General features: G+C 34.1%; 57 protein-coding genes (1 of these 57 running past the window's edge). 29 read left to right on the top strand and 28 right to left on the bottom strand.

Annotation, left to right across the window (positions count from 1 at the left end; genetic code table 11):
* Positions 1 to 691, bottom strand: the 5' portion of a protein-coding gene (locus IV513_RS00890) for a hypothetical protein (RefSeq protein WP_209388632.1). It extends 452 nt beyond the left edge of the window; the window shows 691 of its 1,143 coding nt (coding positions 1–691); its start codon is at positions 689 to 691; the stop codon falls past the left edge of the window.
* Positions 692 to 927: 236 nt separating this feature from the next.
* Between IV513_RS00890 and IV513_RS00885 the strand changes: the two genes are divergently transcribed.
* The 8 genes from IV513_RS00885 to IV513_RS00850 all read left to right on the top strand — a co-directional run bounded on the left by IV513_RS00885 (position 928) and on the right by IV513_RS00850 (position 7,374).
* Entirely contained in the window at positions 928 to 1,605 is a 678-nt protein-coding gene (locus IV513_RS00885; RefSeq protein WP_209388631.1) for an NUDIX domain-containing protein, read from the top strand.
* 209 nt (positions 1,606 to 1,814) lie between these two features.
* Positions 1,815 to 2,786, top strand: coding sequence for an SPFH domain-containing protein (locus IV513_RS00880; protein WP_245168821.1), 972 nt, complete (start codon positions 1,815 to 1,817; stop codon positions 2,784 to 2,786).
* A 38-nt stretch (positions 2,787 to 2,824) separates the two neighbouring features.
* On the top strand, positions 2,825 to 3,733 hold the full coding sequence (locus IV513_RS00875; RefSeq protein ID WP_209388629.1) for an NAD(+)/NADH kinase: 909 nt from the start codon (positions 2,825 to 2,827) through the stop codon (positions 3,731 to 3,733).
* Between the two features lie 11 nt (positions 3,734 to 3,744).
* Positions 3,745 to 4,431 (top strand): NAD-dependent deacylase, encoded by a 687-nt coding sequence (locus tag IV513_RS00870; protein ID WP_209388628.1) that lies wholly within the window; start codon positions 3,745 to 3,747, stop codon positions 4,429 to 4,431.
* 146 nt (positions 4,432 to 4,577) lie between these two features.
* Entirely contained in the window at positions 4,578 to 5,498 is a 921-nt protein-coding gene (locus IV513_RS00865) for a YafY family protein (protein ID WP_209388627.1), read from the top strand.
* 50 nt (positions 5,499 to 5,548) lie between these two features.
* Positions 5,549 to 6,175 carry an energy transducer TonB gene (locus IV513_RS00860; protein WP_245168820.1) on the top strand — a complete coding sequence of 209 codons (627 nt, stop codon included), beginning with the start codon at positions 5,549 to 5,551 and terminating at the stop codon, positions 6,173 to 6,175.
* 156 nt (positions 6,176 to 6,331) lie between these two features.
* Positions 6,332 to 6,883, top strand: a complete 552-nt coding sequence (locus IV513_RS00855; RefSeq protein WP_209388626.1) for a hypothetical protein — start codon at positions 6,332 to 6,334, stop codon at positions 6,881 to 6,883.
* A 59-nt stretch (positions 6,884 to 6,942) separates the two neighbouring features.
* The gene (locus IV513_RS00850) at positions 6,943 to 7,374 is read left to right on the top strand and encodes a nucleoside deaminase (protein WP_209388625.1); all 432 of its coding nucleotides are present in this window, start codon (positions 6,943 to 6,945) and stop codon (positions 7,372 to 7,374) included.
* A 28-nt stretch (positions 7,375 to 7,402) separates the two neighbouring features.
* Here IV513_RS00850 and IV513_RS00845 read toward each other — a convergent pair whose 3' ends face one another.
* The 6 genes from IV513_RS00845 to IV513_RS00820 all read right to left on the bottom strand — a co-directional run bounded on the left by IV513_RS00845 (position 7,403) and on the right by IV513_RS00820 (position 15,890).
* The gene (locus IV513_RS00845) at positions 7,403 to 8,554 is read right to left on the bottom strand and encodes a hypothetical protein (protein ID WP_209388624.1); all 1,152 of its coding nucleotides are present in this window, start codon (positions 8,552 to 8,554) and stop codon (positions 7,403 to 7,405) included.
* 71 nt (positions 8,555 to 8,625) lie between these two features.
* Complete coding sequence (locus IV513_RS00840) at positions 8,626 to 9,384, bottom strand: type III pantothenate kinase (protein ID WP_209388623.1); 759 nt, start codon at positions 9,382 to 9,384, stop codon at positions 8,626 to 8,628.
* A 184-nt stretch (positions 9,385 to 9,568) separates the two neighbouring features.
* Positions 9,569 to 10,654: a peptide chain release factor 1 gene (gene prfA / locus IV513_RS00835; RefSeq protein ID WP_209388622.1), complete on the bottom strand. Its 1,086-nt coding sequence runs from the start codon at positions 10,652 to 10,654 to the stop codon at positions 9,569 to 9,571.
* Positions 10,655 to 10,759: 105 nt separating this feature from the next.
* Positions 10,760 to 13,597 (bottom strand): alpha-amylase family glycosyl hydrolase, encoded by a 2,838-nt coding sequence (locus IV513_RS00830; protein ID WP_209388621.1) that lies wholly within the window; start codon positions 13,595 to 13,597, stop codon positions 10,760 to 10,762.
* A gap of 303 nt (positions 13,598 to 13,900) precedes the next feature.
* Positions 13,901 to 14,185, bottom strand: coding sequence for a hypothetical protein (locus tag IV513_RS00825; protein WP_209388620.1), 285 nt, complete (start codon positions 14,183 to 14,185; stop codon positions 13,901 to 13,903).
* Positions 14,186 to 14,282: 97 nt separating this feature from the next.
* Positions 14,283 to 15,890, bottom strand: coding sequence for a fumarate hydratase (locus IV513_RS00820; protein WP_209388619.1), 1,608 nt, complete (start codon positions 15,888 to 15,890; stop codon positions 14,283 to 14,285).
* 137 nt (positions 15,891 to 16,027) lie between these two features.
* Here IV513_RS00820 and fumC point away from each other — a divergent pair, with 137 nt between their 5' ends.
* Entirely contained in the window at positions 16,028 to 17,422 is a 1,395-nt protein-coding gene (fumC, locus tag IV513_RS00815; RefSeq protein WP_209388618.1) for a class II fumarate hydratase, read from the top strand.
* A gap of 146 nt (positions 17,423 to 17,568) precedes the next feature.
* On the opposite strand, the gene IV513_RS00810 is transcribed toward fumC, so the two are convergent.
* The 13 genes from IV513_RS00810 to IV513_RS00750 form a co-directional block, all read right to left on the bottom strand.
* Complete coding sequence (locus IV513_RS00810; protein WP_209388617.1) at positions 17,569 to 18,606, bottom strand: outer membrane beta-barrel protein; 1,038 nt, start codon at positions 18,604 to 18,606, stop codon at positions 17,569 to 17,571.
* Positions 18,607 to 18,638: 32 nt separating this feature from the next.
* Entirely contained in the window at positions 18,639 to 19,244 is a 606-nt protein-coding gene (locus IV513_RS00805; protein ID WP_209388616.1) for a hypothetical protein, read from the bottom strand.
* On the bottom strand, positions 19,231 to 19,791 hold the full coding sequence (locus IV513_RS00800) for an RNA polymerase sigma factor (RefSeq protein WP_209388615.1): 561 nt from the start codon (positions 19,789 to 19,791) through the stop codon (positions 19,231 to 19,233). Before IV513_RS00800 ends, IV513_RS00805 begins: the two co-directional genes overlap by 14 nt.
* 274 nt (positions 19,792 to 20,065) lie before the next feature.
* Entirely contained in the window at positions 20,066 to 20,473 is a 408-nt protein-coding gene (locus tag IV513_RS00795; RefSeq protein ID WP_209388614.1) for a hypothetical protein, read from the bottom strand.
* Positions 20,474 to 20,498: 25 nt separating this feature from the next.
* Positions 20,499 to 20,825 carry a hypothetical protein gene (locus tag IV513_RS00790; protein ID WP_209388613.1) on the bottom strand — a complete coding sequence of 109 codons (327 nt, stop codon included), beginning with the start codon at positions 20,823 to 20,825 and terminating at the stop codon, positions 20,499 to 20,501.
* A gap of 129 nt (positions 20,826 to 20,954) precedes the next feature.
* On the bottom strand, positions 20,955 to 21,944 hold the full coding sequence (locus IV513_RS00785) for an endonuclease/exonuclease/phosphatase family protein (RefSeq protein WP_209388612.1): 990 nt from the start codon (positions 21,942 to 21,944) through the stop codon (positions 20,955 to 20,957).
* 6 nt (positions 21,945 to 21,950) lie between these two features.
* Entirely contained in the window at positions 21,951 to 22,721 is a 771-nt protein-coding gene (locus tag IV513_RS00780) for a rhomboid family intramembrane serine protease (RefSeq protein ID WP_209388611.1), read from the bottom strand.
* A 5-nt stretch (positions 22,722 to 22,726) separates the two neighbouring features.
* The gene (mutL, locus tag IV513_RS00775; protein ID WP_209388610.1) at positions 22,727 to 24,505 is read right to left on the bottom strand and encodes a DNA mismatch repair endonuclease MutL; all 1,779 of its coding nucleotides are present in this window, start codon (positions 24,503 to 24,505) and stop codon (positions 22,727 to 22,729) included.
* A 183-nt stretch (positions 24,506 to 24,688) separates the two neighbouring features.
* On the bottom strand, positions 24,689 to 25,543 hold the full coding sequence (locus tag IV513_RS00770; protein ID WP_209388609.1) for a YoaK family protein: 855 nt from the start codon (positions 25,541 to 25,543) through the stop codon (positions 24,689 to 24,691).
* A 30-nt stretch (positions 25,544 to 25,573) separates the two neighbouring features.
* Positions 25,574 to 26,071, bottom strand: a complete 498-nt coding sequence (locus IV513_RS00765) for a hypothetical protein (RefSeq protein WP_209388608.1) — start codon at positions 26,069 to 26,071, stop codon at positions 25,574 to 25,576.
* Positions 26,072 to 26,259: 188 nt separating this feature from the next.
* Positions 26,260 to 27,669 (bottom strand): HAMP domain-containing sensor histidine kinase, encoded by a 1,410-nt coding sequence (locus IV513_RS00760; protein ID WP_209388607.1) that lies wholly within the window; start codon positions 27,667 to 27,669, stop codon positions 26,260 to 26,262.
* A 3-nt stretch (positions 27,670 to 27,672) separates the two neighbouring features.
* Entirely contained in the window at positions 27,673 to 28,377 is a 705-nt protein-coding gene (locus tag IV513_RS00755; protein WP_209388606.1) for a response regulator transcription factor, read from the bottom strand.
* Between the two features lie 150 nt (positions 28,378 to 28,527).
* A complete protein-coding gene (locus IV513_RS00750; protein ID WP_209388605.1) occupies positions 28,528 to 29,358 on the bottom strand; it encodes a GLPGLI family protein in 831 nt (276 codons plus the stop codon).
* Between the two features lie 172 nt (positions 29,359 to 29,530).
* Between IV513_RS00750 and IV513_RS00745 the strand changes: the two genes are divergently transcribed.
* The 5 genes from IV513_RS00745 to sufD all read left to right on the top strand — a co-directional run bounded on the left by IV513_RS00745 (position 29,531) and on the right by sufD (position 34,580).
* A complete protein-coding gene (locus IV513_RS00745; RefSeq protein WP_209388604.1) occupies positions 29,531 to 29,860 on the top strand; it encodes an iron-sulfur cluster assembly accessory protein in 330 nt (109 codons plus the stop codon).
* 71 nt (positions 29,861 to 29,931) lie between these two features.
* Positions 29,932 to 31,380 carry a Fe-S cluster assembly protein SufB gene (gene sufB / locus IV513_RS00740; RefSeq protein WP_209388603.1) on the top strand — a complete coding sequence of 483 codons (1,449 nt, stop codon included), beginning with the start codon at positions 29,932 to 29,934 and terminating at the stop codon, positions 31,378 to 31,380.
* A gap of 98 nt (positions 31,381 to 31,478) precedes the next feature.
* A complete protein-coding gene (locus IV513_RS00735) occupies positions 31,479 to 31,883 on the top strand; it encodes a GxxExxY protein (protein WP_209388602.1) in 405 nt (134 codons plus the stop codon).
* Between the two features lie 149 nt (positions 31,884 to 32,032).
* Positions 32,033 to 32,779, top strand: coding sequence for a Fe-S cluster assembly ATPase SufC (sufC, locus tag IV513_RS00730; RefSeq protein ID WP_209388601.1), 747 nt, complete (start codon positions 32,033 to 32,035; stop codon positions 32,777 to 32,779).
* Between the two features lie 493 nt (positions 32,780 to 33,272).
* A complete protein-coding gene (gene sufD / locus IV513_RS00725; RefSeq protein WP_209388672.1) occupies positions 33,273 to 34,580 on the top strand; it encodes a Fe-S cluster assembly protein SufD in 1,308 nt (435 codons plus the stop codon).
* Between the two features lie 60 nt (positions 34,581 to 34,640).
* Here sufD and IV513_RS00720 read toward each other — a convergent pair whose 3' ends face one another.
* Positions 34,641 to 35,573 (bottom strand): DUF3078 domain-containing protein, encoded by a 933-nt coding sequence (locus tag IV513_RS00720; RefSeq protein ID WP_209388600.1) that lies wholly within the window; start codon positions 35,571 to 35,573, stop codon positions 34,641 to 34,643.
* Positions 35,574 to 35,737: 164 nt separating this feature from the next.
* On the opposite strand from IV513_RS00720, the gene IV513_RS00715 reads away from it, so the two are divergent.
* The 3 genes from IV513_RS00715 (at position 35,738) to gdhA (ending at position 39,190) form a co-directional block, all read left to right on the top strand.
* A complete protein-coding gene (locus tag IV513_RS00715) occupies positions 35,738 to 36,505 on the top strand; it encodes a rhomboid family intramembrane serine protease (RefSeq protein WP_209388599.1) in 768 nt (255 codons plus the stop codon).
* 28 nt (positions 36,506 to 36,533) lie between these two features.
* The gene (dprA, locus tag IV513_RS00710; RefSeq protein WP_209388598.1) at positions 36,534 to 37,640 is read left to right on the top strand and encodes a DNA-processing protein DprA; all 1,107 of its coding nucleotides are present in this window, start codon (positions 36,534 to 36,536) and stop codon (positions 37,638 to 37,640) included.
* Positions 37,641 to 37,831: 191 nt separating this feature from the next.
* Positions 37,832 to 39,190, top strand: coding sequence for an NADP-specific glutamate dehydrogenase (gene gdhA / locus IV513_RS00705; protein WP_209388597.1), 1,359 nt, complete (start codon positions 37,832 to 37,834; stop codon positions 39,188 to 39,190).
* A 140-nt stretch (positions 39,191 to 39,330) separates the two neighbouring features.
* Here gdhA and IV513_RS00700 read toward each other — a convergent pair whose 3' ends face one another.
* The 3 genes from IV513_RS00700 to IV513_RS00690 are packed head-to-tail and all read right to left on the bottom strand — an operon-like array spanning position 39,331 to position 40,738.
* Positions 39,331 to 39,657, bottom strand: coding sequence for an SUF system Fe-S cluster assembly protein (locus IV513_RS00700; protein ID WP_209388596.1), 327 nt, complete (start codon positions 39,655 to 39,657; stop codon positions 39,331 to 39,333).
* A gap of 8 nt (positions 39,658 to 39,665) precedes the next feature.
* The gene (locus IV513_RS00695; RefSeq protein WP_209388595.1) at positions 39,666 to 40,367 is read right to left on the bottom strand and encodes a 3'-5' exonuclease; all 702 of its coding nucleotides are present in this window, start codon (positions 40,365 to 40,367) and stop codon (positions 39,666 to 39,668) included.
* Positions 40,368 to 40,390: 23 nt separating this feature from the next.
* Positions 40,391 to 40,738, bottom strand: coding sequence for a tRNA-binding protein (locus IV513_RS00690; protein WP_209388594.1), 348 nt, complete (start codon positions 40,736 to 40,738; stop codon positions 40,391 to 40,393).
* Positions 40,739 to 40,856: 118 nt separating this feature from the next.
* Here IV513_RS00690 and IV513_RS00685 point away from each other — a divergent pair, with 118 nt between their 5' ends.
* Positions 40,857 to 42,392 carry a YifB family Mg chelatase-like AAA ATPase gene (locus IV513_RS00685; RefSeq protein ID WP_209388593.1) on the top strand — a complete coding sequence of 512 codons (1,536 nt, stop codon included), beginning with the start codon at positions 40,857 to 40,859 and terminating at the stop codon, positions 42,390 to 42,392.
* 17 nt (positions 42,393 to 42,409) lie between these two features.
* Here IV513_RS00685 and IV513_RS00680 read toward each other — a convergent pair whose 3' ends face one another.
* The 3 genes from IV513_RS00680 to IV513_RS00670 form a co-directional block, all read right to left on the bottom strand.
* Positions 42,410 to 42,988, bottom strand: coding sequence for a hypothetical protein (locus IV513_RS00680; protein WP_209388592.1), 579 nt, complete (start codon positions 42,986 to 42,988; stop codon positions 42,410 to 42,412).
* A gap of 101 nt (positions 42,989 to 43,089) precedes the next feature.
* The gene (locus IV513_RS00675; protein WP_209388591.1) at positions 43,090 to 44,019 is read right to left on the bottom strand and encodes a hypothetical protein; all 930 of its coding nucleotides are present in this window, start codon (positions 44,017 to 44,019) and stop codon (positions 43,090 to 43,092) included.
* Positions 44,020 to 44,175: 156 nt separating this feature from the next.
* Positions 44,176 to 46,374 (bottom strand): S46 family peptidase, encoded by a 2,199-nt coding sequence (locus IV513_RS00670; protein ID WP_209388590.1) that lies wholly within the window; start codon positions 46,372 to 46,374, stop codon positions 44,176 to 44,178.
* Positions 46,375 to 46,563: 189 nt separating this feature from the next.
* Between IV513_RS00670 and IV513_RS00665 the strand changes: the two genes are divergently transcribed.
* From IV513_RS00665 to IV513_RS00620, 10 genes are all read left to right on the top strand, one after another.
* On the top strand, positions 46,564 to 46,896 hold the full coding sequence (locus IV513_RS00665) for an META domain-containing protein (RefSeq protein WP_209388589.1): 333 nt from the start codon (positions 46,564 to 46,566) through the stop codon (positions 46,894 to 46,896).
* Positions 46,897 to 47,085: 189 nt separating this feature from the next.
* Positions 47,086 to 48,315 (top strand): GTPase HflX, encoded by a 1,230-nt coding sequence (hflX, locus tag IV513_RS00660; RefSeq protein ID WP_209388588.1) that lies wholly within the window; start codon positions 47,086 to 47,088, stop codon positions 48,313 to 48,315.
* The gene (locus IV513_RS00655) at positions 48,315 to 48,941 is read left to right on the top strand and encodes a DUF4919 domain-containing protein (protein WP_209388587.1); all 627 of its coding nucleotides are present in this window, start codon (positions 48,315 to 48,317) and stop codon (positions 48,939 to 48,941) included. The genes hflX and IV513_RS00655 overlap by 1 nt, the downstream gene beginning before the upstream one ends.
* Positions 48,942 to 48,975: 34 nt before the next feature.
* Positions 48,976 to 50,253 carry a sodium:proton antiporter gene (locus IV513_RS00650; RefSeq protein WP_209388586.1) on the top strand — a complete coding sequence of 426 codons (1,278 nt, stop codon included), beginning with the start codon at positions 48,976 to 48,978 and terminating at the stop codon, positions 50,251 to 50,253.
* A gap of 30 nt (positions 50,254 to 50,283) precedes the next feature.
* Positions 50,284 to 50,997: a DNA alkylation repair protein gene (locus IV513_RS00645; RefSeq protein ID WP_209388585.1), complete on the top strand. Its 714-nt coding sequence runs from the start codon at positions 50,284 to 50,286 to the stop codon at positions 50,995 to 50,997.
* Positions 50,998 to 51,060: 63 nt separating this feature from the next.
* The gene (locus IV513_RS00640) at positions 51,061 to 51,729 is read left to right on the top strand and encodes a hypothetical protein (protein WP_209388584.1); all 669 of its coding nucleotides are present in this window, start codon (positions 51,061 to 51,063) and stop codon (positions 51,727 to 51,729) included.
* An 11-nt stretch (positions 51,730 to 51,740) separates the two neighbouring features.
* Complete coding sequence (locus tag IV513_RS00635; protein WP_209388583.1) at positions 51,741 to 53,786, top strand: hypothetical protein; 2,046 nt, start codon at positions 51,741 to 51,743, stop codon at positions 53,784 to 53,786.
* Entirely contained in the window at positions 53,787 to 55,013 is a 1,227-nt protein-coding gene (locus IV513_RS00630; RefSeq protein ID WP_209388582.1) for a hypothetical protein, read from the top strand.
* Positions 55,014 to 55,020: 7 nt separating this feature from the next.
* Complete coding sequence (locus tag IV513_RS00625) at positions 55,021 to 55,359, top strand: DUF6122 family protein (protein WP_209388581.1); 339 nt, start codon at positions 55,021 to 55,023, stop codon at positions 55,357 to 55,359.
* Positions 55,360 to 55,425: 66 nt separating this feature from the next.
* Positions 55,426 to 56,496, top strand: coding sequence for a calcium:proton antiporter (locus IV513_RS00620; protein WP_209388580.1), 1,071 nt, complete (start codon positions 55,426 to 55,428; stop codon positions 56,494 to 56,496).
* Between the two features lie 21 nt (positions 56,497 to 56,517).
* Here IV513_RS00620 and IV513_RS00615 read toward each other — a convergent pair whose 3' ends face one another.
* The gene (locus IV513_RS00615) at positions 56,518 to 56,898 is read right to left on the bottom strand and encodes a group III truncated hemoglobin (protein WP_209388579.1); all 381 of its coding nucleotides are present in this window, start codon (positions 56,896 to 56,898) and stop codon (positions 56,518 to 56,520) included.
* 130 nt (positions 56,899 to 57,028) lie between these two features.
* Here IV513_RS00615 and IV513_RS00610 point away from each other — a divergent pair, with 130 nt between their 5' ends.
* Positions 57,029 to 57,517, top strand: a complete 489-nt coding sequence (locus IV513_RS00610; protein WP_209388578.1) for a YkgJ family cysteine cluster protein — start codon at positions 57,029 to 57,031, stop codon at positions 57,515 to 57,517.
* The last annotated feature ends 154 nt before the right edge of the window (positions 57,518 to 57,671 follow it).

Below are 57,671 nucleotides of genomic sequence, written 5' to 3'. Positions count from 1 at the left end.
TTTCATTGAAAGCGTTCCATGATCCTGCTATTTGGTTTTGTCCAATTAATGCATCGAAAATCGCCATAGTAATATTGCTTGCCTCTTTGGTAAAGTACGCTTTTGAAGCTTCCTGTGCTTCGGATAACGTAGGGAAATCTGTTTCCTTTAGTTTGCGCATTTCGTCTTTGGCATAGACTTTATCTGAAAAGTTTAGATTTTCATATTTTATATTTAAGGTATCTTCTTTTACCAATTCTCCGCTAAACGAATCCTTAAAAGTTATATGAAGAGGAACTTCTAAAAACACAGAAATACGGTATTTATTTTCCCATGCAGTGCCAGATTTATACATTTTAGAGTCAGCTATTAAATCACCTATTTTTATAGTCGCATCCAGAACACCACTTCCGGATTTTGTAGTTTTTTCTAAATTTCCAATTCTGAGGTAGCTCTCCTTAGAGTCGTTTCTTATTTTCGTGAAATTATTTTCGTTGATACTCGTTTCTGATATGGGTTTTCCATCAGATTTTACGATCATTTTAGTATTAGAAATATCAATTTGCGTTTTATACTCTAAAAATTTATACGAAAAAGCATATTCCGGATATTTTATAAAGTAACTACTAGCAGATTCTGAATAAGTTTTGACTTTTTGCGCAAATGCACCAATAGCAAAAGTCACTAATAATAGAGTGAGTCTTTTTTTCATTTCATGTGTTTTTTCAAAAGTAAAAAAAATATAAAAATGGCACAATAGGTTTATGATAATTTACTGAATTTTTCCTTTAATGCACAGGCAACCAAACTAATTCTGCTAAATCTATTAGGCTGAAAAATTAATTATCTCCATTCATTTTAAAATATAACACAAAGAATTTTCTGTGGATTTTTTTGTTTCGATAACTGAAAAGTATATTTTTGTGTATTCATCACACAAACTAAATTATGCAGAATATCAAAGTGGCTGTAGATGCCGTTATTTTTGGCTATTTCGATAAGAAAGACCTCCAGATTCTTTTGATAAAAAGAAAGATAGAGCCTTTTAAAGGTGATTGGGCACTTCCCGGTGGATTGGTTTTGGATGATGAAAATCTTGATGATGCGGTAAAGCGTGAGCTTCACGAAGAAGCGGGCATAAAACCTGATTTTTTAGAACAACTCTACACCTTTGGCAATGTTGGTCGGGATCCGAGAAATCGCGTCGTTTCTATTGCTTATTTAGGTTTGGTAAATCCTTCTTATCACGAACTTTTTGCAGATTCTGATGCAGATGATGCACAGTGGTTCGGTATTAACCAGCTTCCGAAAGTGGCTTTTGACCATCAAATAATTATTGAAACAGCACTCAAGAGGCTTCGCACAAAAATCCAATATCAGCCAATTGGTTTTAACCTTCTTAATGAAGAATTTGCCTTTTCTGATCTTGAAAATCTGTATAAAACCATTATTGGAAAAGAAATTGACCGCAGAAATTTCAGAAAGAAAATAATGAGTTATGGACTTCTGAATGACACTAATATTCTTAAAAAAGAAGGTACGGGAAGACCTGGAAAATTGTTTACTTTCAATCAGCAGAAATATAAGGAACTGGAAGAACAAGGTTTCTATTTTGAGATCAAATAAATTTTATTTTACTGAAAATCAGATTTTTAAATTAATTAGCGTAAAAATAACGCAAATAAATTCGGAGAAAAAGGTTTTAATTATTTAAATTTGTGTGAAATTAACGCAATAAGAAAATTATTTCATTTTTGATTAGCGTAAATATGACACAAATATTAACTTAAAATTGTAAAGCTATGTTCGGTTTCAGACACATTAAATTCGATTCAATGACTTACGTTCTTCATTTTAAAAATGGAAATATCGTAAAAGAAGGGAGAGGTTTATCATTCTTTTATTTTGCTCCCAATTCGTCCATCGTTGCGATTCCGATGGGAAGTAATGATCTGCCTTTTATCTTTAATGAAAACACACACGATTATCAGACAGTGAAAATTCAGGGGCAAATCAGTTATAAGATTACAGATCCGAAAGCACTTTCAAATACCTTAGATTTCACCGTAAACGAGACTGGAGTTTATAAGAAAAATGATATCGAAAAGCTGAATCAGAGAATCATCAATCTTGCTCAGACTGCAACTTCGTCTTTTATTCATCAATTAAGTTTAAAAGATGCCATTCGTTCTGCAAAACAGATTGAAGGTAATATTCTGGAAGGATTGATGAATTCTGAAGCCATAAAAACAATGGGAATTGAAATTCTTGGAGCTAATATTCTCGCTGTTCAAACTACCCCGGAAATGGCTAGAGCTTTGGAAACCGAAACCAGAGAAAAACTACAGCAACAAGCAGATGAAGCAATTTATGAGAGAAGAAATTTTGCTGTGGAACAGGAAAGAAAAATTAAAGAATCTGAACTGAATACGGAAATTGCAGTAGAAGAGAAGCAAAAACAGATTGAGGAAAAAAGAATGGAAACCGAAGTTCAGCAGGAAGAAAATAACAGAATTCTGAGAGAGATGAAAATTGCTGCGGATATTTCTGTCGAAAATCAAAGAAAACAGCTTATTGAACAAAAAACGGAAAATGACAGAAAAGAAGCTGAAACACAAGGCTATATTCTGGAAACTTCTTTAAAACCTTACAAAGAAATCGACTGGAAAGTTTTGAGTGCTTTAAGCGGAAATCAGGATGCGAAAAATAATATTGCTTTGGCTTTCAGAGAATTGGCAGAAAATGCCGGCAAAATCGGAACTTTAAATATCAGTCCTGATTTATTAGACACTGTTTTGAAAAAGTAAAAGAGTAGGTCAAAAATTTTATCTCACAAATCAAAAAAATGAAAAGGGAATACGCCATAATTATCAAAAATAAAACAAGACTCGAGTCTTTAATTGAACGGTTCAACACCAAAGCTCAGGCAAAATTTTATATCGAAAGTTCGGGTGGAAATTTTCAGGAATATGTGGATGAACACGAAAAATTTTATCAGTCATTTCTGGAAGTTCAGACAAAGCTTTCAAAAGTAATTAAAAATAAAGTGATTGAAAGAGAATTTGTTCCGTCTTATATTTTCTCTGAAAATAATTTAATTGTAGTGGTAGGACAAGATGGGTTGGTTGCCAATGTAGCAAAATATTCTAAAAACATTCCGATTGTGGCAATTAATCCTGATGAAGAAAGATACGACGGTGTTTTGCTTCCTTTCACGGTAAAAAACTTTCTGAATGGAGTAAATGCTGTGTTAAACGAAAAATTTAGTTCAAAGAAGATGAGGTTTGCAGAAGCGGTTCTTAATGACGGACAAAAACTATTGTCAGTAAATGATTTGTTCATCGGGATTTCTTCACATTCATCAGCAAGATATAAGATAATGCTGAACGGAAAAGAAGAAACCCATTCTTCCAGCGGGATTATTGTTTCTACAAAAACAGGAAGTACAGGTTGGCTGAGTTCAATTTTCAATATGGCTTTCGGAATTTTAGGCGAAACAAAATTGCAATACCCCAAACTGAAAGAGGACGATTTGTATTTTGCTGTGAGAGAACCTTTCAAAAGCATCAGAACACAAACCGACATTTGTGGCGGAAAGTTGAAAAAAGGAAACAAATTAGTGATAGAATCACTAATGCCAAATAATGGTTTTATCTTTAGTGATGGAATTGAGCAGGATTTTCTACAGTTCAACAGTGGTGCAATGGCAGAAATAAAGCTGTCTGATGAAGAAGCGGTTTTGGTAACAAATTAATTTTTGAAAAAATGAAAAAACTAACCATATTAACTGGCGCAGGAATTAGTGCCGAAAGCGGAATAAAAACTTTCAGAGACGGAGATGGTCTTTGGGAAAATCATAATATAACAGATGTTGCAAGTCCGGAAGGATGGCAAAAAGATAAGTCTTTAGTTTTAGAATTTTATAATCAGAGACGTCGTCAGCTTCATGAAGTGGAACCAAATGAAGCTCATCTTCTATTGGCAGAACTGGAAAAATATTTTGATGTACAAATTATTACTCAGAATATTGATGATCTGCATGAGAGAGCAGATTCAACAAATATTTTGCATCTTCATGGGGAATTATTCAAATCTTGTTCCTGCGAGAATAAAAATCTCATTTACGAACAAAAATCTGATATCAACTTAGGAGAAAATGCAGAAGATGGGGCACAACTGAGACCATTCATCGTTTGGTTCGGAGAAGATGTGCCGTTAATGAGAGAAGCAACTATTATGGCACAAGAAGCAGATATTTTTTTGGTTATAGGAACTTCTCTGCAAGTGTATCCTGCAGCAGGATTGCTTCATGACATCAAAGATGATTGCCTTTTAATCGTCGTTAATCCCAACGAAACTGGTTTCGGATATGGGCAAAGAGCAGTCGTGATAAAAGAAACAGCAACCCAAGGAATGAAACTGCTCTTTAAAGAACTGTTAAGTCTTGCTTAAACCTATAACATCAGGAAAATTTAAATGATTTTAAGCAGCAAAAACTAGAACCCTTACCGGATTTTTGATATTAAAAAATTGAAAAAGAATAATACGACATATTTTGTCGCTTTTAGAATTTATCTTTGTTGAAGAAACTTTTTGTAATGAAGAAAGATTTTTACCTCACAAGATATGCACTCATCATTAAAAAGCTTGAAGCTACACCATCTACTTATTCGCAGATAGAGGAATATTTGCTTAATTCTTTTGAGTTTCAGGATGCGGGTATAAAAAGTTATTCGATGCGGACTCTTCAGAGAGATATTCGGGAAATATCAGATCTTTTCAGTCTTTCCATTCATAATAAAAAGAGAAGAGATAACAGATATTATATAGAAAGTCGTCCTATAATGGAAGTGGATGGGTACAACCAAAAGCTATTAGAGTCTTTCCAGATAAGCAATGCACTGAATGTACATCCCGATTTTGCCGATTTTATCTTTTTTGAAAGCAGAAAAGCTACGGGAATAGAGAATTTTTATGATCTATTTTTTGCTATCCGAAATAAAAGAATTCTTCTTTTCGAGCATTACAATTTTAAAAATAAAAAAATGACTTCAAGAAAAGTTCATCCTTTGGCACTTAAAGAATCTAAAGACCGGTGGTATCTCATCGCTGTAGATACCAAAGATCAGCTTTTGAAATCGTTTGGGTTAGACAGGATTAATTATCTTACGGTAGGTTCTCAGAATTTCAGAGAAAAGTATGAATACAATTTAAGAGACCATTTCAAGAATGCTTTTGGAGTGATGAACCTTGTAGAACAAAATCCTCAGAAAATTGTTTTGCAATGCAGCAGACATCAGGGAGAATACATTAGAAGTTTTCCTTTGCATCAATCCCAAAAAGAGATTAAGGAAACTCAGGAACATATTTATTTTGAATTTTTTCTTCACCCAACATACGATTTTATGCAGGAAATTTTATCTTACGGTAAAGAAGCAAAAGTATTGGAGCCTGAAACTTTAATAGAGCAAATAAAAAATAATTTATCCGAATCTTTGAAAGCTTATACAGACCAATAGTTACAGCAAAATTCTTTTTGAGTATATTTACCCTTACAAAGATATTTTTTTTGAAAAAAATTGTTTTATTTCTCCTGTTTCTCTCGTCATTCTGCTTTTCTCAACAAAATGAAGAATTCAGAATGATTAAAAATTACTATAATCAGCATCGCCGAATGCTCAGTAACGAATTTCGTAAAAAGTTCGACAAAGAATCCGCTTCTGTCTCTAAACAAGCCGTAAAGAATGACTTTAGGTTTTTTATGAAAAAGATGGACAGTATAGAGAATGTAGCTCTTGTAGGAGCACTTCTGAAAGTAAAAAATTTGGAAGATCTCAAAAAAATTAATGATTATCCTCAAAATTCTGTAAAACAAAGCAACGAAATAACTACCGTAATTGTAGAAAAAACAGCAGATTATCCGGGAGGTATTAATTCTTTAAGAAAAGAAGTAGTAGATTTATTTTACAGTGATGGTGTTTATTCCGAAAGTACGACACTTAAAACGGTTGTTGCTTTTGTGGTAGAAAAGGACGGAAAAGTTAGTGATGTAAAAGCCGAAGGAGAAAATTTTACATTCAACAGGCAGGCAGAAATTGCACTTTATTCTTTATCGGGAACATTTATTCCTGGTCAAATTAATGGCGTTCCTGTAAGATCCAGATTCAGGTTTCCTTTGTCTATTAATTTTGAATAATTTTTCATTATGTAGTGTTTTATTTTTTATATTTGACCCGAATTTCTAAGATGAGATTCATCAATAATATATTGGAATTCAATAAGATTTAAATTGTATTTTTTTGAAAATCTCATTTAAAACTTAAAAACAAATAAAAACTATAATTATTTATATATGAAAAAAATCCTTTTAGGATTATTCCTTACCGCCGGATTATGCTCTGCGCAAACAAAAGACATTAGCGAAAACCAAAGAAAGAACGACATCGTTGCAGATCCTGTTTTGCTTGTAGCAATTCCTTTGGCAAATGTTTCCTACGAAAGACTGATTTCGGAGAATAAAGGGATCGGGGTAAACGCAATGGTACATCTTGATAGAAAAGAGGACAGATTTACTCAGTTTTCTGCATATTACAGAATATATTTTGGTAAAAAATATGCTTCAGGTTTTTTTCTTGAAGGTTTTATTCCTGTAACTACAAATTCTTACGATGATTATCATTACCAATATGATAATATTACAGGGTTTTACACTTCGACTCATGTTACCAAAAATAATCTTACTACAGTAGGCGTTGGTTTTGGAGTAGGAGGAAAGTGGGTTTTAAGAAATAATCTGGTAATTGAAGCCAGTGGAGGAATTGCAAGGAGATTTGGAGACCGCAGCAATTATCATTTTGAAGAAGTTACCGGAAAAATAATGGGCGGAGTAGGTTACCGTTTTTAATTTTTGCTATTACTGAAATAATAATGAAAAGCTTAGTTTTGTACTAAGCTTTATTTTTTATGTTTACCGACGAATATTTTATGAAAATGGCTTTGCAGGAGGCAGAAACTGCCCTTGAGAAAGATGAGGTTCCTGTGGGCTGTATAGTGGTTTCTAACAACCGTGTCATTGCACGATCTCATAATCTTACAGAAACTCTTACCGATGTTACAGCTCATGCAGAAATGCAGGCGATAACTTCTGCTGCCAACTTTTTAGGCGGAAAATATCTTGTAAACTGTACTTTATACGTTACTTTAGAACCTTGTGTAATGTGTTCTGGGGCGTTATCTTGGTCCCAAATTTCAAAAGTTGTGATTGGTGCGAGAGATGAAAAACGAGGATTTATGAATAAAAATCTTCAGCTTCACCCGAAAACAGAAATCGTTACCGGTATTTTAGAAAATGAATGCTCGGCAATTGTAAAAGAGTTTTTCAAAGGAAAAAGATGAATTTTCAGCGTTTTGAAATTCAACAAAGTTATTTCAGCCAATAATTTATCTGCAAATTTATTTTATGAATGATAGAATCTGGCAGTTTAGATTCCTTTTTTGAATTTATTTCTTTTAGCAGTTCTTTATTTTGTTGTAGGCTTTCGCTGTAAGAAATTCCGTCTGTTATTGCTTTTCTTTCATAAAACTGTTTTTCTAATGTTGTGGGATAAACATTAGGAATACCAAGTACAAATTTCATTTCAGATACTGGCTTATAGAAAACCATACCATCGAAAATATAATCAAATTTTACTTTTTCATAATCGCCACCGAAATTATAGAGATCAAAAGGAGCGTTTCCGAAAGGAGAATTTTTTAGGTCAAAACCTACATTATCTTTTCCTACAGATTGAAATGCGGCATCAAAAATCCCATTATTGCTAAGTGCGTTATGAAAGTCTTGAGTGAAATAATTGATGTAAATATTGGTTGTTATTTGGGGATAAGTTTTATAAATATATTCTGCTGTACTGTAGATATCCGGTTGATTGGGCAAGGGAAGAAATTTTGGGATTCGGATGTACCCGTGATAAGTATTCTCGATAACCAAATCTTTTTTCCTTTCAGGGTTTCTTGTTTTGGCATATTCAAAAAAACGGATAAAATTTTTTCCCATGATGATATTGCGGTCTATGGTAGAATTTTCAGCATAATCATCAAACATTTTGTATTGAGAATTACATTCTATATTTTTCCAATCGAATTCTAAATCTAACGGAAATAAAAGAATTTTGTTTTTGTCTTCTCTGGTTTTATTTGCCAGAAAAATAGTATTCAGAAGGAAATAATAATTGTATTTTTCCCAAAGTACAGTATAATCTAAATCCCTGAAAATAGATAAAAGTTCTTGCTCTCTTTCTTTATCCGAAAGTTTAGCGTTTAATAAAAAACTGTTGATTTTCTTATAATTGTTCCAGCTTCCAACCTCTGTGTAAACATTTCCTGTAAATTTAGGATCTCTAATTACCTCTGTGTACAATTCGTATTGTGTAATATCTCTGTGATCCCGTTCTGAAATAATTACAATATCTTTAGTTTTATATTGGTCTAAAATATATTCTTTAGCAGTCGGAAGATTTTTATTTTTCAGAAATTCGGTAAATGGTTTTAATTCCTTTTTCTGTGAAAAAGCAATCATGCTAAACAGAAAAATGGCAATACTTACTATTTTGAATTTTATAAAACCAAGAAATATATAAAGTGAAAAAATTACAAATCTTTACCTAAGAAATAAAGCCCTTTCAACGTATGAAGGCGGGCCGCAATATGAATTTTATCTGTAAGCGGTTTATAAACGTGAGAAACGCCTCCCGTTGCGATTACAAAGCAATCATCATTCACCTCGTCATTAATGCGGTCTATAAAGCCTTCAACCATACCTAAAAATCCGTATACCATTCCGCTCTGCATACAGGTTACGGTATCTAAACCTAATACAGATTTTGGTTTTACTAATTCAATTTCAGGAAGTTGTGCGGTTTGGCTGATGAGAGAATTAAGAGAAGTAATAATTCCCGGAGCAATAATTACTCCCAAAGTTTCACCATTTTCTGCAACACAGCTTGCGGTAAGTGCAGTACCAAAATCTAAGACAATTTTTTTTCTGTTGGGATAAAGGTTGTGAGCTGCAACGAGATTGGCATAAATATCGGTTCCCATCTGTTTAGATTTTGCTTGAACTCCAGAAAATGTGGTGCGGTCTACAATAACAGGATCTTTACCGTGGATTTTTCTTATCGCAGAACTCATTATTTTTGTTAACTGAGGAACCACGGAACCCATAATTACTTTTTCAATCTTTTCGGGATCTACTTTGTAAGTTTGGTAGAGCATTAAAATCTGAACATACAGTTCGTCTGCAGTACGATACGGTTTTGTATTAATTACCCAGGAAATATCGCAATTATCATTATCAAAAAGACCAAATCTGATATTGCTGTTACCAACGTTGATTACAATTGAATTCATTAAAGGATTTTTCGGCAGTAAATTTAATAATTTTAGAAAAAACACTTTTCTTTATTGTTAAATGATTTAAAAACATCAAAATATTAAAAAAAGAAAGTGAAATTTGCTTCCTGTAAAAATTACTGTTGATTATTTAAAAAGAATAAAGCTCCTGATTTTCAAGAGCTTTAATATATATAGAAATTTAATAATTATCTTCTTCGCCTTTCATTTTTTCGGCATTTTCTGCCATGATTACGGCATCTATCATTTCTGCGATATCACCATTCATGTAAGCATCGAGATTGTACATAGACTTGTTGATTCTGTGATCGGTAACTCTTCCCTGAGGATAATTGTACGTTTTAATTTTGGCAGAACGGTCTCCCGTAGAAACCATCGTTTTTCTCTGTGCCGCAATATCACCCTGAACTTCCTGTAGTTTGATGTCGTATAACTTAGCTCGTAGCATTTCCATTGCCAACTCACGGTTAGCCAACTGAGAACGGGCTTGCTGACAAACAACTACTAATCCTGAAGGTTTATGGGTAAGCTGAACTTTGGTTTCTACCTTGTTCACGTTTTGTCCTCCTGCACCTCCCGAACGTGAGGTCTGCATTTCTATATCTGCAGGGTTAATTTCTACATCCACTTCTTCAGCTTCCGGAAGTACGGCAATCGTAATTGCCGAAGTGTGTACTCTTCCCTGAGATTCTGTTTCAGGAACACGCTGCACACGGTGAACTCCAGATTCGAATTTCATGATTCCGTATACGCCTTCGCCTTCAACTTTCATAATGAGTTCTTTATAGCCTTTTGCCGCTTCATTGGAATCTGTTACTTCATGTCTCCATCCTTTGGCTTTAAAGTACATAGAGTACATTCTGTAGATATCTTCAACAAATATTGCTGCTTCGTCTCCGCCGGTTCCTGCACGCAGTTCTACAATAACATTTTTGTCATCAGTAGGATCTTTAGGAATCAAAAGAACTTTCAATTCTTCTTCTAAACCCGGAAGTTTTGCCTGAGCTTCTACTTTTTCTTCTTTAGCCATATCGACCAAGTCTCTATCTGAACCATCTGCAATGATTTCCTCAGATTCTGCGATATTATCTAAAGCACCTTTATATTGATTGTAAACGTGTACAATTTTTCCTAAATCGCTGTATTCTTTATTGAGTGAAGAATATTTTTTCTGATCCGAAATTACGTCTGGCTGTATAATAAGGTCTGCAACCTCATTATATCTTTGTTTAATCGCTTCTAATTTTGGAATTAATGACTTAGACATATTAAAAATTTAGTATGCAAAGATACGGATTTGATGATTAATAAAAAAAGCTCATTTTCATGAGCTTTTGTAAAATATTGATATGATTTTAAAATAATTTAAACCTTACTGAACAATCATTTTCTGAATGGCAACTCCGTTATCTGTTTTCAGATGAACAAGATAAGTTCCTGCAGGATAATTTGTTCTTAATTCGTAAGTTCCGTCTTCATTTTTTAGTTTAAATGAATCCATTTTCTTTCCGCTCATGTCGTAGATAGCGATTTCCCCATTTTTAGCTTTATAATAAATCAATTTAGCCAAACCATTTTTCACAGGATTATCTGCAATCTGAAGTGATAATCTTTTATCTAAATTTTCTTCAGCAGTAGACAAAGTAGTAAACGGATTTCCGTAGATTCTGAATTCTCCGGGTTGAAGCGTGATCGGAGTTGTAGTTGATGTCACATTAAACGCAGTATTATCCATTAAATTTTGCCATTGACCAGCAAAAGGGAAATATGGAACCACGTTTTTAGCCGAAGTATCATAATTTGCCAAAACAACTACATTTTTCACTCCTGTTGTCAGTAAAGGATCATTAATATAAATTCTTGTGATCAAACCATTCGGATCGTTCGTTAAGTTATTAGACTCTACGGTATATGTTTTTGATTTGAAAACAGGATGTGCATTTCTGATGTTAATAATCTGTGCCCAAGTGTTGTAAACTGCTTTTCTGTTGGTATTGGTATCATAACCTAGAGTGAACGCAACCGGCTTTTCGTCTGTACGGCAATTGTTATTAATGGTTCCGTCCGGACATCTGTTGATACTGAATTCATATCCTAATTCACCAAACTGCCAAATCATTTTCGGACCAGGAATTGTAAAGAATGTTGCTCCGAAAGTTTTCATCCTTTCTAATGACGTATTCAGATTGGTAACGTTGTAAGTTCCGTTTACAGCACCATAAGCAAGATTTTTAAACATCAATCTTTCTTCATCATGACTTTCACCATAACCAACTCCGTGCATATTGGTAAAGCCGTGAAGTTCATGATCCATTCTGTCAAAATTACTGTTTTGACTATAACCCATCGTATTTTGGTTGTAAGCACCGGTCTGATTATTCCAAAGCATTACACCTTTTCCTTCTGCAACTCTGTAGTTTGCCCATTGCTGCTCTTCTGCATCGGTTCCCAAATGTTCGAAAATCATGTATGAAGTAGGATCAAGAGTCCATTGTTTGTCTGCATAACCTTTCAGAATATCTACTCTGTCTTGTTGATAAGCATTGGTACAAGTTTCATCGGTCGCAGTACAGTTTTGAGTAAATCCTTTTGTTAAATCCCAACGGAAACCGTCAATTTTATATTCGGTTAACCATTGTTGTAAAGTTCTTTCAACATAATATTTTGTAGCTGAACTTGTGTGGTTAAAGTCATTAAAAACATTATAAGAGTGCTTTGGAACAGTATTAAAATACGGATTATTTGCAGCAACATCGCCATAACCGTCACCATCCGGATCAACATTCCAAAGTCTTACCAAAGGAGATCTTCCTGTCGCATGATTGAATGCAACATCCAAAATTACAGCAATTCCGTTTTGATGACACAGGTCAACAAATTCTTTGAATTTCTGTGGTGTTCCATAAGCTTTATCTAAAGCATAATGGAATGACGTATTATAACCCCAAGAATTATTTCCTTCAAATTCCATGATCGGCATCAATTCAATGGCATTGATTTTTAAATCTTTAAGATAATTGATTTTATTAATTAAAGACTGCCAGTTTTTTTCCTGCGTGAAATCTCTTAACAATAATTCATAGACAATTAAATTGTCTTTACTTGGTCTTGCGAAGTTGGTAACCTGCCAATTGTAAGGAGTTTCTCCAGTTTTAAACATGGAAACTTCAAAGCCTTGTCCTGCGGGAAAAGCGGGTAATCCCGGATAAGTAGTTGCAGAAATCGTGGGATCATCATAAGATGATAAAATCTGCGGTGAATACGGGTCTGCAACTTTTCTCAGATCATTGGTTCTGTACTGGAAAGTATATAATTGCTGAGGGGTCAATCCACTGAGTTCAATCCAATATAAATCCGGATTTGTGGTGTCTCTTTTCATTAAATAAGTATCATTCACCGTCCAGCTATTGAAACTTCCGATCACATGAACGAAACTTTTGAAAGGTGCATATAAAGCCAGACCAACTTTTGTATTGTCTGTAGGATTATAATTGATTCCCTGTCTGATCCAGCTTGGAATCGCTTGTGAAACCACATTTCTCGGAACTTGCAAAATGAAAGTCGAGCTTTTCACCGTAGAATTGGCAGTTGCAATCAACTCCATATTTGCGTCTGCTACAACCGTATAACTATAGCTGTAAGAACTTGATGGGGTTGAAGTTGAATTGATAACAGCTCCGTTCGCTTTTAACTGAAAAGTTGCATTAATATTGGTTGTAGCGGTGATATTAATAGCATTTCCCGTTGGAACTGATGTCAAACTATTCGCAGCAGGATTGGTTAAATTTAAATTTAATGTTCCTACATTCACAAAAATATCTGGCGAAGTTTGGTGATTTCCTGTTTTCGTTTTTAGTAAAAAACCGAATCTTCCAATTCCTGTACGTCCGTAAAAGGTTGTTGGAGTAAAAGTCAAAGAATAAGTATCGGTTCCTGCATTGTAAACCAGTTTATTTAATTCATTGGAATTTGTCCAGCTTCCGTTTGTAGGACAGTCCTGACTGTTTGCATAATTTTGATCTAATGACCACGACCAAATGTAAATGGCATTATTGGCAACTCCCCAACCAGTTTCGTCAATCTGATTTCCCGGAACTGATAAGGTAATCTGATCGGTTTCATTAAAGGGATTTGGCGAAATTGTATAGCTTATTTGCCCAAAAAAGAACGCAGTAATAAACATCAAAAACAATGAATATAGTTTTTTCATATTAATATTTTTCTTTAAAAATAAAACAAATAATGTAGTTCTGTTAGTTTTTTTTTGATATTGTTATTCAGTAAATAGTATTTTGAAAATAGTGCATGTAAAAACTCCCATGCATAATAAAATTTCCTTATAATTAAACGTCTAATTGTAAATAAGGTTTGATTTAATATAATGGAACCTCTCGAAATGCGAAAAAAAATTCTTAAAAAAAGAAAAACCACCGATAAATCAGTGGTTTAATATATGTTGTTTTGCTTTGATATCACTTTCTCGGAATTCATGTGAGAAAGCAATGACAATCAATTAATGATGTCCGTGACTGTGATCATCGTGTAAGAAAGGACCATGACCTTTCGGAGCACTGTAAAGTACTTCTACACCTTCCTGCTCAGTAAGAAGCTTGCTTCTAATTTGCTCAGGATCAAAAGGTTTTACTTTTCCAAAATACTCTTTTAAACCTTCTGTTAACCACATTGGGATGACCAATCCGAAAAACATAAAGATACACCAGAAACCTACTAGGAACATGATTATAAAATATACGGTCCAAAGGAACTGATAAAACGGCCAAAATGCTGATAAAATCATTTTATTTTCTTAAAGATTAGGGCAAAAATATAACATTTTTCTTTTTCAAACAAAAGATAAAAGCTGATTTTTACTATTTATTTTAAATTTAAACTAATTAATGAGCTAAATCTGCAAAAAAATCGTTGCCTTTATCATCGGTAATAATAAATGCAGGGAAATCTTTGACCTCAATTTTTCTCACTGCTTCCATTCCTAATTCCGGGAAATCTACAACCTCAACAGACAGAATGTTGTCTTTAGCTAAAATCGCAGCAGGACCACCAATTGAACCAAGGTAGAACCCTCCGTATTTTGCACAGGCATTGGTAACATCGGCTGTTCGGTTTCCTTTCGCCAACATCACCATACTTCCGCCATTTTTTTGAAATTCATCAACATAGACATCCATTCTTCCTGCGGTTGTGGGACCAAAGCTTCCAGAAGCCATTCCTTCGGGAGTTTTTGCAGGTCCTGCGTAATAAATTGGATGATTTTTGAAATATTCAGGCATCGGTTTTCCGCTGTCTAAGAGTTCTTTAATCTTTGCATGGGCAATATCTCTTGCTACAATTAAAGTTCCGTTTAATTTAAGCCTTGTTTTAATAGGATATTTTGAAAGTTCAGCTAAAATCTTCGGCATTGGTTTATTCAGATCAATTTCTACAGCTTCTTCCAAATGTGGTGGTGTTGCAGGTAAAAATCTTTTCGGATCTTGTTCCAGTTGCTCTAAGAAAATACCGTCTTTGGTAATTTTTCCTTTAATATTTCTGTCGGCTGAACAGGAAACACCCATCCCAACCGGACAAGAAGCTGCGTGACGAGGAAGCCTGATTACTCTCACATCGTGCGTAAGGTATTTTCCGCCAAACTGAGCTCCGATCTCACTTTCCTGGCAAATTTTCTGAACTTTTGCTTCCCATTCCAAATCTCTGAATGCCTGTCCGGCTTCATTGCCTTCTGTTGGAAGATTGTCGTAATATTTCGCCGATGCTTTTTTTACTGCCGCCAAATTAGCTTCTGCCGAAGTTCCGCCAATTACCAAAGCCAAGTGATATGGCGGACAAGCCGCTGTTCCCAAATCTGAAATTCTTTCTTTTACAAAAGCTTCCAAAGATTTTTCGTTCAGTAAAGATTTTGTTTTTTGATAAAGAAAAGTTTTATTGGCAGAACCGCCACCTTTCGTCAAGAATAAAAATTCATAATAATCTCCTTTTTTAGCATAAATATCAATCTGAGCAGGAAGATTAGAACCAGAATTTTTTTCATCAAACATCGTTAAAGGGACTACCTGAGAATATCTTAAATTTCTTTTTTGATAAGTATTGTAAATTCCTTTGCTCAGATATTCGCCATCATCAACCCCTGTGTAAACATTTTCGCCTTTTTTTCCCATTACAATTGCCGTTCCGGTATCTTGGCAAGAAGGTAAAGCTCCTTCTACGGCAACTGCAGCATTTTGCAGTAAATTATACGCCACAAATCTATCATTATCAGTCGCTTCCGGATCATCAATGATTCTTCTTAAGCTTTCTAAGTGCGAGGAACGAAGCATAAAAGAAACATCTGCCATGGCTTCTTCTGCCAAAAGCTCAAGACCTTTCGGGTCTATGGTTAAAATTTCTCTTTCTCCTAATTTTTCAACTTTTACGTAATCTGAAGTTAGTTTTTTGTAAACCGTATCATCTTTAAGAATCGGATACGGATCCTGATATTTAAATTCCATTTTTAGATTTTAATAAGATTGTAAATTTACTCAGACCCGCAAAAATATTATTCAAATCTGACGATAATCATCTTATTTACTTGTTATTTGTAATGAATTTAAATAACTTTATGTCAATAATTCTTAAAAATAATAAAATGAATTACAGAATAGAAAAAGACACCATGGGCGAAGTAAAAGTGCCTGCCGATAAATTTTGGGGTGCACAGACAGAGCGATCTAGAAACAATTTTAAAATAGGACCTGAAGGTTCGATGCCACACGAAATTATTGAAGCTTTTGCTTACCTTAAAAAAGCGGCAGCCTTTACCAATACAGAATTGGGCGTTCTTTCTGCTGAAAAAAGGGATATGATTGCCAAAGTTTGCGAAGAAATTTTAGAAGGAAAACTAAATGATCAATTCCCTTTGGTCATCTGGCAAACCGGTTCGGGAACACAATCTAATATGAATGTGAATGAGGTTATTGCCAATAAATCCCATGTAAATAATGGTGGAAAGCTGGGCGAGAAAACAGAGGTACACCCGAATGATGATGTGAACAAATCCCAGTCTTCTAACGATACTTACCCAACGGCAATGCATATTGCGGCCTATAAGAAAGTAGTAGAAACCACAATTCCCGCTGTTGAAAAACTAAAAAACACGTTGAACGAAAAAGCAGAAGCTTTTAAGGATATTGTTAAGATCGGGAGAACGCATTTAATGGATGCCACTCCGCTTACTTTGGGACAGGAATTTTCGGGTTATGTTGCGCAATTGAATTTCGGAATTAAAGCTTTAAAAAATACCCTGCCCCATCTTTCGGAGCTTGCGTTGGGAGGAACGGCAGTAGGAACCGGTTTAAATACTCCAAAAGGGTATGATGTAAAAGTGGCGGAATATATTTCAAAATTCACCAATCTTCCGTTTGTAACCGCAGAAAATAAGTTTGAAGCTTTGGCTGCTCACGATGCGATTGTAGAATCTCACGGAGCTTTAAAACAATTAGCAGTTTCTTTGTACAAAATTGCTCAGGATATTAGATTATTGGCTTCAGGGCCACGGTCTGGAATCGGGGAAATTCATATTCCGGAAAATGAACCGGGATCTTCGATTATGCCGGGAAAAGTAAATCCTACCCAAAATGAAGCAATGACAATGGTTTGCGCACAGGTTTTAGGGAATGATACCACAATTTCATTTGCAGGAACTCAGGGAAATTATGAACTGAATGTCTTTAAACCCGTAATGGCGTATAATTTTTTACAATCTGCCCAGTTAATAGCTGATGCATGTATTTCGTTTAATGAGCATTGTGCTGTGGGAATTGAGCCAAATCGTGAAAGAATTAAAGAATTGGTTGATAAATCTTTGATGTTGGTTACCGCTTTGAATACGCATATTGGGTACGAAAATGCTGCCAAAATTGCCAAAACGGCTCATAAAAATGGAACTACTTTAAAAGAGGAAGCTATAAATCTTGGTTTATTAACTGCTGAACAGTTTGACGAATGGGTAAAACCTGAAGATATGGTGGGAAGTCTGAAATAAAATTAAAACTCATCAAAACAAAACACTCCGCAGAATTTTCTGAGGAGTGTTTTGTTTGTTAATGTGAATGTTGATTGGTATAATTCAATTCTCATACCAAAGAGAGTTTTCGGTTATTTTGTCATGTTTTTATCAATTATTTAATTTTACCAGCCAAGAGCGACGCCAAAGACTAAAGCTTTATCATTTTCAAAATAAGAATCTTTAAAGAAATTGCTGAAATCTTTTTTCACAAAAAGGCTTACATTATTATATGAAACGGTAAATTGTGCACCATATACAAAAGGATTTACCTGATAGTTCGAGCGGTCACGCAAATTTCTGTCATCTCCTTTTACAATATTGTTGGTAGACATTTTTATCCCTCCATATACGTTGGCGCCCACTCGGAATCCGTCTGAATAAGGTCTGTACTGGATATCCATTCCTGCATTTTTCAGTTTAGAGAAATTATACTGTAAACCAAGAGGAACCATGATGTAACCTGTTCTCAGTTTGCTTTTACTAAGGCTTCCATCAAACTTAGCTAAAAAAACATCGGCATCCTGTTTTGCAAAAACCATATTGTTGTCTGGTCTTACCGTTCTCCAGGAAAATCCTATTCCGGAAATTAATCCCCAAGGGCTTGTTCTGCCAAATTGGTAATTAAATTTCAGACCAAATTCAAGATTATTGGCATATCCAAGATTTTTATCCAAATCATTATCTGACTTATCGTTGGTAAGTGTCATAATTGCGTAAGAAAAATAGCCTTCAAGATTTTTAACAGGTTTATATTTCTTTAATAATTGAGCTTTCAATTCTTCGTTTGAAGTTACGTCAGAATTTAAAAGGGAATATCTTACCTGTTTTTGGATAACCTGATCCAAATCAAAACCTATTGCTTCAATTTTAGAATCTATTTTTTGAGAATACTGATCTGCAATCTGGGCTTTCTGTTTGTTGAATTCAGCTTTATCCAGATTTTTAGCTTGTAAAGTTGATAATTCACTTTCCATGAGCTTTTTTTCTTCCTGAATAATTCCGTTAATTTTTACTGCATATTCTTCAACTTTTTCCTTTACAATAGGGCTTACCGTGGTGTCTTCTTTGGGTTGAAGGTTTAATCTTAATGCTTTTTTCTGTGCGTTTGCAGAAATCGTAACAAGGCACAGCATTCCTGTGATGATAAATTTCTTAATCATTTTTATTAATTTTTTTAAAGTTTAAATTTGAATTATCTTTCGTTGAGGTCTATTTGGGCAACGTTGCTTCCGCCTTTGGTTTTCTCGATAGCTTCTTTATTTTCTACCGAAAAAAGCAGGGTAGAAGGATCTACATATCTCTTTTTCTTCGGTATTTTTACAGAATCCGATTTTGCCATAATTCTTTCCTGTGGAGTTTGAATAATCTGTGCAGCAATTTCCGAAGGATTTTCTTTCATTAGCGGAAGATTGGTTTTAATCGGCGAGTATTTTTCAATTTGTTTTTCTGAATCAGCATTTTCACCTTGCACCAATCTTTCCTGAATAGGTTTTGAGGAGTCTTTATCAGAATTTATTTTTTCAGGCTGAACAATTTCTTCTTTTTTAGGAAAATCTTCTTCTGTTTTTGTTATTTGTACAGGAGGTTCGTTTTTATTATTGATGAAAAGAAAAGCACCCAAACCACAGATCAAAACAAAACATGCAGCAAGCAAAACGCGGTTCCAGTGATGTTTTTTGGAAGGGTTATTTTGCGTCTGAATCTGTATTTCTTCCCACAAATCTCTCGAAGGACTAATTTCTCTCTCGGAAATCTGCTTTTTTATCTCACAATCTAAATTATGCTTAAATGAATTCATTTTTCAGTGTTTTTTGTTGTTGAAAGTAAATCTTTCTCAGTTTTTCTTTAGCTCTGAAGAGTTGCGTTTTGCTTACTGCAGTACTAATATTCAGGGTTTCAGCAATTTCCTGATGAGAATATTCTTCTAATACATAGAGGTTAAAAACCATTTTATAAGAATCCGGAAGCTGGTCTATCAATTCCTGCGCATTAAAATCGAATACAATCTGCTCATCTGTAATTACTTCTAAAACAGAAGCGTGAACATCATCCAAATAAAAAACTGTTTTATGGCTTTTAATGAAATTAAGACATTCGTTTACTACAATTCTTCTTGCCCATCCATCGAAATTTCCTTCTCCTCTAAAACTTTCGATATGTTTAAAAATCTTACAGAATGCTTTTATTACACAGTCTTCTGCCTGGTAAAGATCACTGATATAGCTTCGTGCTACACTCAGAAATTTTTTTACATTCTGATCGTAGAATATTTTCTGAGCTGCAGGATCATTTTTTTTAATCCCGATCAGTAAATTTTCTTTTTTATTTCCAAACGAAAGCTTCATGGTTTGTATGCTGTTTTCTATACTAAAGACAGCGAAAATTATAATTGGTTACACAAGAAATGAGAAAATTTTAAATAAATTTTTAAAACGCTGTATTTCAGGCTTTTAAAAATGAATGTTTTTTAGTGAATTGATGGCTAAATTTATGATAGCGAGAAAATAGAGAACAATGAAAATAATTCAAATACAATTCAAGAAAATTTCAGGTTTTGAAATTTAATGATGAAATTTTAAACAGGAGAAACAAAAAACCGCAGATAAACTGCGGCTTTGATTATTTTTTTAAATCTTCTTTAAGCTTTCTTGCTCCGTCTTCCACTTTCTGGGCTCCTTTAGCTGTGGCGTCTTTTACATCTCTGCTTACATCCTGAGCTCCTTTTTTAATATCTTGTCCCACTTTATGGGCATCGTTTTTCATATCTTTTGCTGCAGAATTAATATCTTCTTTTGCTTTTTGCGTAGTATTATCAATTTTTTCTCCAGCATTATCAATAGAGTTTTGAATTTTGTTTTTTGCCTCATTTACTTTAGAAGAATCTACAAGACCTGTGGTTGTTTCTGTAGTTGTCGTCGTTACAACAGAACCATCTTTATTTTCTACTGTTTCTGTTTTAGAACTAGACTCTTTACAAGATACAAGCATTGCTGCAACAGCAAAAGCTGCTAAAATGTGTTTTTTCATAATAAGAATTTTTTTATAATGTTTTTTATTGATTAGACTCTTTCAACGGTTTTTCTGTGTTTTTATTTTTTTCTTCTTCTGTCTTCTTTTTTTCTTTATCCACTTCATCTTTGATGCGTTTTTCTTCCTGCTGAACTTTAAGAGCCTGTTTAACAGAATCTTTATATTTCTGCGAAGACATTCTTATCTGTCTTGCCACATCTACAGAAACAGCACCATTAGAAAAAGAATCTACTGCCATAGTATCATAATGAGGCTGAGAAATTGTTTCGTTAGCTTCAGTTGCAGGCAATCTCTTCGAGCATTCATGAAGTAATAGTACAGAAAATAAAATAATAAATAATCTTTTCATTATAGATTTCAATGGACAATTCTAGAGAATTATTTTAAAAACTAAATTAATAAAAATAGGACATACAGTATTTAAAATAATAAATTTTTTGCATGTTCAGAATTAAAAAAGAAGCTGTAAAAAGAACAATCAGTCTATTTTAAAACTGGCAATTACAGGAAAATGATCCGAAAGATGAGCAGAATGATCAACACTGTAATGAATAGGTTTTATAGTTTCCGAAGTAAAAATATAATCTATTCTCAAAGGATATTTAAAATCGTGAAAGCTGGTTCCGCTCCCTTTTCCTGTTTCGAAGAATGCGTCTTTCAACACTTTAGACATTTGGTAATACTCGTAAGAATTGGGTACTGCATTGAAATCTCCTGCCACAATTACCGGATAAGGAGATTCTTCTACACTTTTTCTGATGAGCTGTATTTCCTCCTGATGAACTTTAAATGTCGGAATCAGTTTTTTAACCAGATCTTTCATTTTTTTCTCGTCTTCATTACCATTTCCGTCTAGTTTTACCATATCTTTTACAACTCCGAATGACTGAAGATGAACGTTGAAAACTCTGTATATTTTACCTCTTATTTCAATATCTATCTGCTCACATTGGGAAGTGACGTCTTTTTCTGTAAGCGGTTTGAAAATATCTTTTCTCTCAAGAATTTTGTATTTTGAATAAAAACAAATAATTTGTAGAGTTTCTTCTGCTTTCAGATGATCCAATTCGTAGTCTGGTCCGGATTCCTGAAGGAAAACAAGATCTGCTTTTTGTGCATTAATGTAATTCTGAATTTCATTTTTTCCCCATTTTCCAGATTTTACATTGAAGGTTACAATTTTAAGATTTGGTGTTTCTTTTTTTTCGGATGAATAGTTCAACCATCTTTTTGTAGGATTCAGAAAGAAAAGACCTGCAAACATAAAGAGAAATGCTCTTTTTTTCCAGCTGAAAATCCAGAAGAAAGTGATAATTACATATAGAATCATCATCAAAGGAAAACCTAAAGAAAGAAAACTAAAACCCCAAAAAACTTTTGGCGGAATGTATGCATTCAGTAAAACTCCGCAAAGCAGAAAGAACAATGCGAAATGAACAACTAAAAGAATAGAGCGGAATAATTTCACAGTAATTTAGTTAAATCGATATAAATGTTTTTTCCAGAGTATTGCGAGAATATATCCTACAATGGCTCCTCCAACGTGGGCTAAATGAGCTACACCACCACCATTTCCGGTAATTCCTAAGTAAATAGATCCAATAACCACCACAGGAAGCACATATTTTACTTTTACAGGAATAGGGATAAACATAATGCCGATTCTGGCTTCAGGATAAAGTGTTGCAAATGCGGCAATAATGCCGAAAATTGCTCCGGAAGCACCAAGCATGGGCGATTTAAGATCTATTAAAAGTTTTTTAGAAAGATCAAAAATTTCAGGAGTTTTATTATTTAAAAGAATGTTTCCGGCATAATTTACATCTGCCTGTCTGTAAATTTCAGTAACATCTACGCCTAACGCTTGAAGACTGTTTGAAATTTGTTGAATTTCAATAAAATTCCATAAATTAAACAGAAAAAAAGCTCCCAATCCACTCAAAAAATAGAGAATTAGATATTTTTTATCTCCTAAAGACTGTTCTAGAATAGGACCGAAACTGTAAAGTGTAAACATATTGAAAAGAATATGCATTATACCAACACCTCCCTCAAGTGGAGCATGCATAAACATGTGAGTGATAATCTGCCAAGATTTGAAATTCGGCGAAAAAGGATAAAATGCAGACAGCAAATTATACAGTTGGGGATTATTGAGTGCATACAGGAAAAAATTAGAAATAATATAAACTATAATGTTTATAATAATTAAATTTCTTGTAATTGGCGGTATATTATTAAACATTTTACTTAAAATTTATTTTTAAAATCATTAAAAGGAACTTCAAAATAGCATCTTTTGCCCGTTGGTAAAAATTCTGGGAAACCCAAAGCCGAAAAGTCTTTAATGAGTTGTTCCGCATCTATTTTGTAAATAAAATCGAATCTGGATTTACTCTGCATTTTGTTCCATTGGTTTTGGTAAAACGGCAAGAAATCTTCTTCGGTACGATATTCTAAAATTTCGAAAAGATTTTCTAAGAATTTCATTACCTGAGATTCTTTCAAACCTTCGGGAACGGCATCTATTCTTAAAACATTTTCGTGGGCAATGGTCATTTCAAAACCAAGTTCGGGAAGATATTTTTTGATGGATTTATACTTGTTCTTTTCGATCTCATTCATGTGGTATTCTAAAGAAAACAAGAGAGATTGGCTGTTTGTACTTCCTTTTTTTGCAGATTTGTTGCTTTCGGAAACCACAAGTCTGTGCATTCTTCCCAAATCCAGCATCAGCGTACGGTCGCCTTTGTTGAAAAGCCAATATCCGTTCGGAAGTCTCATAAGATCCTCATCAAAATCCTCTTCTTCAAAAAGGTTGATTTTTGAAGGTTCCGGAGCAATATTTTGATGATACATCTCCGTAAGATGATGAATTTCGGTCTTTGTTGCCGGTTTTTCCTCCAAAAAAGGATTGTAATCTCGGTCTACAATAATTTCCGGCATTTTAAAACTTGCAGAATTACTCTTACTGGGAAAACTTTTCTGCATAATTTCATCCAGATGCGGATCTCTTTCAAAATCGAGACTGGGAGCGATATTGTAAATTCCTAAAGACCGCTTGATGGTAGATCTCAACAACGCAAAAATAAGATGCTCATCTTCAAACTTTACTTCTGTTTTCTGAGGATGAATATTCACATCTATTTTCTCAGGATCTAATTCCAGAAAAAGAAAAAATGTAGGAATGTAACCGGGCATCAGTAATCCTTCAAAGGCTTCCTGAACTGCTTTGTTGAAATATGGGCTTTTAAAATACCGTCCATTCACAAAAAGAAACTGTTCCCCTCGTGTTTTTTTTGCACCTTCTGGTTTGGCAACAAACCCATGAAGTTGGCACCAAACAATATCTTCTTTAATGGGAATAAGCTGAGGCTGAAGTTTTCTTCCGAAAATATCTACAATTCTCTGCATTTGAGTCCCTTTTCTCAATCGGAAAACAGGCTCGTCATCGTGAAATAAAGAAAATTCTAAATTTTCATGAGCCAGAGCAACTCTTTGAAATTCATCAATAATATGACGAAATTCTATATTGTTATTTTTAAGAAATTTTCTTCTTGCCGGAACATTGTAAAATAGATTTTTAACTAAAAAATTAGATCCTTCCGCAGTCTGTACAGGCTCCTGAAACTGAAATACACCACCTTCAATGTAAATATTGGTTCCCAAAGGAGAATCGGGGCGTTTAGTTTTTAATTCAACCTGAGCAACAGCAGCAATCGAAGCCAAGGCTTCTCCGCGAAAACCTTTGGTAGCAATTTTAAAAATATCTTCGGTTCCTTTTATTTTAGATGTGGCGTGTCTTTCGAAAGCCATTCTTGCATCGGTTTCGGACATCCCTTTTCCGTCATCCACAACCTGAATAAGGTTTTTTCCGGCATCACGAATAATCAGTTCAATTTTTGTAGCTCCCGCATCAATAGAGTTTTCCAAAAGTTCTTTCACAATAGATGCAGGGCGTTGTACGACCTCACCTGCTGCAATTTGGTTGGCTACATGATCGGGTAAAAGCTGAATGATGTCTGACATAGATGAATAATGAACTTACAAAAATAGGTAAAGCAAATAAGATTTAAAATAATTAAAGAATGAATTAAAAATTAAGTTTCTTTGAGAGATTGGTTTCATCCATGAAAAAGCTCTCATTACGTTTTAATTTAATGAGAGCCAAAACTAAGTAAACTATGATTATGCTTGTGTTTGAAAAATTATTTACATCATTTTCTCTTCCAAAACGAGTTTAGATTTTTCCGGTCTTTTTTCTTTTACTGTTTCTTCTTCGGTGCCGTGTATTTTATCGTATATAAATGCCATGAAATTTGGTTTGTTATATATTTTGGAATATCTGTAATTCGTATAAAAATGTCTTAAATGAATTTTATAAAAATCGTACCCGATAACTACGAGAAGACATGTACTGATGACATAGAAAACCCGAAATTCGAGATAATAATAGGTAAGTCCAGAAAAAATAGCTCCCAAAACATAAGAAATCATAATACTGGAAAGTAACTTTGCTCTTGCAATAAGTTCCGGATTTTTACGGTATTTCTTTTGAGTAAACATAGATGTTAAAATGCCCAAATCGGTTGTAGTTCCTGTTAAATGGGTTGTTTTTACTAAGAAATTAGAAATACTTGCTGTTAAACCATTCTGAAGACCTGTTGCAAAAAGCATTAGTGCAACCATTACCTGTGCTTCTTCGATGGTTTTCTGATAATAAAATTGACCGTAAATTCCGACAGATAAAAGACACACAATCTCCAGTACCAAAGGGAATGCATGGGCAAAATATTTACTTTTCTTGTTAAAATTAATTACCGAAAAATTTGCCGTAAAACTTCCGAAAAAGAAAAGAAAAATCCATGCACCCACTATTGCAACCTGAGTCCAGTTGCCTTTGCTTATTTCTGCGGCAAAAACAGCGTAATGACCGGTTACATTGGAGGTAAAAGATAAAAAAATAAGGAGAGATGCTATATTTATAGTTCCTGCTGTAAAAGCAGTCAGCGTTCCCAGTCTAATGTTGTCTCCCAACGTTCTGCTGTTACTATAATTTCTTAACATGATGATTGATTTTGAGGTGAGAATAATGTTTTAAACTTCTGCGAATACTTCTGCAAGCCTGCCTTTTTCCGGCATTACTTTAGGTGTTTCTAATACAATTTCGGATGAAAAAGTTTCTTTACATTTCTTAATAAAAGGTGTAAGATCGAATTTGCCTTTAGTATTTTTATTTTTGAGTGATGGAGAATAGTATATTTCAGCAATATTTTCTGCCTTTACATAGTTGTTAAAAGACCTCTGCAGACTTCCGGTAAAAATATCGCACACTATTTTATCTACTAAATGAGAATATTTATTCGCAATAATAGAATAGGCATCACAAAATTCTTTAGTTCTTATTTTGCTGAAAGCAGTTGTTTTTGTGTTGAATAAAAGATCTCTTATAGAATCTCCAGTATCGTACCCCGAAACCAATAATATTCTGTATTTTTTATTTTGTTCGGCTGTACTTTTTTCTTTCAGTACCTTTTTTAAAATATTGAGGGATTCAAGAGAATAATCTGTTGCTATTAGAATTGTTGTGCTCATATATGGATGATTTAGTTGTGTAACATTTTGATATTACAAAACTATATCTGCCATATTAAAAGCTTTTTGGAAAGGAATTAAAATGTAATTAAAGAGATTAAAATCAGATTAAAATTTATCTTAAACCGAATTCGGGATAAGCAAGTTTTTTACTGTTATCCTGAACTCACGTTATCTTAATATGTGGATTAAGAATTATCTTGATTCACTAAAGTACCGTAAAGACTGGGAAAACGCATCTGAACTGTCGTTCCTTCATTCTCGTTTGAGCTTACCAAAAGTTCTCCGTTGTGCATTCTTACAATATTCCTTGCAAGAGGCAACCCGATTCCGTAACCTTCATAGTTTCGGGTGTTAGATGCCCGGAAAAAAGGATCGTATATTTTATTCATTTCAGACTGCGGAATTCCTATTCCAGTATCTTTTATAATGATATAAAGATTTGTGTCTGTTGCACCTAAAGAAACCCTTACTTGTTGATGATTAGAATACTTGCACCCATTATTAATGATATTGGCAACTGCTAAGTGAAGAAGCTGTTCATTTCCCTGAACTTTCAGTTTTTTGGGATTATCGGGAAGCATACTGATGTCAAGAAAAATATTGTTTCGGGAATCTATTCTTCTTAAGGTTTCGATAACGTCCCAAAGAAGCTGATCCATTCTAACACGGTCTATTTTCTGAATCTTTCCGTCAAAACCTGTTTGAGCAATAAGCAGAAGTGCTTTTATTTTTTTGTCTAGTTTTTCGGCTTCATCTAAAATAATTTCCAGTGTTTCTTTATATTCTTCGGCAGTTCGGGTAATGGAGAGTGCAACATCTGCTTCTCCCATAATTGAGGTAAGAGGCGTTCTCAATTCATGCGAAACATTTCCGATGAGGTGGTTTTGAGTTTCAAAGGAAGTTTCAATTCTCGTAAGCATGGTGTTGAATGTTTCTACAAGCTCGTTCAGCTCTTTATTTCCCGGCTGAGGTTCCAACCTTAGATGAAGATTTTCCGAACTGATTTCCTTTACTTTTCCAGTAATTTTAAGAATAGGTTTAAAAAGGGTTTTAGAAAGGTAAAAAGAGAAAATCATGCTGAAAAATATCGAAAGAATCATACATGTAATTAATGTACGTTTCAAAAACCCGAGATAATGAACTACGTAATGATTTTTTGCTGAAGCAATGGCAATGTAGTCTTTATTTTGATACCGGAAGGTTTGCCCAATGTAATAAAATTCTTCATCATTGAAATTGGCTTCCCCTTTTTTGATGATGTTACGAAAAAAAGTATCCGGAATATGTATTTTTTGAGAAATATGGCTGAAATTAGAATCTGTAGGTACCGCAAAAACATAATCTCTTTCCATGGGAAGTTCTTCATCATTTGTACTGTTGAGAACGTAGTTTTCCGGAAGATCGAGAAGTTCTTTATTTTTTTCGATCTGAACAATGGTGGTTGTTCGTATTTTCAGCAATTCATAAAAACGTTGATGCGAAAAATTAACGATAGAAAAGTACACCGAACCTCCAAAAATAAGAATGACAGTTGTAAAAACAGCCATCAGAAGAATCATCGTTTTGGTTTGGTTGGTAATAACTTTTTTAAACATTTTCTAAGGTTTTTTAAGCACATATCCCATTCCTATAACCGTATGAATGAGTTTTTTATCTTCCTGACTGTCGATTTTTTTCCTGAGATAATTTACATAAACATCTACAACATTGGTTCCTAAATCATAGTTTACGCCCCAAACCGCATCCAGAATTTCTGCTCTGGAAATTACTTTTTCAGGGTTGTTGAGAAAATACATAAGGAGTTTATATTCTGTAGAAGTTAGAGAAACTTCCTCTCCCGACCGAGTTACTTTTTTGGTGTAATCGTTTACAACAAGATCAGAAAACTGATGAACATATTCGCTGTCGGGCTTATCTTCGGTATTTTCGTTTTTCATGGGGTTGCTTCTTCGGAGAAGAGATTTTATTCTTGCAACCAATTCTATAAACTTAAAGGGTTTTACAAGATAATCGTCGCCACCGTTTTCCAGCCCTAAAACGATATTTTCTGAAGTTCCCAAAGCGGTAAGAAAGAGAATAGGAACATTTTTGTTGGTTTTTCTGATTTCCTTGCAGACTTCCAGCCCGTTCATTTCGGGAAGCATAATATCTAAAATAACAAGATCGAAATCATTTTCCTGTACGAGATTTACGCCGGTACGACCGTCGAATGCAACAGAAATTTCGTAGCCTTTTTCCTGAAGTCCTTTTTTAATAAAAGAAACCACGCTGGTTTCGTCTTCAATCAGCACAATTTTTTTCATATCAGTAACCAATATTACAAAAATAGGGAAAAGAATATTAATGAATTGGAGATGATAAAAAATAGGATGTATTCAAGACTCAATTTTGAATTTTAATATATTTATGAGAACGGCATAAAAAATCCGCTTCAATAGAAACGGATTTTTTTGTTATTGTAACTCGATAGGATTGCTGTTGTTTTTAGCCTCTTCTTTTATTCTTTCCTCCATTCTTTTCCGCATATCCGCAGGATTAGGATTTCCGCCACCGCCTCTCATTGGTGGCGCAATTCCACCACCACGACCTGCCGCTAAAAAAGACATGGGATCTTCTCTAAATTTTTCCTGCTGTTTAAGATAATCTTTACGTTTCAGTTTGATGATGTTTCCGAACTGGTTCATTTCAGGAAAATCTGAAATTTTATAGTTTTTCATTAAATCGAAAGAATAGTCTCCGGAAGAATCTTCCAGTTTTATAATTAAACCCGGAAGACCTGTAAACTTATACGGACCGTCCTGATAGGGTAAATCTGTAGTAAACCATGCAGTCCATTTTCTTCCTGCAAAATCAGTTTCGGCTTTCTGCACTTTGTAATCGCCAATTTTTGTAGTTTCAGCTAAAACTTTCCAATCTAAAGGACGTTCTTCCTCATAAGCGTAAATATCTCGTCCAATACGGTCTTTGAAAGTCATTTTCTGAGATTTTTTATCTTTTTCAACAGAATAGTTAATATTAGATCTCAAACTTTCCATTTGTTCGCGGTTTACACCTCTTTCGCCTCCACTTTGGAAGTTAGAACGTAATATAGAATCTCTTTTTATTCTGTTTTCAGAGTAGAATAAAGATTTTTCCCCGGAAATATCTAAATATGCATTCTCGGTTTTTACATCTTTTTTATCGCTTGCGTTGGGTTTCATGGTAACTTGGTAAACGAATCTGTTCGTTTGCGCCATAGAAATTTGTGCCACAATTAATAATGCTACAACGGCAATTTTTTTCATTGTTATTTTGATTTATTCTTTTGATTTATTCTTTTGATTTATTCTTTTGATTTTAAAATACCTGCAAAGTTAAGCCCATCAATAATAAATATAGGCAAAATAAAATCACCAATTTTTATTTACTAATAATTGTTCGTATTTTTGCATGATTAAATCATTCTAAATAAATACAATGATAAAGGTTTCAGATCAGGCAAAGGTTAAAGCGGTTCAGCTGATGACAGAAGACGGCTTTAATCCTGCTGAAGATTATATAAGAGTTGGGGTAAAAAGTGGAGGATGTTCAGGTTTAGAGTATGTTCTTGGTTTTGATAATAAACAAAACGATACAGACCAGATTTTTGAAGATAACGGAATAAAAATAGTCGTTGAAAAAAAATCGATACTTTATCTGGCAGGAACCACATTAGAATATTCCGGGGGATTGAATGGAAAAGGATTTGTTTTTAATAATCCTAATGCATCCAGAACATGTGGGTGTGGAGAGAGTTTTAGTTTATAGACACGAGATGAAAGGTGTGGATGTCGGGCTTTTGTCTGAAATCTAATATCTGGATTCTGAAATCTTAAAAAATGAGTAAATACACAGAAGACGATTTACGCGTCGATTTAGAAAATAAAAAATATGAATTCGGTTGGGAAACCAAAATCGATTATGAAGATTTCCCGACAGGATTGAATGAAGACATTATTCGGGCTATTTCTGCAAAAAAAGAAGAGCCGGAATGGATGACTGATTGGAGATTGGAGTCTTTCAAAATCTGGTTGAAAATGACTGAGCCATACTGGGCAAATATTAAATATGAAAAGCCGGATTTTCAGGCAATTAAATATTATGCAGCCCCGAAAGCAAAACCAGAATTGGAAAGTCTGGATGAAGTAGATCCTGAATTATTGAAAACCTTCGAAAAATTAGGAATTAACATCGAAGAGCAAAAAAGGCTTTCTGGTGTTGCAGTAGATATTGTAATAGATTCCGTGTCTGTAAAGACTACTTTTCAGGATACGCTGATGGAAAAAGGGATTATTTTCTGTTCCATTTCTGAAGCCATTAAAAACCATCCTGATTTAGTGAAAAAATATCTCGGAAAAGTAGTTCCAAGAGGAGATAATTTCTACGCAGCTCTAAATTCTGCTGTGTTTTCAGATGGAAGTTTCTGTTACATTCCAAAAGGAGTAAGATGCCCTATGGAACTTTCTACCTACTTCCGTATTAATCAGGCAGGAACGGGGCAGTTCGAAAGAACTTTAGTGATTGCTGACGAAGGAAGTTACGTGTCTTATCTTGAAGGTTGTACAGCACCATCACGAGATGAAAATCAGTTGCACGCAGCTGTTGTAGAACTCATTGCGATGGACGATGCGGAAATTAAATATTCTACCGTTCAAAACTGGTATCCGGGAGATGAAAATGGTAAAGGTGGAGTTTTCAACTTTGTGACGAAAAGAGGACTTTGCGAGCGCAATGCAAAAATATCTTGGACGCAGGTAGAAACGGGTTCTGCTGTTACCTGGAAATATCCAAGCTGTATTCTAAAAGGTGATAACGCTGTGGGCGAATTTTATTCCATCGCTGTTACCAATATGCATCAATATGCAGATACGGGAACAAAGATGATTCACATCGGAAAGAATACCAAATCTACGATTATTTCCAAAGGTATCTCTGCGGGGAAATCAAACAATTCCTATCGAGGTTTAGTTAAAGTAATGCCAAGTGCAAAAGGAGCAAGAAATTTCTCTCAGTGTGATTCTCTTTTGATGGGAAATGAATGTGGCGCACATACGTTCCCTTATATCGAAATTAAAGACCCAACGGCACAATTGGAACACGAAGCAACGACTTCAAAAATCGGGGAAGACCAGATTTTCTACTGCAACCAAAGAGGAATTGATACAGAAAGAGCCATTGCTTTGATTGTGAATGGATTCAGTAAAGAAGTACTGAATAAGTTACCAATGGAATTTGCTATAGAAGCTCAGAAGTTACTTGAGATTTCTTTGGAAGGTTCTGTTGGATAGTGGATTTAACATTAAGGAATTAAGAAAATTAAAGGCTTAACTTCTTAATGTTTAAAAATTAAGGAATTGATAAATCAATTCTTTCGAAGAAAATTAATATGACCAAAGCAGAAGTAACACAACTTTCTTATGATATTGTAGGATGCGCAATCAAGGTTCATAAAGAATTAGGACCAGGATTGTTGGAAAGTGTTTACGAATTGTGTTTGGCTTATGAATTAAGGGAAAAAGGATATTTAGTTCATCAACAGGTTACTACAAAAATCAACTACGGAAAGATTGAAATCGAAACTCCGCTTAAGATTGATTTACTTGTCAACGAGATAGTCGTTGTAGAAATTAAAACTGTTGAAAAATTATTGTCTGTTCATCAAGCTCAATTGATGACCTATATGAAAATTTTGAAAAAACCTCAAGGGCTTTTGATTAATTTTTATACAGATAATATTACTAAATCAATGATTCCATTAGTGAATGAATATTTTTCAAAACTGCCGGAATGAATCATATAACATTAAGGAATGAAGTTAAATAGTAAAAGCTTAAAAACCTTAATTTAAATCAATTTATTGATTTACTTAAAGAAATTGAACATTAGAATTAACTTAAATTCTTAATGTTAAAAATAAAAAACAAGTTTTAAACATATATAATGCTTAATATCAAAAACTTACACGCCAAAATTGAAGAAGGCGATAAAGAAATTTTAAAAGGAATTAATCTTGAAATAAAACCAGGCGAAGTACACGCCATTATGGGTCCTAATGGAGCCGGAAAATCTACTCTTTCTTCTGTTATTGCAGGAAAAGAAGATTACGAGGTGACTGATGGTGAAATCCTCTTCGATGGCGAGAATATCATAGAAGATGCACCTGAGGAAAGAGCCCACAAAGGGATTTTTCTTTCATTCCAGTACCCGGTAGAGATTCCTGGAGTTTCGGTTACCAACTTTATTAAGGCAGCTTTAAACGAAAACAGAAAAGCCAACGGATTGGAAGATATGCCGGCTAAAGAAATGTTGGCAATGATTCGTGAAAAGTCTGAAAAATTAGGAATTAAAAAAGATTTTCTTTCCAGATCTCTAAACGAAGGTTTTTCTGGAGGTGAAAAGAAAAGAAACGAGATCTTCCAAATGATGATGCTTAATCCGAAATTGGCGATTTTAGATGAAACCGATTCCGGATTGGATATTGATGCATTGAGAATCGTTGCCGATGGTGTAAATGCTTTCAAAAATGAAGGAAATGCTGTTCTTTTAATTACGCATTACCAGAGATTGCTTAATTATATTCAACCAGATTTTGTTCACGTTTTGGCAAACGGAAAAATCATCAAAACGGGAGATAAATCTTTAGCATTAGAATTAGAAGAAAAAGGTTATGATTGGTTACTAAATTAAGATTATTGAATTGTAATTAAATCATTGCAAATGAAATATACTCTTAAAATTTGGGGAATTACAAATTTAATTTCAGCAATATTTTTTTTAATTTCATATATTATTAAACCTAACGAACTATTTAGTTTTATAATTGTTTATGTGATATTTTTGGGATTAATTTTGTCTATTCCAGCAATGATTATTGGTTTTTGCAAAAAAAGCTTTTTGAAAAATATACTGTTATTAAATCGAAAGTAATTTTAAGTATATATACTTTTGTTTCGGTTTGGGTTACTTTATTCCTTATTAATATTTTGATGTATTTGATTCCGATTAAGAATTTTGTAAGCGCATTTTATCGAATGGCATTTTTATATATAATTCCTATGATTTTTGCAATTTGGCTTTTTAAAAATTCTAAAGCATTAAAATTAAATTTAGAGTAAAAGGTGTTTCAAACCAACAAAAATAAAATAAATAATAAATGGTGCAAACCACAGAAATACCAGCAATGGCATTAAAAGAACAAATTTTAAATAATCACAGCGAATTTCTTGATACGCTTCGCCATCGTTTTTTAGATGAGACCAGAATTGAAGCATTGGCAAGATTTGCTCAGATTGGCTTTCCTACAAAGAAAGACGAAGAATATAAATACACGAACCTAAAAGAAATTACAGAAAAGGATTACAATTTCTTTCCAAAAGAAAATCATCATATTACTAAAGAACAGCTTAATGAGTTGCATTTAGGAGAAGAAAATTTCGACTGGATTGTGTTCGTGAACGGCAAGCTTCATAAAGAGCTTTCTAATATTTCGATTGAAAATGCTGAGTTTTTGTCTTTCAATTATGCTTTGAATGATGATAAACATAAAGATGTTTTCGAGCAGTATTTTAATACCATTGCTGCGAAAGATTTAGCTTTTACCAATTTGAATCAGGCTTACTGTAAACATGGTTTTTTCCTTAAAGTGCCTAAAAATGTAGTAATTGAAAAGCCAATTCATATTTTTTATCTTTCTCAGAATCAGGATGAAAACACTTTTTATAATACAAGAAACCTGCTGATTGTAGAAGAAGGTGCCAAAGTGGAAATTATAGAAAGTCATCATAATTTCGATGAAACGTATGTTTTTACGAATTCTGTGACAGAGATTTTCACTTCCCCTAATGCTAAAGCAGACTGGCATAAATTGCAAAATGATAATGACACGTCTTATTTGGTAGATCATACATTTGCAAAACAGGAAAAAGACAGTTTAACAACTGTAAATACCTTTTCTTTTGGGGGAAAATTGGTGAGAAATAATTTAGATTTCATTCAAAACGGATCGAATATTAATTCTTTCATGAACGGAATTACCATTATCGGAAAAGATCAATTGGTAGATCATCATACCGCTGTTCATCATAACCAGCCCAACTGCGAAAGTTACCAAAATTACAAAGGAATTTTTAAAGACCAGTCGCACGGGGTATTCAATGGGAAAGTTTTTGTAGACAAAATTGCTCAGAAAACCAATGCTTATCAGCAAAACAACAATGTTTTATTAAGCGAAGGGGCAACAATAGATACTAAGCCTCAACTTGAAATTTTTGCGGATGATGTTAAATGTTCTCACGGATGTACCGTAGGTCAGCTGAATGAAGATGCGATGTTTTATTTAAGAGCAAGAGGTATTTCCAAGAAAGAAGCTCAGGCACTGCTTTTATACGCTTTTGCCAATGATGCAATGCAAAATATTGATATTGAACCTTTAAAAGAGAAAATATCTAAATTACTTTCTGAAAAGCTTGAAGTAAATATTGAATTTTAAAATCTTAATAAAAAATGGGCGGTTACTTTTGCAACCGCCCATTTTTTTTGTCATTGCTGACTATTTTTTCTGCCACCACTGGCTGTCTTTTCTGTTAGATCTTTTTACTCCATTATCGAGATTATAAGCAAAGCCGATTCCTAAAGTTTGTTTCAGCTGTGTTTTTTGTATTTGGTTGTGGTCGTACATTAAATCTAAAGTAACAATTGAAGAAACGAATTTGTTAATCTTCATCTTCAGCAACATATTGTACGAAAGAACCATATGGTCCGGATTTTCCAGATAATTGGAGAAAATAGAACCCGTATTGGTCATTTCAATATTCTCCATTAATTTAACTTTATAAATTGCAGAAGCCAAGAAACCTAATTGCATTAGGAAGAAATCTCCATCAGCCTTTAAACCATAATTTCCGGCAAGCTGAAGATCTTTATCTAATACAAACGTAAACCTTCCGTTGATGGGTCTTAGAGTAACTGTTAGATTATCACTTGGTCTGTATGTAATACCAATACCGGCATTTACATAGCCAGGCGCCATGAAATTTGAAATTTTATTAGCTTCCGGATTATTTCCGTCATCAAATCCACCCGAAAACTGAGAAAGTAAGCTGGCTCCTGTAGAAACATACCAACTCTTAGAAAACTGAAGTCCATAATTCGTAGAGATATTAAGAACGTCCTGGGTTTTTCTTGTGCCTACTCCTTTAGTAGTATTTTGCCCATAATTCATAATAATGATGTTTTCCCAAAGATTACGGCCTTTCTCGTAAACCAAATTATAATTTGCACTTGCAAGCCAACCAATATTATTAGCTCCACCGCCTACCCAATTGGAGAAAGCAGCCTGATTAAACATGACACTATTGTTAGCATTTATAGACCAATGTCTCGGTTTTTTAATGGTGTCTACAGCTACAGAATCATTAATTACCACTTGTGCCTGAGTGCTTAGACCAAAGAATAAAATAGAGAAAACAAGGAGTTTTTTCATAGAAATGTGTTTACTTAGTTTTAAATAATCAAAAAAATAGGTTTTTTTAAAATTTTTGAAGCATCAAATTTATTACTTTTTGTCTCAAATCACAACTCAACACCTCAATCATCGCCAAAATTACCGAAATTTATCCTTGGCTTTTGATTTGACAGCATACTGATATGATTAGAAATATTATTCATAAAAAAGCGATTCTTGCTCCAATAATAATGCTCGCCGCGATGTGGTTTGGCTTTTTGCTGCAACATTTTGGTTTTTTTTCAAGTTGTTTTGGGGCCATTATTCCTTTATTACCGGAGGGATTGTTGGGTATTATTACTTCTCCCTTATTGCATGGAAATATTGATCATATTATAGGGAACTCCATTCCTATTGTTTTTCTCCTGTTTCTCCTTTACCAGTTTTACCCTGAAGTGGCAACTAAAGTCTTTATTACAGGCTGGATAAGTAGTGGTTTTCTTCTTTGGATACTTCCTCCAATAGATATTTTTTCGGGCGAATATCTCTACACATGTACTATTGGAGCCAGTGGTATTGTTTACGTACTCGCTTTTTTTCTTTTCTTCGGCGGTGTTTTCAGGTGGAATATTAAACTGCTTACCATTTCCCTGCTTGTCGTCTTATATTATGGTAGTTTAATTTGGGGAATGTTTCCCGAAGAACTATTCTATACAATGAACGAGCCGAGCAGGATTTCTTGGCAGGCACATTTATCGGGAGCAATTATAGGAAGTGTCATGGCATTCGTTTTCAAAAAATATGGAGAAAAAAAGAAGAAATATATCTGGGAGTTTCCCAATTACTATAGTGAAAAAGATGATAAATTGTGGCAGGAATACAAAGAAAACAATCCTGACGATTTTATGGAACTACCCTATAAAAAAAGAGATGATATTTGGGATCATTTAGAAGAATTGAGGAAAAAATAAATTCGTTAATTTTGGAAATAAAACACAAATGTATAAAGAAGAACATCTCTACTCAATCGCTTTAAGACAATGCAATTTTATAGGAGATATTACTTTTAATAAGCTTGTAAGAAATTTTGGAAGTGCTAAAAATGTTTGGGAAACTGCTAAAAACGAACTTGCGAAAACCCATGGAGTAGGGAAAAAAATTATTTCGGACATTGGTAATTCTGAACATTTGATGTTGGCAGAAAAAGAGATAAACTTCTGCGAAAAAAACCAGATAAAAATAAATTTGCGTCATCAGAAAGATCTGCCATTTCTCCTGAATGAATGTGATGATGCTCCTGCAATATTATATCAAAAAGGAAATTTTAATCCAGACTTAAAGTGCGTAAGTATAGTAGGAACAAGGAATATTACCTCCTACGGAAAAAAGTTTATTGAAGATTTTTTCACTGAAACCAAGCAGTGTAAATATCAGTCTGTAAGTGGTTTAGCTTTAGGTGCAGATAAAGAAGTACACGAAAATTCTCTGAAAATGGAAGTTCCTACTGTTGCAGTGTTAGCTCATGGTTTTCAGACACTTTATCCTTCTAAGAATAAGCAACTTTCCGAAAAAATATTAGAAAATGGCTGTCTGTTTACAGAATTTAATTCAATGCGCAAACCCGATAGGGAAAATTTTATTCAGAGAAACAGAATTGTTGCAGGAATATCATCATCAACAATTGTAGTAGAAACAGCCTTTGGTGGAGGTTCCATAAGCACTGCCACTTTTGCGAATCAGTATAACCGGGATGTCTTTGCACTGCCCGGCAAAATTACAGATAAATACAGCCAAGGATGCAATCAACTTATATTCCAGAACAAAGCATCTGCAATTTCAACCATTAAAGATCTTTCCGAATCTCTAGGATTATGCCCAAATTACCTTAATATGGAAGAACTTTTTCCTCAAAGTACATTTTCGATTCCGCTTACTGAAAATCAGGAAGAAATTTACAGGGTTATTGCAGATCATCCTCAAATTACTTTAGACGATTTGTCCGGGAAAATATTGCTTGCATCACACAAAATATTGCCTGTTATTCTAGAGCTTGAGCTTTTAGGTAAAATAAAATCATTTTCAGGGAGACAATTTGTTGCTTTGTAAGAATTAATGATTTCTTAATATTTCATCATTTCATAAATAACATTTAATTTTTAATAACATTTAAACAACTATTATTAATTTAATAATATTTTGTCGCATTATTATTTAATTTTTCATAAATAACAAAACTACTATTGTGAATATTGAAAAAAAAATTAAATTTGTTGAAATAATATTCAACCTTACCTAATATGGAACAATATAATGTTGACCAGAAAATTCAGGAGTTTATTGCAAAAATAGAAGCAAAAAACCCGAACGAACCAGAGTTTTTACAGGCTGTAAAAGAAGTTGCAGTTACTGTAATTCCTTTTATTCTAACAAGAAAAGAATATACCGGCATGAAGCTGCTTGAAAGAATGGCTGAAGCTGAAAGAGTTATCATTTTCAGAGTTCCGTGGGTTGATGATAAAGGAGAAATTCAAGTAAACAGAGGTTTCAGAATTCAGATGAACTCTGCAATCGGACCATACAAAGGAGGAATTCGTTTTCATCCTACAGTAAACCTTTCTGTATTAAAGTTCTTAGCTTTCGAACAGGTTTTCAAAAACTCTTTAACGACACTTCCTATGGGTGGTGGTAAAGGAGGTTCAGACTTCGATCCTCAAGGGAAATCTGATATGGAGGTAATGCGTTTTTGTCAGGCATTTATGACAGAACTTTGCAAACATATCGGTCCTGAAACAGATGTACCTGCAGGAGATATCGGTGTTGGAGCTAGAGAAATCGGATATTTATTTGGACAGTATAAAAAAATAAGAAACGAATTTACAGGAGTTCTTACTGGTAAAGGTCTTGCTTATGGAGGTTCGCTTATTCGTCCTGAAGCTACAGGATATGGTGTTGTTTACTTCGCAGAGCAGATGCTAAAAACTATCGGACAAACTTTCAAAGATAAAGTAGTAACAGTTTCAGGATTCGGAAACGTAGCTTGGGGAGTTATTAAAAAAGTAAACGAATTGGGCGGAAAGGTTGTTACCATTTCTGGACCAGACGGTTACATCTACGATAAAGATGGTATCGATGGAGAAAAAATAGAATATTTGCTAGAGCTTAGATCTTCGGGTAACAACAGAGCTGAAGATTATGCTAAAAAATATCCTTCAGCAGAATTCCATGCTGGAAAACGCCCTTGGGAAGTGAAATGTGATGTAGCGATTCCTTCTGCAACACAAAATGAACTCGATTTGGAAGATGCCAAAATTTTAGTAGATAACGGGTGTGTATGTGTAACTGAGGCAGCAAATATGCCTTCAACATTAGATGCGATTAACTACTTCCTAGAGAAAAAAGTATTATTCTCTCCAGGTAAAGCTTCTAACGCAGGTGGTGTAGCAACTTCAGGTTTAGAAATGACTCAAAACTCTATCAGATTAAACTGGACTTCTGAGGAAGTAGATGCAAGACTGAAAGAGATTATGATCGGCATCCATAAAGCATGTAGAGATTACGGAAAAGAAGAAGACGGATACGTAAACTACGTAAAGGGAGCAAATATTGCAGGCTTCGTAAAAGTGGCAGAAGCAATGTTGGCACAAGGAGTAGTATAAAATAAATATAAAGGTCGGAAGTTTTTCCGGCCTTTTTTCTTATAACCTGTCCCGGGTTAATGGGGAAAAGTAAAGTGAAAGAAAAAGCGCGGAAAATTAATTTTCTGCGCTTTTTTGTGGTGATAGATGAGTGATGAAAATTATAGCATTCCAAGTTCAAATTTAGCTTCTTCACTCATCATGTCTTTATTCCAGCTTGGCTCAAAGGTAAGTTCAAGATCTACCTCATTTACATTTTCAACTGCTTTTACCTTATCTTTTACTTCCTGTGGCAGAGTTTCTGCAACCGGACAGTTGGGAGTAGTTAATGTCATGATGATTTTAATATCTGCATCATCCGAAATCTGCACATCATAAATAAGCCCCAATTCGTAAATATCTACCGGAATTTCGGGATCGTAAACGGTTTTAAGAACTCGTATAATTTCGTCACCTATATCTGCGATTTGATCGTCTGTAAATTTCATTATTTAATTTAATCTAAATTCAAATTTCTTTGTAGTAAATCTTCCTGACGCATTCGCCGGAAAATATTTGCCAAAGTTAATACATCTTTTTCACAATAATCAACTATTCTCTGCAAGTCTTTTTCTATGTAGTAAATTGATGAAACCATTGAGCCATCAATATCATCTTTAGGGGTTGGAATTCCAAAAACATGGGCTAAAAGTTCTAAAGAAACAAAACTTTTATAATCCCCGAATTTCCAGAGTTCCATCGTATCAATGTGAGGGATTTCCCAAGGTTTCTTCCCAAACATCTGAAATGGAGAAGGCGGTTGCATTCCGTTGATGAGAAAACGTCTTGCGATCCAAGGGAAATCAAATTCTTTTCCGTTGTGAGCACAAAGAATGACTTCCCGAAGTCTTGGGCTGTTAAAAATTTCTCCAAATTCAAGCAATATTTTTTTCTCGTCATCTCCAGCAAAACTTTTTATTTTTAAAGTTTCATTCTTCTCCAGCATACCAATGCTAATGCAGATAATTTTCCCAAATTCTGCCATTATTCCTGCTTTATCATAAAAATCCTCAGCAGAAATTTCATCTTTACGCTGATATTTGGTTTTCTTGTCCCACAAAGCTTTCTCAGTCTCAGGAATTTCTTGCCAGTTTCCGTATAAAGGAACGGTTTCTATATCAAGAAATAAAACTTTTTCTAAAGGAATATTTTGTATCATATTTGTGTTTTAAAAATTTAATTTTAACCTATTTGAAGCCCGTTTTTTACAGGCAAAGATGGACTTAAAAGGGTTACATTTTTTACATCCTCTCCGTAAACGCCCAAAACAAGGCATTCGCTGAAGAAATTGGCAATTTGCTTTTTAGGAAAATTTACTACAGCTAAAATCTGTTTTCCTATCAATTCTTCTTTTGAATATAGAGAAGTAATTTGTGCAGCAGATTTTCTAATTCCTAGATCTCCAAAATCAATTTCAACCTGATAGGATGGGTTTCTTGCTTTCTCGAAATCTTTGGCAGAAATAATTGTTCCGCTACGGATGTCTAATTTCTCAAAATCCTGCCAGGAAATTTCAGGCTTTATACTCATTATTAGTAAATTGTTTGTGGTGGCTGTTTACACAAAAGTATAAAAAGGCGTATAAAATTAGCGAAAAACAGCTTTAAAAAATGATAAAAAGTTTTAACTTTACTAAAAACACAGCGATATGTTGATAAAAATTTATGGAAGTGCCATCTTCGGAGTTTCAGCTCAAACCATCACCATAGAAGTGAATGTAGATACTGGTGGAGTTGGGTATCATCTTGTTGGTTTACCAGATAATGCCATTAAAGAAAGCAGTTACAGAATTTCTGCTGCATTAAAAAATGTAAGCTACAAAATTCCTGGGAAGAAAATTACGATTAATATGGCTCCCGCAGATTTGCGGAAAGAAGGTGCTGCGTATGATTTGAGTATTGCTATGGGCATTCTGGTAGCTTCAGACCAAATCGTTGCAGAGAATGTACAAGATTATATTATTATGGGCGAACTTTCCTTGGACGGGAGCCTTCAACCTATAAAAGGGGTTTTGCCAATTGCCATTCAGGCTCGGGAAGAAGGTTTTAAAGGAATTATTTTACCAAAACAAAATACTAGAGAAGCTGCAATTGTAAATAATCTTGAGGTATATGGAGTTGAAAATATTAAAGAGGTTATTGATTTTTTTAATGAGGGGAAAGCTTTAGAAAAAACCGTTTTAGATACAAGAAAAGAATTTCAGGAAAAAATTAATCAGTTTCCTTTTGATTTTTCTGAAGTTAAAGGCCAGGAAACAGCCAAAAGAGCAATGGAAGTTGCTGCCGCAGGAGGCCACAACATTATTCTCATCGGTCCTCCCGGAAGTGGAAAAACGATGCTCGCCAAAAGAGTTCCGAGTATTTTGCCTCCGCTCACCTTAAAAGAAGCTTTAGAGACTACAAAAATACATTCTGTTGCCGGAAAAATGGGTGCAGAAACATCATTAATGACGGTTCGTCCTTTTCGTAGCCCTCACCATACAATTTCGGATGTAGCCCTTGTGGGCGGCGGAAGTTATCCTCAACCCGGAGAGATTTCTTTGGCTCACAACGGAGTTTTATTTCTTGATGAAATGCCGGAATTTAAAAGAACCGTTCTCGAAGTGATGAGACAACCTCTTGAAGACCGGGAGGTAACCATTTCGAGAGCGAGATTTACGGTAAATTATCCTTCAAGTTTTATGCTTGTTGCCTCGATGAATCCAAGTCCCAGCGGTTATTTTCCGGATGATCCCAACAATACTTCTTCTGCGTTTGAAATGCAACGGTATATGAATAAACTTTCGGGACCGCTGTTAGACAGAATTGATATTCATGTAGAGGTGCAGAAAGTAGAATTTGAGCAACTTGCAGAAAAACGGAAAGGTGAAAAAAGTGAAGATATACGGAAACGTGTTTTAATCGCACGTGAAATTCAAAATGAACGATATAAAGATTTAAAAATCAGTTATAACGCTCAAATAGGATCTCGCGAGATTGAACAGTTTTGCGAACTTGATGATGCTTCGTTTCAACTTATCAAAATGGCGATGGACAAGCTTAATCTTTCAGCAAGAGCTTACGACAGGATTTTAAAAGTAGCCAGAACAATTGCTGATCTTGAAGAATCTGAAAATATTTTATCACACCATATTTCGGAAGCCATACAGTACAGAAGTCTAGATCGGGAATTTTGGAATGTTTAATAAATATTTAATACATATTAGCTTCCAGAAATTTGATACCAATAGGTGCCATCCGATTGAAGCATTGCGTTTTGGGAAAAACTTACACTATCTAGAATAGAGGTGTATTTAGCTATTTTCAGAGGTGAGTCGGTATAAACTTTTATTGAGCCACTTTTACGATTTACCACGTAAATAATTCTGCCAATATTTGTGTTTGCTGGATCGGGCAATTTAACATTAATAATACCATCAGAATTTTTAATAATGGTATAATCTGAATCCGTAATAGTATAATCTGAACTTATGGTTTTAATAGACATACTAACGCTTCCAGCAACTTGGAGAGAACTGTTTGGAGTAGTTGTTCCAATCCCAATCTTTGCAGAAGCTGTCGCATTATTTATACCATTTATAGCCCCTAAAACCAAAGAGTTGCTTGCCTCAACTCTAGAGTTTTGTCCTATGGCAGTGGCGTTAGAAAGGGTATCTGCAACGTCAGAATTTGTCCCAATAGTGGTATTGCCATTACCAGTCTTGTTAGAGTATGCGGTGTTATATCCTACTGCAACATTATCTTGACCAGAGAGAGAGGCTCCGCTGGAGGATCCAATCATGGTATTGTTGGCTGTAGAGGCGCTTGCGCTTGATGCTGATAGAGCAGCATAACCCAAAGCGGTATTATTAGAGCCTTTCGCAAATTGTCCGGTGCTATTGCCTAATATGTATTTTGTGCGCTATTCCCAGCAGAAGCACCACTATTGACACCAATCATGGTATTGTTATTACTACTGTTTTGAGAACCAGCACTTTCACCAATAAGAATATTGCCGTTGCCAGACAATGTATATCCAGCAGATGCACCAAGGAGAATATTTTGATTTCCATGAGTTCTGGCACCAGCCTGCGAGCCAATCGCTATATTATTATTCATGCCACTATCGGTGTTGTTAAAGGCTTGATTACCAATGGCGATATTGCCTCCGCCAGTGCTTATGTTGTTTGCGGTACTTTCTCCAATAAAAATATTTTGGCTGCCGCTAGATAAAACTCTGCCAGAATAATATCCAATAACGGTATTACTACCGCCAGTCATATAAGCCGCTGCGTTTTGTGCACCCAAGATAACGGCACCAGAGGCATTAATATTGTTGCCAGATCCTGCTCCAAATACTGTACTGTTGCTAAGGTTGGCATTGGTAGATTCAGAATCATAACCAATTATGGTATTGTTAACATCAATTCTCCCAGAACGGTTATTGTAGATCTTAAATTTGAGAGGATTACTGTCATTGGTCCCAATGTAGTTGGTTGCTGCAGATGTACCAGAATTTCCTGTTGTGCTCCAACTGCTTGTAGAAAGTGGGGTTACACGTACCCAAACAGTACCATTCCAATAATGAAATCCTTGAAAATAAGGAGAAGCGTCCGAGATTAGATAGATCAACTGACCATTACTAGAGCCATTAGTAGCTAAAGAATTTACACGAGGAACTAAAATACCGTCATTAGAAGTAACTGTACCAAGATGATTTTTTGCTCTTATATCTAGTGTAGATTCTGGGGTTGTAGTATTTATACCCACTTGTGAAAATATATTTACAGAAATCATTAAGCACGCTGCTATTGATAAATTTTTATTTTTCATCCCTATGTTTTTTAGTATAATAATTCAAAAATAAAAAAAATATGTATTGTTTGTTACTTTAATTTTTGAAAAGTATTTTATCTTTTAAACACACTAATGTTTAATAAAAAACCGCAAAATTTAATTTTGCGGTTTAAATAGATATTTTTTAAAATATTATTTTTTCTTTTTTGCAGGAGTAGCTGTTTTTATTTTAGAAGCACCTGTATCAGCAGGAGTATTTTCATCTCTTACCAATTTCAATTCATCTACTAATCTTCTTGCACCTGCAAATTTATCAATCGTCCAAAGAACAAATCTAATATCAACATTAATTGTCTTTTGCCACTCTTTCTCGAAAACAATATCGCCACTTAAAGCTTCACTGTTCCCGTCAAAAGCAATACCAATAAGGTTTCCGTCTCCATCAATTACCGGAGAACCAGAGTTACCTCCTGTAATATCATTATTAGATAAGAAATTTACAGGCATATATCCCGCTTTGTCTGCGTATTGTCCGTAATCTTTAGCATTATTAAGTGCAATAAGTCTTTGAGGTAAATCGAATTCTTCATCACCAGCTTTGTATTTTGCCACTAAACCGTTCATATCGGTATAATAGTTATCTGTAATACCATGATAATCTCTATCATTTCTCATTGGAAGAGTATCTACAGAACCGTATGTTAATCTCATTGTAGAATTAGCATCCGGATAGAATTTTTTCTCTGGCTGAGCTTTTCTCAAACCATCTAAAAACAGACGGTTGTTTTTTGCGAAGAAATCATCAACCAAAATAAATTTGTCGCTATAATACTTTTGGTCTGTTACAATACCTCTGGCAATTTTTAATAGTGGATCTGCATCCAGCTTCAAACGGTCAGGATTGGCAATAAAATTACTTACAGAAGTTTTATTGGCAAAAATTGAAGAAAATGCAATATTAGAAAGAGTGGTTGCGTTAAGTTCCATTAAAGTTGGAGATGCAACTTCTTTATTTACTCTTGTCTGATAAAGATTTACCATAGAATTCAACATTTCTCCTTCAAGATCTGTATTGATGTTTTCATAAGTAGTCTTTACAGCTTCTTCCAATTTTGGTTTCATAGCAAGTCTTCCTGCCATATCCTGTTTAGCATACGCATCTAGCATTGATGAAAGCTGATATGCAAGAGAAATATACTTAGCATTTCTTGTTAATAAAGAAGAATACATTTTTTCCACATTTCTGTCCGAAACCTGTTTGTAATATTCTCTGATGTTTTCTAAAACACCATCGTACATTTCGTTTCCAGGCTGTAATGCCCAGTTTGCATAAACTTTTTCGAGATTCTGCTTATCTTCAATAGTTCCGTTTTTGTTCACGGCATCAATCGTTCCTTGTCTGTTTTTCCAATAATTGGCAACACTTGCATATTGAGAAGCATAGTTAAGCTGAGTTGCTTTATCTTTATCCATGTACTTCTTCATTACATCCATTGCCATTTTAGAACCTTCAACCCAAGCTGGGTAGTCTTTGGTTACCATCTGTTGGATTCCGTAAGACGTTAAATAACGGTTGGTTCTTCCCGGATAGCCTAAAATCATCGCAAAATCTCCAGGTTTTACACCTTTAAGAGAAACCGGAAGATAATGTTTAGGTTTCAAAGGAACGTTTGTAGGCTTATACTCGGAAGGATTTCCTGCAGCATCTGCATATACTCTGAAAACAGTAAAATCTCCTGTATGTCTTGGCCATTCCCAGTTGTCTGTATCACCACCAAATTTTCCGATTGAGGACGGTGGTGCACCTACTAATCTGATATCTTTATAATCTTGGTATACAAAATAATAAAATTCGTTTCCGTTGAAAAAATCTTTTACGATTACAGTGTACTTTCCGTTTTCGGAATTTTCTGTCTGAATTGCTTTTGTTTCTGCATCAATTACTGCCTTTCTTTGAGCACCCGTCATGTCATTATTCAGTTTAGAATTGATTCTCTGTGTAGCATCATCCATTCTAACCAAAAATCTTACATACAAATCTTTAGCATTAAACTCATCTTTGTCTTTCATTGCCCAAAAACCATTCTTCAGGTAATCTTTTTCCGGCGTAGATGCTGCTGCAACTGCTCCGTAGCCACAGTGGTGATTGGTAAAAATCAAACCTCTGTCTGAAACGATTTCTCCGGTACAAAAACCACCGAAGCTTACAATAGCATCTTTTAAGCTAGAATTGTTTACAGAATAGATTTCTTCAGGAGTTAGATGAAGACCTTTTTTCTGCATATCCACGCCATTTAATCTCTTGATGAGCATCATTAGCCACATCCCTTCGTCTGCCCTCATTTGGACAAAACTCAATAAGAAAGTGAATAGTAAAAATATTCTTTTCATTGTATTAAAAAATTTTTGTGTGGCTAATTTACTAATTTTTGCGGTATTTCAGGTTTAAATGGTATGAAAATGGTTTTCTGCGAATAATGAAAAGGTTTCTTTCTGTTTTTTTTCTTCTTCTTTGTTTTTACTTTACTATTGAATTGCCATTCTGTACAGCGGAAAAATGATAATGTCCAAAGACAGTGGATGTTGGTTTCTTTTAATCAGTTTAAAAAAGCTGAACTGATAAAAAACAGAGCAGAAGTCAATCTCACATCAGAAATTAAAGACCGGAAAATAAATGGCTCCGCATTTATGGGTTGTAACAGAATTTTCTTTAAAATGGAATTTAAAACCAATAACAGAATCGAAATTTCAGGAATCAGAAGTACGTATATGTCCTGCGAAGCAATGGATTTAGAAACAAAATTTTTACAATCTTTTCAAAAAATGTCTCACTATCACATGGATGGTCATTTTCTTATTTTGATTGATAAGCAGGGAAATACAATAAAGTTTTTGGCGGCAGATTGGGATTAATAGATGTCATCAAATTCAGTATTTATAGTCATTTTAAAGTTTTAAAATAGCTTTCTCTTGGAGAAATGAATGGTTAATTTTCGAGGCTATAATTTGAATAAGACGCTATACCTTCGCCGCTTTAATGGTAATTTGTATTTCTTGTATAAAAATGTTATCTTGTGAAACATATAAAACAGGTAGATTTTAATGTTAGAAAAAAAACAGCACAATTACGAAAAATCAGTATTAGTAGGCGTTATCACGCAACAACAGGACGAAGATAAACTGATAGAATATATGGATGAGCTGGAGTTTCTTGCTTTTACAGCAGGGGCTTCTGTTGATCGCCGTTTCACTCAAAAATTAACTCAGCCAGACTCTAAAACTTTCGTGGGCAGCGGAAAAGTTCAGGAAATTAAAGACTATATAAAAGAAAATGAAATAGGAACTGTCATTTTCGATGATGAGCTTTCGCCTTCTCAGCTAAAAAACTTAGAGAGAGAAATGGAAGTTAAAATCTTAGACAGAACCAATCTTATTTTAGATATTTTTGCACAGAGAGCACAAACTTCTTATGCGAGAACTCAAGTAGAATTAGCTCAGTATCAGTATCTTCTTCCGAGGTTAACAAGAATGTGGACTCACCTTGAAAGACAGAAAGGAGGTATCGGGATGAGAGGTCCTGGAGAAACCGAAATCGAGACAGACCGAAGAATTATCCGCGACAGGATTACTTTGCTAAAAGAAAAGTTGAAAACCATCGACAAGCAAATGGCTACCCAAAGAAACAACCGCGGAAAAGTGGTGCGTGTTGCTTTGGTTGGATATACCAATGTGGGTAAATCTACCCTGATGAATGCTTTATCGAAGTCTGAAGTTTTTGCTGAAAATAAATTATTCGCAACACTAGATACTACGGTAAGAAAAGTAGTTATCGGAAACCTACCTTTTCTTCTTACAGACACTGTAGGGTTTATCCGTAAACTTCCTACACAGTTGGTAGAATCTTTCAAATCTACATTGGATGAGGTTCGTGAAGCGGATCTTCTTATTCATGTTGTTGATATTTCGCATGAAAGTTTTGAAGATCATATCGAATCTGTTAATCAGATTTTAATGGAAATCAATGCTCATCAAAAACCGATGATTATGGTTTTTAATAAAATTGATGATTTCAGCTACGAAAAGAAAGACGAAGATGATCTTACCCCAAGTTCTAAAAAGAATATCTCTCTGGAAGAATGGAAAAATACTTGGATGGCAAAATCTAAACATCCAACCGTATTTATTTCTGCACTTACCAAAGAGAACTTCCCGGAAATGAAGAGAATGATTTACGATGAAGTAATGAAAATTCATATTTCCAGATTTCCTTACAACGATTTCCTTTTCGAATATTTTGATAATGATGAGGAAGAAAACGAAAACAAGAAGTAATGAAATGTAAAATTTTCTTCCTTTTGCTAATGATTCCTTTTTTGGGAATTGCCCAAATGAAACTCAATTTAAAAGAAATTGAGAAAGATTTAGGCAATTCCAAATCTCCGTATAATTACGAGAAACTGATATTCAAATTTAAAGGATATCCCAAGTCATTAGACAGCATCGAAGCCCAACATTTGTACTACGGTAGAAATTTTTTAAAAACAAAAGTTTCTGTAACCGATGAGGATTTTAAAAATCTTGCAGACGCTTTTAAAAGCGGAAATTTTGAAGAATGTATTAAATTAGGGAAAATTTTATACGGAAAAGATCCTACAAATCTAGATGTTATTCTTATACTTCTCAGAGCATACGATTCTACAAAAGATGCAGGAAATTTTGTGCATCACCTCAATCAGCTGCGGTTACTTACAGAAGCAATAAAGGATTCTGGGGACGGAAAATCTGAGAAAACACCTTACATCGTAAATTCTGTCGGAGATGAATATATTCTGCTGAATGTTTTAAACGTTGGAAAAGATTTTACAAGAAATTCCACAACGTATAAAGATTCTGTAGTTGATGTTTGGTCTAGAGATGATCAAAAAATTTACATCAAAGTTCTCTATTTAAATTTTTAATATTAATCAAACAACTATTTAACAAAACTTAATTTTGGAATTATATTATTCTTTTTCAGTACTCATTGTACTCGCTTCTATTTTTGCATACATCAATTACCGTTTTCTAAAACTCCCAAGTACAATTGGGATTATGGTAATTGCCATTGTTGTATCTATTATATTGGTGTTTTTCGGACAGAGCTTTCTGCCAAAAACATTCAATCATCTAAATAATTTAATGAACAGTATAGATTTTACTGAGGTCCTAATGGGTGCAATGCTTAATTTTCTTCTTTTCGCAGGAGGAATTCATATCAACATCAACGATTTGAAAGAACAGTTGCGGTCCGTCTTGATATTTTCTACAGCCGGAGTCGTAATTTCTACTTTTATTGTCGGTTTTGGAATGTTTTATCTGCTGCCGTTTGTAGGGATAAATATGCCTTTCATTTATTGCCTTTTATTTGGAGCTTTAATATCGCCAACAGATCCTGTAGCTGTTCTAAGTATTTTGAAACAGGCAAATGTATCAAAGTCTTTAGAAACAAAAGTTGCGGGAGAATCTTTATTTAACGACGGGATGGCGGTTGTTGTTTTCACAGTTGTTCTTCAGCTGGCAATTGGGAAAGAGGTAGATTTGGGAATAGAAAGCATCACTCTTCTTTTGCTGAAAGAAGCCGGAGGCGGTTTGCTTCTTGGAGTGGTTTTAGGATACATTACATCCAGACTTATGCGGGAAGTAGATGATTACATTATTTCTGTACTTGTAACTTTAGCAGTCGTAATGGGAGGTTATCTTGTCGCAAGACAACTTCATATTTCCGGGCCGCTTACTATGGTTGCTGCAGGACTTTTTATGGGTAATTTTAATGTTAAATTTAAGATGAAATCGATTACTCAGGATTATTTAATTAAATTCTGGGAACTGATAGATGAAATATTGAATGCAGTTCTTTTCCTGTTCATTGGTTTCGAATTGTTGATGATTAAAGACCTCAACCACTACATTGTTCCTGGGATGATTGGTATTTTGGTGGTTTTGGTGGCACGTTTCATTTCAATTTGGGGACCTACCAAATTTATGTCTTTCAGAACAAGATTTAGTCCGCAGACGATTAAAGTTCTCTTTTGGGGCGGAATTCGAGGCGGGGTTTCTATCGCTTTGGCAATGTCGATTCCTAAAAGTGAACACAGCAATATTATTTTAAGTATTACTTATTGTGTTGTTGTGTTTTCTATTATTGTTCAGGGACTTACCATTGCTAAAGTTGCCAATCCCAAGCAGATTGCCAAAGAAGAGCAGGAAAAAGAAAGTGTTACTTTAGAATAGGTTTGTTAACGGATTGTATTTCAGACATAAATGGTAAATGAAATTAAAAATGCTCTTGCAGAATTAGCTATTCCTGAAAAAGCAGCATTTCTGCCGAAATTTTTCAAAACCGGAAAAGGAGAATATGGTGAAGGCGACTTGTTTTTAGGGATAAAAGTTCCCGACCAGAGAGCGGTTGCGAAAGAATATTATCTGCAATTAAGTTTAAAGGAAATCAGTGAACTGTTGCAATCTCGATATCATGAACACCGATTAACCGCTTTGTTTATGCTCGTCTTTAAATACGAAAAAACTAAAGACATAGATGTACAAGCTGAAATCGCCGATTTTTATCTGAATCATTTAAAATATATTAATAATTGGGATTTTGTAGACTCCAGTTGCTACAAAATTCTTGGCAGATACGCTTTTGATACTCAAAATGATAATTTACTGAGAAAGCTGTCTTTGTCTGAAGCAATGTGGCATAAAAGGATTGCGGTTGTAGGAACAATGTATTACATCAAAAAAGGTTTCTTTGAGCTCACCAAAGAATTTGTAATGCACAATTTGCAACATCCACATGATTTGATGCATAAAGCCAACGGATGGCTTCTGAGAGAAATGGGCAAAAAAAATGAAGCTGAACTCATTTCATTTTTAAATAAAAATTATCAAGAAATGCCAAGAACGACGCTTCGCTATTCGATAGAGAAGCTAGAGGAGAATCTTCGGCAAAGTTACCTTAAAGGAAGTGTATTGTAAAAATTGTCTTCACCAGAGTATGATATACGATAAAACATTATTTTTGCTTTTTTAATTCATTCGATGAAAATTATTATAAAAACTTTTGCTCTTTTTACGGCTCTGCTTTGTTTAACAAGCTGTTTTGATATTTTGGACAAAGTAAATCTTAAAGCCGACGGAAGTGGCGAATATTCTATCATTATAAACGGCAGCAAAAGCAAAACCAGATTGGCTTCTATTGCTAAAATGGAAACTATTAACGGCAAAAAAGTGCCCAAAAAAGCAGAAATTGAAGCGAAAATAAATGAGGCGGCTAAAATTTTTAAAGCCACACCGGGAATTTCTAATGTGAAAACTTCCATGGATTTTGATGATTATATTCTGAAGCTGAGCTGCACATTCAAGAAAATTGAAAATATTAATGCAGGATTGGAGCAGTTAAAAGCAAAAAATATTCTCGGGAAAATGGTTCCTACGCAGATTTACAGTCATAACCAGGCTAAAAATATTTTTTCTAAAAATAAGGTGAACACTTTTAAAAGCGATTACGAAAAACTCAGCAAAGCAGACAAAGAGGTCTTCAACGATGCAAGATACGTTTCGGTTTTACAGTTCGAAAACAGTATAAAATCCCAATCTAATCCTTCTTACCAAATGTCTCCCAACAAAAAAGCTTTAAAGCAGGAAGGAAATATTCTGGATTTTATTTTTCAGAAAAAGCAAATTCAGAATACCATTCAATTACAGTAATACAGTCAATCATGAAAACTCTATTCTCAAAGACATCGGTTTTATTATTTATTCTTATCAGTACAGTATTTTGGGCTCAAAAAAGCGCAAAACTTCCTGCAGATGCTGTTTTTTATATGGAAATAAATGGCAAGCAGCTTAATAAAAAAATAAACTGGGATAAATTTAACCCGATTTTAAAGGAAATCAATAAAAAAGAAGATAAAAAGAATTCGTGGAAAGATTACTCCAAGACAGGAATCAGATATGATGCAACTCAGTATCATTATGGAACAATTAACGATTCTGTACAATCTTACACCACGCTTTTTACTTTAGAAAATAAGGATAAGTTTCAGGAGTTCATCAATTCAGTGAAAAAACACGGTTTAGAAGTCAGTAAAAAGAACAATTATTCTTATGTAGATATTGAAAATGACATTTTCGTGGCATGGAATGATAAAAAAGCTGTCCTGAAATTCATTAATTATAACAAGAAAGAAAAAAATCTTTGGGAAGATAATGCTGAGGTAGACAGTGCTGTTGCGGCAGTAGATACTGTAGCAATAGACAGCGCATATGCAGAAGTAGAAAAACCGTTCGATTATAAAGAGGAAATTGGGTATCTGAAAGACGATATTAAATATCTGAAAGAAAGTATTAAAGAAAATAATGCAGAAATAGCCAAGATTCAAAAAGATATAAAATATCTGCAGAAACACCACAAATACCCGGAAGAAAAGAAAGAAGATTCTGAAACAACCGACAGTAATTATCAGCACGACAGTGCAGAAGTTTCGCCGCCATTATCTCAGGATGATTATTACGGAAGCGATCAATATGAGTTAGATTCTGTGTATCAAAAACAGCAGGATTCTATCAGTATTGTGAGATTTAAAATGCTGAAAAAGTTTGCAGAAAATGATTTCGACGAATATTTCAGTTCTAATCTGGAACTGGATGTAGACAAAAACATGCTCAGCTTCCGAGATGCTAATTCCGATGCTTTTATTTACGCAGATTACGATAAAATTATCTCCAAAGGTTTGTACGATAAGCTTTACAAAGGCTTTAATTTTATGAGTGCTTTGGGGAAACTTTACAGTTCAGATTCTGCTTACAATTTGTATTTTGATGATGAAAAAGTACGTCTTGTAAACAACCACAGAAATAAAAATCCGGAGCTTCAGAAAAGTATTTCGCAGGTTTACAAAGGCAAAAAGAATAAAAAGCTTGCAGCACTTATTAATGATAAAAGCGTAGGGTATTATACAATGAATATCAACGGATACAAGTATTTTGATATGATGTATGATATGATGCAGAATGCCGGAGACGAAAAGTATCAGAAAGAAATTCAGCTGGTAATGGAAACCATTAAGATTGTCCTGGACGAAGAAGCGATTGCAAAAATTGCTCCCGGAAACGGAATTTTTGTACTGAACGAGCTTAAAACTAAAAATGTAGAATACACAGATTACACGTATGACGACGACTATAATGAAAAAGAAGTTAAGAAGAATAAAGATATTGTAGTTCCGGATTTCACATTTGCATTTGCTACAGAAAACGAGAAGTATTGGAACAGAGTGTTCGATGTCATTACTAACAACAAAGAAATTGCAAAGAAATTTACAAAAGATGGAGATTTTTATGTGTTTAAAGATGAAAAAAACAAAAAAGGCTACATAGACCAGTTGTTTTTTACGGTAAAAGACGGTATTGTTTATTTAACCACTTCCAAAAATACACTTGAGCAGCAAAATCAGTCTGAAATGTCTAAAAAATGGATGAAAGACTCTTCAAAATATCCTTTATCGGGGAGATTAGATATTCAGAAATTGATGTTGGGATTAGATAAAGAATTTAAAAAGAAATCTGAAAGAAAAATGCTTGATGCCGTAAGAAAGAATGTTGGAGAAATGTACTTTAAAACTGAAGTTAAAGACAACAGCATTCAGACCGAGATGAATTATAACATCCGAAACTCTTCCGAAAACAGTCTGATGTATTTCTTCGATCTCTTCGACGAGTTGTATAAAATTTCTGAAGAAGACCAACCAAGCCAGACTTTATAAATGAAGCCGAAAAAAATTGGTCTTGTTCTTATTGTTTTACTTTCTGTAGGAATCTATTTTCTGCTTTATCACAAAGACAAAAGCCTGAAATTTATTCCTGAGAATTCTGATGCCGTTATTTTAATCGACAAAAAAAAACTGATTAGGCAATACATTTCTGCACTTGCAGTTCATCCTTCCGAGTGGTTTGGAAGTCGCAAAAAAGAGCAAAAACAGATTTCAATTTTTAATTCGGGGATTAAAATTCCGGATTATGTACAGATATTTCATCTCAAAAATTCAAAACTGAACGAATGGTACAGTGTTTTTGAAATTGAAAGCCAAGAGAAACTTTCAGCTTTTTTAAAAGGAAGGAAGTTTCAGAACTTAGGAAACAATCTTTACCGAAAAGACTTTTTCTATATTAAAATTGAAAATAATCTGTGTATTGCAGGAACGAGTAAAAACTTAGATATTGTAGGAAAATCTTTTTACGGAAATTCCAGAACCAAAATCCTGAATGCAGATGTGTTTATGGAAGAAGGTATAGGAAGTGTTGCATTTATTTCTGAAAGCAGAACCAGTAATATTTCCATTGAACTGAAAGATAACAGAATCGAATTCAAAAAAGGGGATGGTTATCAACATTTTCTTTCTTTAATTTCAGAATTGAACAAAGAAAATCTTTTCATAAACGCAGATTTAGACCAAGAAAATCTGTCTTTGGTAAGTAGAATTTTCCCAACTATTTCTAAGGATTCTCTAAAGATGAATCGTCTTAAAATGAATGCGAAGCTGGAGCTCAAAAATGATACAATAATTACTTATGGTTACGATGAAGACTTTAACGAAGTGCAGAAGCTAAGTTACCAGAAAATTGTGCAACCCGAATATTTTGTTCAAATTGAGACAAAAAAAAAGGATGAAGTCTGGAATTATTTTAAAAATAAAAAATGGTTGAACGATAAAAATGAATTTGTTGCCATTCCGTTTCAGCCAAATACAGCTTCCAAAACAAAAAATGGCATTGAAATAAAATCGCAGCAAAATTCAGCATTGCCAATAACTCATAAAAACAAAAATTTTGTTTTGGTAAAGAACGATCCTTTATTGTTCTCTCTCTTTAAGGGTCTGAATGATTTTAAACTCCTAAAAAATACAGAATACCTTTTCTACGGAAACGATAAGCAAAGTTTTTTTCTTACCTTGAAGTTTAAAGATAAAGAACTTCCCTTAATTCTTCAATAATTTTAAAATGTGCTCACCGGAAATTGTTGTCCTAAAAAACGTTACACACTATTTTTTACACTTTGGTTTTCCTGCGGTAGTAGCATTTTTATTTTACCGTAAAGATTGGAAGAGGGTTTATCTGATTTTTTTAGCTACAATGCTCGTAGATTTGGATCATCTTTTTGCGGATCCCATTTTCGATCCAGACCGCGGAAGCATAGGTTTTCATTTTTTACACTCGTATTATGCAATAGCGGTGTATTTTTTGCTTTTATTTTTCAAAGGAAATCTGAGACTGATTGGGATTGGTCTTTTATTACACATGTTAACAGATTTTCAGGATTTCCAATGGTGGTGCCATTAGAATAAAAGTATTTTTCTATCTGTATTACGGCAGATTACACAGAATTTTTGTATTTTAGAGACAACTATGAAACTTAAAGAAATCTTTCATTACACGTTTGTTTTTCCGATTATTTCGGTTATTTATTATTTCGCAGGATTATTAGGAACAGGAGCTGTTTTTGATTTGATTGGCGGTGTATTATTAACAGGAAGTGTACTTTCTGCCGTACATCATGCGGAAGTGGTTGCCCATAAAGTTGGAGAACCTTATGGAACAATAATTTTGGCACTCTGTATTACCATTATAGAGGTTGCTCTTATTATTTCTCTTATGGTTGCGGGCGGAGAACAGGCAATTACCTTGGCAAGAGATACTGTATTTGCCGCAGTAATGATTATTCTGAACGGAATTTTAGGAATATGTGTATTAATAGGTGGCGTAAAATATTTTGAGCAGTTTTTTGCCAGAACATCTGCAACTACTTATCTAGTGTGTATTGTTTCTATTTTAGTTATAACATTGGTTCTTCCCAATTTTACATCGAGTGTAAACGGTCCTTTTTATAATAATGCCCAACTGGTATTTGTTTCTATTGCTTGTCTTGTAATTTATGGAGTTTTCTTAATGGTTCAGACCGTTAGACACAGAAGTTACTTTGTGGCATCAGACAGCAATACTCAAGAATATTATATTCCAACAAAAAACCAGGCAATTTTAAGTTTTTTCTTTTTGGTAATTTGCTTAATCATTGTAGTTCTCATGGCGAAAGGTCTTTCTAAAACTATTGAAGATCTTGTACAAAGTATTGGTGCTCCAAAATCCTTAGTGGGAGTAATTATTGCAGGAGTTGTACTGCTTCCGGAAAGTTTAGCGGCAATTAGGGCAGCAAGAAACAATCAGTTTCAGTCGAGTTTAAATCTTGCATTGGGTTCTGCTTTAGCAAGTATAGGACTTAGTATTCCGGCAATTTCTGCGGTAAGTATTATGTTCGATATTCCTCTGGTATTAGGTTTAGACAAAAAAGATATTATTCTGCTTACTTTGTCTGTATTTATCGTAATGCTTTCTCTAAGCCGTGGTAAAACCAATATACTTTACGGAACGGTTTTACTGGTAAATCTGGCGGCATACATTTTTACAGTCGTAGTTCCTTAAAAATTGTCTAACAGCTAATTTTTAAAATTTTCTTGCCATTTCCATTTTGTAGGACATCAATTTGGCGATATTCTCAGATTTGGTTATTGCCATTGAAGCATTTTCTCCTTCAAAATTTTCTGAAATTGTTTCCTTCCAAAGGCTTAGCCATCGGTCGAAATGCTTTTTCTCCATTGCAGTACTCTCATTAATGGGAAAATGTATAGCCATAGGGTTTCCTTTGTAACTCATTTGTCCGAAAAGAATGCTTTCCCAAAAAGAATACATTTTGGGAAGGTGGAGATCCCAATTTACTTTTACTACTTCTTTAAAGAAGAAACCGATAACTTCATCTTTAACCACTTTGGAATAAAAGGAATTTACCAGCAGTTCTATATCTTCTCTTGATTCTAAATTTTTCATTTCAGTTTTAAAAATATTTCCAAATTTAAGGTGAAATTAATATAATTTTCAATGAAAGATAAGATTGTGGTATTGATAAGATTCATAAAAACAATATTTTATCTTTGCATTTCGAAATAAAAAGAAAGTATTGAATTTAGACTTTTATAAAACCCAGGCTCTGCAAAAACAGAAAGAGCATAAAAAATTTTTAGACGGACTCAAAAAGAAACCGCCCAAAAATCTGGACTACATAGTGCAGGAAACCCATGATGAGGTTTTTGAAGTGATTGATTGCCTTCAATGTGCGAACTGCTGTAAAACTACGGGACCTCTATATACAGAGAAAGATATCGAAAGAATATCAAAACATTTGAGAATGAAACAAGCAGATTTCGAGGCTAAATTTCTCAGAACTGATGAAGATAATGATAAGGTTTTGCAAAATCTTCCATGTTTTTTTCTGAATGACGATAATACCTGTTCTATTTACGAAGTGCGTCCCAAAGCCTGTCGCGAATATCCTCACACAGACCGAAAGAAAATTTACCAGATTAATCATCTCATGATTAAAAATACGGTTATCTGTCCCGCCGCATTTCAATTTGTGGAAAAGATGATGAAGAATATTAATAAATAAATTCTTATTAAATAATCATAAAAATATTTGTTTAGCATTTAAAACAAATAATTATTTGATTATCCGTTTTTAATCATAACCCTGTAATGTTAGCAATAATAAGCCTTTCAAAGAGGCTATCTCCAAAATATCTTCGATTTAGCTTGTAGATGAA

It is taken from the genome of Chryseobacterium sp. RR2-3-20 (assembly GCF_017808115.1).
In the GTDB taxonomy this organism is placed as follows: domain Bacteria; phylum Bacteroidota; class Bacteroidia; order Flavobacteriales; family Weeksellaceae; genus Chryseobacterium; species Chryseobacterium oryzae.
The sequence above is the reverse complement of the archived record's forward strand: the minus strand, read 5'-3'. Positions and strand labels throughout refer to the sequence as shown.

What these genes read in the sequence shown, in the direction of transcription:
- hflX (WP_209388588.1), top strand. Translation starts at nt 47,086, where the DNA reads ATGTTAGAAAAAAAACAGCACAATTACGAAAAATCAGTATTAGTAGGC.
- IV513_RS00790 (WP_209388613.1), bottom strand. Translation starts at nt 20,825, where the DNA reads ATGAAAAGATTATTTATTATTTTATTTTCTGTACTATTACTTCATGAA.
- sufB (WP_209388603.1), top strand. Translation starts at nt 29,932, where the DNA reads ATGAGTAAATACACAGAAGACGATTTACGCGTCGATTTAGAAAATAAA.
- IV513_RS00675 (WP_209388591.1), bottom strand. Translation starts at nt 44,019, where the DNA reads ATGAAAAATAAAAATTTATCAATAGCAGCGTGCTTAATGATTTCTGTA.
- IV513_RS00795 (WP_209388614.1), bottom strand. Translation starts at nt 20,473, where the DNA reads ATGAAAAAACACATTTTAGCAGCTTTTGCTGTTGCAGCAATGCTTGTA.
- prfA (WP_209388622.1), bottom strand. Translation starts at nt 10,654, where the DNA reads ATGTCTAAGTCATTAATTCCAAAATTAGAAGCGATTAAACAAAGATAT.
- IV513_RS00685 (WP_209388593.1), top strand. Translation starts at nt 40,857, where the DNA reads ATGTTGATAAAAATTTATGGAAGTGCCATCTTCGGAGTTTCAGCTCAA.
- IV513_RS00885 (WP_209388631.1), top strand. Translation starts at nt 928, where the DNA reads ATGCAGAATATCAAAGTGGCTGTAGATGCCGTTATTTTTGGCTATTTC.
- mutL (WP_209388610.1), bottom strand. Translation starts at nt 24,505, where the DNA reads ATGTCAGACATCATTCAGCTTTTACCCGATCATGTAGCCAACCAAATT.
- IV513_RS00720 (WP_209388600.1), bottom strand. Translation starts at nt 35,573, where the DNA reads ATGAAAAAACTCCTTGTTTTCTCTATTTTATTCTTTGGTCTAAGCACT.
- IV513_RS00875 (WP_209388629.1), top strand. Translation starts at nt 2,825, where the DNA reads ATGAAAAGGGAATACGCCATAATTATCAAAAATAAAACAAGACTCGAG.
- dprA (WP_209388598.1), top strand. Translation starts at nt 36,534, where the DNA reads ATGTATAAAGAAGAACATCTCTACTCAATCGCTTTAAGACAATGCAAT.
- IV513_RS00690 (WP_209388594.1), bottom strand. Translation starts at nt 40,738, where the DNA reads ATGAGTATAAAGCCTGAAATTTCCTGGCAGGATTTTGAGAAATTAGAC.
- IV513_RS00865 (WP_209388627.1), top strand. Translation starts at nt 4,578, where the DNA reads ATGAAGAAAGATTTTTACCTCACAAGATATGCACTCATCATTAAAAAG.
- IV513_RS00620 (WP_209388580.1), top strand. Translation starts at nt 55,426, where the DNA reads ATGAAACTTAAAGAAATCTTTCATTACACGTTTGTTTTTCCGATTATT.
- IV513_RS00765 (WP_209388608.1), bottom strand. Translation starts at nt 26,071, where the DNA reads ATGAGCACAACAATTCTAATAGCAACAGATTATTCTCTTGAATCCCTC.
- IV513_RS00645 (WP_209388585.1), top strand. Translation starts at nt 50,284, where the DNA reads ATGGTAAATGAAATTAAAAATGCTCTTGCAGAATTAGCTATTCCTGAA.
- IV513_RS00760 (WP_209388607.1), bottom strand. Translation starts at nt 27,669, where the DNA reads ATGTTTAAAAAAGTTATTACCAACCAAACCAAAACGATGATTCTTCTG.
- IV513_RS00680 (WP_209388592.1), bottom strand. Translation starts at nt 42,988, where the DNA reads ATGATTGGATCCTCCAGCGGAGCCTCTCTCTCTGGTCAAGATAATGTT.
- IV513_RS00845 (WP_209388624.1), bottom strand. Translation starts at nt 8,554, where the DNA reads ATGATTGCTTTTTCACAGAAAAAGGAATTAAAACCATTTACCGAATTT.
- IV513_RS00615 (WP_209388579.1), bottom strand. Translation starts at nt 56,898, where the DNA reads ATGAAAAATTTAGAATCAAGAGAAGATATAGAACTGCTGGTAAATTCC.
- IV513_RS00855 (WP_209388626.1), top strand. Translation starts at nt 6,332, where the DNA reads ATGAAAAAAATCCTTTTAGGATTATTCCTTACCGCCGGATTATGCTCT.
- IV513_RS00665 (WP_209388589.1), top strand. Translation starts at nt 46,564, where the DNA reads ATGTTGGTTTCTTTTAATCAGTTTAAAAAAGCTGAACTGATAAAAAAC.
- IV513_RS00635 (WP_209388583.1), top strand. Translation starts at nt 51,741, where the DNA reads ATGAAAACTCTATTCTCAAAGACATCGGTTTTATTATTTATTCTTATC.
- IV513_RS00630 (WP_209388582.1), top strand. Translation starts at nt 53,787, where the DNA reads ATGAAGCCGAAAAAAATTGGTCTTGTTCTTATTGTTTTACTTTCTGTA.
- fumC (WP_209388618.1), top strand. Translation starts at nt 16,028, where the DNA reads ATGAATTACAGAATAGAAAAAGACACCATGGGCGAAGTAAAAGTGCCT.
- IV513_RS00825 (WP_209388620.1), bottom strand. Translation starts at nt 14,185, where the DNA reads ATGATTTTATCAGCATTTTGGCCGTTTTATCAGTTCCTTTGGACCGTA.
- IV513_RS00840 (WP_209388623.1), bottom strand. Translation starts at nt 9,384, where the DNA reads ATGAATTCAATTGTAATCAACGTTGGTAACAGCAATATCAGATTTGGT.
- IV513_RS00820 (WP_209388619.1), bottom strand. Translation starts at nt 15,890, where the DNA reads ATGGAATTTAAATATCAGGATCCGTATCCGATTCTTAAAGATGATACG.
- IV513_RS00745 (WP_209388604.1), top strand. Translation starts at nt 29,531, where the DNA reads ATGATAAAGGTTTCAGATCAGGCAAAGGTTAAAGCGGTTCAGCTGATG.
- sufC (WP_209388601.1), top strand. Translation starts at nt 32,033, where the DNA reads ATGCTTAATATCAAAAACTTACACGCCAAAATTGAAGAAGGCGATAAA.
- IV513_RS00870 (WP_209388628.1), top strand. Translation starts at nt 3,745, where the DNA reads ATGAAAAAACTAACCATATTAACTGGCGCAGGAATTAGTGCCGAAAGC.
- gdhA (WP_209388597.1), top strand. Translation starts at nt 37,832, where the DNA reads ATGGAACAATATAATGTTGACCAGAAAATTCAGGAGTTTATTGCAAAA.
- IV513_RS00770 (WP_209388609.1), bottom strand. Translation starts at nt 25,543, where the DNA reads ATGTTAAGAAATTATAGTAACAGCAGAACGTTGGGAGACAACATTAGA.
- IV513_RS00695 (WP_209388595.1), bottom strand. Translation starts at nt 40,367, where the DNA reads ATGATACAAAATATTCCTTTAGAAAAAGTTTTATTTCTTGATATAGAA.
- IV513_RS00640 (WP_209388584.1), top strand. Translation starts at nt 51,061, where the DNA reads ATGAAAATTATTATAAAAACTTTTGCTCTTTTTACGGCTCTGCTTTGT.
- IV513_RS00625 (WP_209388581.1), top strand. Translation starts at nt 55,021, where the DNA reads ATGTGCTCACCGGAAATTGTTGTCCTAAAAAACGTTACACACTATTTT.
- IV513_RS00810 (WP_209388617.1), bottom strand. Translation starts at nt 18,606, where the DNA reads ATGATTAAGAAATTTATCATCACAGGAATGCTGTGCCTTGTTACGATT.
- IV513_RS00655 (WP_209388587.1), top strand. Translation starts at nt 48,315, where the DNA reads ATGAAATGTAAAATTTTCTTCCTTTTGCTAATGATTCCTTTTTTGGGA.
- IV513_RS00850 (WP_209388625.1), top strand. Translation starts at nt 6,943, where the DNA reads ATGTTTACCGACGAATATTTTATGAAAATGGCTTTGCAGGAGGCAGAA.
- IV513_RS00755 (WP_209388606.1), bottom strand. Translation starts at nt 28,377, where the DNA reads ATGAAAAAAATTGTGCTGATTGAAGACGAAACCAGCGTGGTTTCTTTT.
- sufD (WP_209388672.1), top strand. Translation starts at nt 33,273, where the DNA reads ATGGCATTAAAAGAACAAATTTTAAATAATCACAGCGAATTTCTTGAT.
- IV513_RS00735 (WP_209388602.1), top strand. Translation starts at nt 31,479, where the DNA reads ATGACCAAAGCAGAAGTAACACAACTTTCTTATGATATTGTAGGATGC.
- IV513_RS00715 (WP_209388599.1), top strand. Translation starts at nt 35,738, where the DNA reads ATGATTAGAAATATTATTCATAAAAAAGCGATTCTTGCTCCAATAATA.
- IV513_RS00750 (WP_209388605.1), bottom strand. Translation starts at nt 29,358, where the DNA reads ATGAAAAAAATTGCCGTTGTAGCATTATTAATTGTGGCACAAATTTCT.
- IV513_RS00805 (WP_209388616.1), bottom strand. Translation starts at nt 19,244, where the DNA reads ATGAATTCATTTAAGCATAATTTAGATTGTGAGATAAAAAAGCAGATT.
- IV513_RS00780 (WP_209388611.1), bottom strand. Translation starts at nt 22,721, where the DNA reads ATGTTTAATAATATACCGCCAATTACAAGAAATTTAATTATTATAAAC.
- IV513_RS00800 (WP_209388615.1), bottom strand. Translation starts at nt 19,791, where the DNA reads ATGAAGCTTTCGTTTGGAAATAAAAAAGAAAATTTACTGATCGGGATT.
- IV513_RS00670 (WP_209388590.1), bottom strand. Translation starts at nt 46,374, where the DNA reads ATGAAAAGAATATTTTTACTATTCACTTTCTTATTGAGTTTTGTCCAA.
- IV513_RS00700 (WP_209388596.1), bottom strand. Translation starts at nt 39,657, where the DNA reads ATGAAATTTACAGACGATCAAATCGCAGATATAGGTGACGAAATTATA.
- IV513_RS00880 (WP_245168821.1), top strand. Translation starts at nt 1,815, where the DNA reads ATGACTTACGTTCTTCATTTTAAAAATGGAAATATCGTAAAAGAAGGG.
- IV513_RS00830 (WP_209388621.1), bottom strand. Translation starts at nt 13,597, where the DNA reads ATGAAAAAACTATATTCATTGTTTTTGATGTTTATTACTGCGTTCTTT.